Here is a 55344-nt window from a genome sequence, read left to right on the forward strand (position 1 = left end):
CGCCAGGAGCGGCTGCGCTCGGCCACCATCGACGACAAGCTGCAGGATCTGATCTCGAAATCGGATGTGATCGTAAAGCTGCTGCAGGGTCAGCTGGAGCTTCTGAACGGGCAGAAGGCGAAGGTCGAGACCAATCTTGCCGCGACCCTGACCGATCGCGAAACCACTGTTGCTGAACTTGAAGCGGTGCGCCGTGAAGTGGCCGCGATGGATCCGGGGCTGATCGAGCTGGAAAACCGGATCGCGGTCGAGATGGATGCAGCGGCGCGGACCCGGCTTGAGACCGAACTTGCCGGGCTGAATGCGAAACACAATGCGCTGATCCAGGATGAGCAGGTCAAGCTTGCCCGCAGCCAGACGCTGGAGCGCTATATCGAAAAGGGCAAGACCTGGGTCGATAGCCTGACCAACCAGGCCGCGACCCAGCTGGTGCTGATCAACAAGCTGCAGACCGATACCCGCCAGCGCGTGGTGCTTTATGACGCGCTGACTTCGTCACTGAAAACCGCGCAGCAGCAGGATGTCGCGCATCGCATCAATGAGATCGGGGTCAAGACCGATCAGGAAGCCCAGGCGGCCATGGCGGCCATCGGCTCGGCCACCAATGCGAAAATGGCCGATATGCTTGAGGCGCATGAGGGCAATATGGTCTTCGCCCGCAAGATCCTTGAGGAAAAAGCCAAGGCGGATGAACGCTTCGCCCGCCGCTTTGCTGCGATTGTCGAGAAGCACGACAAAAGCAGCTACGGCGGATGAGGGGGATCCGGCTGCCTGGCCGGGTCTTCCCGGCAGGACTGGCATTGATCGCGCTTGGGATCGTTATGATCGGGCTGGGCGCGATTCTCGACCATTACGACATGACCCGGGCCGAATGGTATATCGGCGAAAGCGGCCTTTTTGTGCTGGGGGCCGGCAGTGTCCTCGCGCTTGTTGCGGTGCTGGTTGTGCTGATGGGCGGCGGCGATGTTTCGGGGCCTGCTGCGGGAGGGCCAACCGGGGGAGAGGATGGAGGCGCGAATGGCTGATAACAGCGTCAGGGAAGCGCTGGTCAGCGATCACGCCGAAATCTACGATACCGCCCAGGCGCGGCGATACTTCGCAAAATTCGGCAGGATCGGCGGCTATCTGGCCAGGATCGCGGCGGAATTCGAGAAAGAAGGCCGCTTCAGCCGGGGCGAGACACGGATACTGGCCGCCTATCTGAACGGGGTGATCGGCACGTTCAGCGCGCTCAGCCATAAATACCTGATGTCAGGCCTTGCCGAAGGTGCGCCACGCCTGACCATCGACCGCCATGAAAGCGGCTTTCCGGTGGTTCAGGAACTCATGATGATGGCCGTCGATGCCCAACAGGCCGAGCGTCATCTCTCGGGCATGGCCTCGGCTGCAGAGCTGCGCGACCGCATGATCCGCACCATCCTGGGCGAGCGCAAAGTGCCGGTGCAGCTCCAGTTCGCGCTGAGCCAGCGGCTTTACTATGAGGCGGTGCGTGCGGGCGGATTGTTTCACGCGAGGAATGATCCGGAAGCGCAATGGCTGGGGCAAAACGGTGACCGCCGCCGCTATCTGATCCATTGGGCGGTCTGGGATTCCGGGCTTAACCTGCCGGTGGTCTATCTGCTGGAGATGGAGGATACCGGCCGCCGCCCGCTGCCCGAAGACGCCTGGCGCTGGCCCGGGATCCAGCAAAAGCTGCTGGCGCAGAGCGTGGGCGGGCTGAAGCTGGTGACCATGGCCACCGGCTTTGACAAGGATTTCGAGGACGCCTGTCCAAAACGCCTGCGCCGCATCACGCTGGGGCCGATGTATTCCTCGGGCTTCACGCTGCAATCGGGCCCGATCTCGCATGTGCTGGAAGATGCGCGCGCATCGGAAGGCGAGGATTGGGCGCTGGTCTGGACGCTGGAAGATCTGATCTCGGATCGTGAGGAGCTGGTGAAAGATGGCTGGTTCTCGACGCGGCCCGGGCAGATCTGGCGTCTCGCGCCGGTGATCGGGGCCGATACGGGGACGACGGTGACAGAACGGATGATCGTGCTGCCGGAGCGCCCCTATCAGGTGCTGGTCGAACAGGACCCGCCGGGCCTGCGGGGAATCCGGAAATTCGTGGTGGGCGCCGGGGGCAGGCTGATCCCGGGCTAGGGGGCGCTGCCCCCGCCCGCGCCTGCGGCGCGGACTCCCCCGGGATATTGAGAGACAGATGAAAGACGCTTTTTCATCTGTCCTTAAATATCCCCGCCGGAGGCATGAGCGGTTGAAGCCGGGGGTTCCGGCAGGAAGGTAAGAGATGGTTGCGCGCGATACGATGGAACTGAAAGAAGAGGCGATCCGGGGCCAGTATGAGGCGGCGCTCGGGCTTGTTTCCGGGTTCGATCATGCGCCGCGGCTGGCGAAACCGCAGGAGGCAGCGCCGGCATCTGAGCGCTCGCCGGGAGTGGGCGCGCGACCGCGATTTCGCTCGACGGTGCCGGGGATGGCGGCCCGTCCGGCGGTGCGGCCGGGGGGCGTGCGGATCCTCGATCGGATCGAGGCGCTTTCTGACGGGCTGCTCTCTCCGGGCCAGGCGGCGGCGCTGAATATGCTCCGGCGGTCTCTGGCGATTGCTTTGGCTATGGGCGAGACCTTTGCGGCGCAATCGGGGCTGGCGGAGCTGAAGCGTAGCAATCTCGAAGGCCGGCTTCCAGAGGCGCGGCGCGCGGAATTTGGTGAATTGCTTCAGGCCGAGGCGCTTGCGGTGCTTTATACATTCGCCAATGCGACAGCGTTTCTGATCGCGCCGCATCTCGGCAGCCAGACCGTCGAAATTGGCGAGGTCGAAGAGGTGCTGACCGACAATGCGCCGCTCGCGCTGCAGGGGGCGCTGTGGGAGCTGGATCAGGACATTGCTGTCCTGGCCACAGATGATCTTCGACTTGTCGCGGTGATTTCGGCTTTTGCAGAAGCACTGATGCAGAAAGTGGCGCTCCGGGCCGAGACGGCGCCGCGCCTTGCCGCCTATTCCGGCGGGTCCTGGAAGGTCGAAGCTGATGGGTTGCTGATTGCCGGGTTCCGTCCCGCGCGGGCGGCAAAGGGCGGTCAGATCACCATGGCGTTTAAAAAGCCACATGAGGTGGTCGGCAATCATATCGCGAAATATCAGAGCCTCCGTCTGGCAAAGATGCTGATGGCCTATGATTTTGAGCGCCGGTTGAATCCCTTTGCGGAACTGGGCGGGTTTATTTTCACCTTCATGGGAGATGGCAAGCCCGGCACCGGGAAGACCACGCTGATCCAGATGATGGCAGGGCTATTGAATGATTATTGCCAGAATGCGGGATATCCGTTCCGGTATCAGAATTTCTCGATTGATCAGATAGACTCCTATCAGGGAAAATCGGGTCAGAACGCGAAATCCTTTGTCGAAACCATTCTTGATCCTACGGCAATTGGATTTGGCACGATTGACGATATAGATCAGGTCGCGGGGAAACGTGGTGATCGGCAATCAAGTGCCGGTCAGCAAGAGGTGACCGCTGTTTTCATGGGCACCTTTGCCGGATCCGGAACAGTGGTGCGCGGGAATTGCACCTTTGGCATGTTTTCTAATTACCCGGAGAATGTCGATGACGCGCTGCGGCAAAGGGCCGGGGCGCGGTTTCTGGTTGACGGGCCGCAGACACGCGAGGATTATATCGACATTCTGTCGCTGCTTCTGGGGAAGAACCATTCCATTCCTTTGGGAGAGCATGATCTTTTTGCGGCTCAGGAAATCAAAAAGGCAGTGCAGGCCAGTTTTGCCGGCCATTCCCGCCCGCATGAGGCCGGTCTGGTGAAGGTATGGGAAGATGTCGGCGCAAAGCTTGGGCCACTTGATACGATTGCGAAAATCGGCGCCTATCTGAAAGCTATCCAGATGGCGGATGAGCGGTTCACCGGGCGCGCCATCAAAAACATCACTGATGCTGTCAAGGTCCGGGCAATGGATTTCGAATTGCCGGATGAATGGATGGAAGAGCCGGATCGCTTTCTTTTCAGGTCATATGATGAAAAGATGCAGATGATACGGGAGCTTATGACCCCGATTACGGTTGACATGGTGGTGCAGGAAATCAACCGCTATGCCGACAGTGAATTCCGCTATGCCGATAATTCGGATGAAGTCGCGGTGCAGAACATGATGCGTGACTTCGCGCGCCAGGAAGAGGCGAAGCGGCGTTATCTTGAGAGCAAGAGCTGATGGAGGGACAGGCCTATTCAGGTGAATTCGAAAGCATGGTGATCTGGGCGATCATCGCTTTGATCTGGCTGGCTTTGACCTTTATGGTCTTGCGGGCTTTGCCGGGGATGCGAGGCGGGATGCGGGTCGGGGGATATGTTCTCGGTGTATTTATGACGGCAACGGCAGCGGCCCCGGCCTGGTTTTTTGTCATGCTGATGCTGTTTGCGATGGGCAGCTCCGGGCCGGAAGGTCCGGTGGGGATCGGTGGACCAGCCATCGTTTCCGGAATTGTTCTTGGCATTATCTCCGGCCTCGTCATCTGCACGGTTGCGAACAAAAGGCGCCCGACTGAGGGGCGCCAATCATGAAGCGTCTCATCGAAAAAGGGCTGATGTATGGAAATCTGATCGAGGTTTCCTCGCCCCAGCTTGTGGCCCGCTATAACCGTGCGCTGAAGGCATTGATCGGGCGCGAAACAAGCCTGACAGATTTCCATATCGACCTGTCGGGGTTCTCACCCGAGATCGGGGATGAATTCAATGATCCTTGGTATCTCAACCCGAATGGGGCAAACCGGCAATTCATCCTGCTGACCACAGCGCAGAAATCTGCGCCTTTGCTGAATATCCGCTTCTCGACCTCGCGCGGCATTCTTGTGCAATTCATCGAGGCCAATGAGGCGCAGCTTTTTGCCCTTACCGCTCGCGATGTCGTGGCGGGTGAATTGCAGGGATCGGTCTTTTCGGTCGAAAAACCCGAACAATTGTTCCGGATGCGCCGCGTTACGGTCGAGGCCGATACGATCGGCGGCCATGTCGCCGATGCGGAAAAGCTCACGACCCTGATTGAGCGGTTCCGGGCCGAGCCCGATGGCTGGCGCGACGAGGCGCTGATCGCAGAGATGATCGCGCTGGCCGCGCGCACCGGCGATGTGACGCGGGTGCCGATCAATTTGCCGGCGATGACCTTTGAGCAGCCCGATTTCTGGTCGGCCCTGTTTGGCGGCATCTATATCTTTCAGGGGCAGAAGTTTCCCGCCGCCATCACCCGCCGTCCGATGATGGAATTCGGCACACTGCCCATCGCGCAGGTGATGGATTTCAGCCATCGCAACCACATTGCCGACTGGCTGGAACGCAATCAGCTGGTCGAACCTGTAGTGCAGTCGCGCAGTGGTGGACCGGGCGGCGCCGGGGCAGGGGCGATCCTCCGGCAGAAGATGGATTTCATCCTGATCAGCATTGCCGATCAGCTGGGGTTCGAGGTCGGAACGGCGCGGCGGACCGAATTGCGCAAGCTGGCTTATCGTCTGGGCGAGGCGCTGCCCGAGGAATTCCTCGGTCTTGCTGCCATGCTGTCCTGGGTGGAAGCGGCCGGACCCTGGCCCCGCATTTCCAGCGAACATCCGGCCTATTTCTACACGATCCGCGCCCGACCCGGCCCGGATCGCGATCTGGTCAATATGCTTCTCTCAGAGCTTTCCGTGCTGGATATCCGCCAGCTCTTCATCACCCATAAAGAGCGGTTTTATGAGGAATATCGCGGCTGGTCCGAGGTAAAGCGGCAATATGTGGTCGATTTTCTCGAACGTGAATATATGGTCGACAAGGAGGGCGCGCGTGAGACATTGTTCGGACCAGAGCCGAAAATGGACGAGCTTGCGCGACCCGAGATGAGAACCGGGATGGGATCAGGGACGCCGAGCGGTACAGGTACCGGATTGCAGGGGAGCCGCAGACCCGCGGGACCATGGGGCAGAGCCCTCTCCTGAGATGGGCGCCAGACTGCAGGCCGGGAAGGCAGACGAGGGCGCCGGGTCACAGGAGCAGGGGTGCCGCGCCGGATCACGAAGCCGGAGCATTTGGCCAGAGGGGGAGGCGCAGGATGCAGAACGGAGATCGGGACACCTTATGATCATCGGCTGGATCAGACTTGCTTTCTTCATGCTGATCGGCCTGACGATCGCCTATTTTCTCGCATCGGTCTATTCCCGCTCGGTCCGGCGCGAAAAGCTTGAAAAGCACTGGGACGCGCGCGCCCTGGAAGGCGACCGCACCGCCTTTATCGAGCGCGGGATGCAGGCCTATCAAAGGGGGCTGAAACGGCGGCTCTTATGGCTTATCTATATCCTGCCCATGGTCGCCTTTAACGCGATCTTCTTTTATGTGAACTGGTTCTGACCCTATGCGCTACGTCAAATGGACCCTCTGGCTGGCTGTCATTCTTCTGGTGGGCAGCTTCCTGCATTACAATTTGCCGCAACATGACATTGTGCGCATTGTCGGTACCGAGAACCGCCGCGTTGATATTGGCGAAAACTCCCTGTTCTGGAGCCGGGCAGAGGTTGGCATGACCAACTCCACCTCGCGCGATGTGTTCTTTATCAATGCCGTGACGCCTGGTGGCAGCCCGATGGAATATCGCAACGAGGATACCGGCTGGGGCTGGCCGCCCTATTTCAAGATCGACAGTTTCGGGCTGCAGACGCGGGCAAAGGATCTTGTCTCGACCCCCGCCGACCCGATTTGGGTCGAGGTCACGCATTACGGCTGGCGCAACAAATTCTTTACCATCTTCCCCAATGCAGTTTCGGCCAAGCGGGTCGCGGGTCCGGATGTGACCGTGATCCCCTGGGTCTCGATCGTGATCCTTCTGGTGCTGGCCTTCCTTTTGTTCATGCTTCGCCGCATGTGGATGCAGTTTCGCGAGCGGATGATCGACCCGGCCATGGTCAGGGCCGAACAGGCTTTCGACCGTGTCGATGCCGGAGTTGATGACATGCGGGCGGGGGCCAAGGGCATCTGGGGCAGGCTGCGCGCCTGGCTCAACAGCTGGAAATCTAAGCCGCGGCGCTGACGGGCAGGCGGCTTTCCGCGGCCCCGCCCAGTGCCTGGTTTGACGCCGGACCGTGGGCGAGATGGGGGCGCTGTCAGATCCCGTCTTCGACGCCTTCAACCGCGATCCGCGCCTTGCTGAGATTGGCGGCGCTGAGATCAACTGCCACATAAAGGAATACCAGCGGGTTCGAGGCCAGCGGGCGGATCAGGTGGAACTGGTCTCCCTGCGTTTGGTGCGAACGACTTCAGTATTGGCGGCAGCCGCAGTGTCGATGTCGAATCTCGCCGATTTTACTTCTGAGAGGTTCTGTCGGACCGCTCGTTGCTGGGCTGCGAACCATGTGGGCAGTGGGCGGATAAGCGAAGTCTTCTGCACGGGCTTCGTTACGGGCGCGATAGACGTCTCGGGCTTTGCATTCGGTTCTCTGTGTAGAGAAGAAGCACTCCATTGCAGAATTATCCCGGACCTTGCCCGCACGGCTCGAGCTCGCAGCCAGTGGAAGTCTGGAGGCTCTGGCCTGGCGCTGACGAGGGCCGTTTTCTGAATTCTGAACCGACGCTGGCGGCGCCGGCCAGCGGCGTTCCGACGCTATAGCTCAAGCGCAAAGCCGCCGGGGCAAAGAAGCCACGTGTTGGGCCGATCTGTGTAGCAGAGGTCGCGCCGCTGCTGGTCACCTGCGGCAGGTACTTATCCGTCTTTCCCCCGCGCCACGTGTCAGGCCAAGGAGGCGTCAGGAAGCATCAAAGAAACGGGGCGCCCCATTCCCTGAGCGCCCCGCAAGTCCAACAGGGAAAACGACGATCCGATGTGGTCCATCGGTTGTCACGGGGAAAACCAGCAGACAGCGATCTGGTTCCCTGAGAGATGTGATGACGCTGCGGAAAACATGAGAATAAGCAAGATGACGCCATTGGAGATCAGCCTGCCCGACGCGGCGGCTGGCCGATGTGAAAGGCACTGACCTGTTGTCCCGCCGCGCGCCAGCGCTGACCAACAGATGGACACGGTCGATGCTGGGATTTTCGACGACCCATATTTGCGACGCTCTGCTCTCAGCGTGCTTCCGCCCGACACCAAAAGACGGCGTACACTGCGATGGATCGCGACTGGCGCGGGCTGATCACGCGGCGGCACTGGCGGTCTCGCCGGATGACCGGGCGGTGGTGAACATGGCCCGGCTGACAGCCCTGTTGAGGCAAGGCGCCAGGTCTGATCCCGCTTTCGTGGCGACAGGTCAGATACCATTCCGCAGTGGTCGCTCCATACCCATAAGTGCTGCCTGAGCTTGACCGCGCAGCCGGCGGCACGGGCAAACTCAGGCAGCACAGATGGCGCGTCCCCGGCGCCTGCCGACGCGACATAGCGCGCGCGGCTTGATTTGCCTGATCGTCCTCTCCTGACACAGGTAAGTTGGGTGCTTTCGGGCAGGGGGTCAGATGAGTGGGCATGGACGACCAGGGAATTGGTCTTATCATTGTTCATTGTATGTTCGCGTCGCGCACTGGCTGTGCGCTCACCCGTTCCCGGCTCAGCGCGGATTGATTGCGGCTGACATCCGGATTGCAGACCCCTCGGGCAACCGGGAGCTTGTTGGCTCAAGAACAGAACAGGGCCAGAACGGGAATGTTGAGAACATTGTTGAGAGCGGGCCTTGCGGATTTTTCAATGGTCGTCTAAACGATTGATCAATCTGGACAACGGCGGGTTGGCGGAGAGGTTACGCAGCGGATTGCAAATCCGTGAAGACCGGTTCGATTCCGGTACCCGCCTCCAAATCTTTTCAATCACTTAGTTATCCTCTCGTTGCTGAACGGCATCGCCGTTTACAGTTGCGTTTACATTTCATCTTTTTTCGCGGCCTTTTTGGCGGCATCCAGTTTCTCCAAGACCTCATCCGTCTCGGCTGGTGAAACCATCGCATAATGCTCGATCACAGCCGATGCATGCTTCAGGCTCCAGCCCATGATGGTTGCGATCTGACGCAGTGACATGTCCAGATTGAGCAGTCTCGTGGCTGCCGTGCCCCGTGCGTCTTGAAGGCGCAGATCATATCCAAGCGCCGCAGGCGTCAGCCCCGCCTTGTCCCGCCACTGCCGAAGCCCTTCAGACGCGCGATGCTCCGTCAACGGTTTGCCGTTGGTGTTGGTCAGAATGAGGTCACGTCCTTCAGGCGTCGCATCAATCACTTCGGCCATAGCCTGCGTCACAGGGATGATCGCCATCTGATTCCTCTTGTTCGTCCGGATAACGATCCGCCGCCCCTTTTGTGTGTCCTCAATGTGCGCCCGCGACAAACGGATAAGATCCCCTACGGGTAGTCCGGTCTCGCACGCGGCGACCAGTAGCCTACATACCCAATCGGGAGCCTTTGCTATGACGGTTTCAATAAAGGCTGTGGTCCAGACAATGAGTGACCTATCTACCTCATACACCTTGGAAAATCCTCCACAGTAGTGAACACGGAGCTTGCCAGCTTCCTTCCACGCCCAGTTGAGAATCCGTGTCACAACCGTTCCCGAATAGTCGTACTGTCGCGGGGAATGCGCCCATGCTTTTCGCCATTCGTTCACCTCGGCACGCGCCTCCGGTTCCTCGAACATCTTTGCCGGGTCATCTTTGAAGGCCTCGGCAAACCGCAGACCCCAGAGCCGATAGTCCGCTTGGGACCGTGCCCCTCGAGGCATGTGAGGGCTGGACAGGAAGTCATCGACCATCGTTGCAGTCATATAGGATTGCTTGACTTGCGGGAGCTTCACAGCCTCTGCCAAGGCGGCGAAAAAGGCCGGATCGTCCGGATACCGCTGCGTCGAGGCCCAGAATTTCGGGCCACCGCGCCAAGCATAGAAATGGAATTTCGGCCCGTTGTTGGTCATGCGCCGCACGCAGTGAACTCCCTTTGGCAACCTAAAGCGCGCCATTGCGGGCTCTTCGCTGCATCACGAGACTCGTCGAAATGTTGGCTTCCGGCGTGGGCACCTGCAAACCTTGCGCCTGATCCAATCGACGCCGAACCAGTCTGGGATCGTACCAACCTCGCCGTCCCGGAACCGGCACGATCTTCATCGAGCAGCACCACATCCTGAAGGCATCGCTCGGTCCGGAGTAGCCGAAGGCGCGGGCCAGATCGGCGGCAGAAATCAAGCTGATGCTTTCGACCGCGGCGCTCATTCGTGGCCCCTCCAACCCTTTGAAGTCGGCTCAACTGTTCTCGCGGCGAGGTAGTCCTCTATTCTACCGCAGTGGCGCAGGGGCCGAGGTCGATCTGGTCCTGACCCTGCCGGGCGGCGCGGTTTGGGCCATTGAGGTCAAGCGCAACCTCGCCCCCAAGGTCGAGCGCGGCTTCCATTCGGCCTGCGAAGACCTGCAACCCGAACGGCGGATCGTGATCTACCCGGGCACCGAGGCTTTCCCGCTGCCGAACGGGATCGAGGTCATCTCGCTGCACCAACTGGGCCAGGACCTTCTGGCGCTGCGCTGAGGATCACTCCCGCGCCACCACCCGGAACATCCGCCCATTGTAGTGGGCGCGATCAGACAGGCCCGCCGCCCGCCATGGCCGGATTTCCTGCCCTTCCGGCACGACAATGGTGATGCGGGATCGGGTTTCAACCAGTTGGATGCCGAGCCGGTCGCGAAGATCGGCAAACTCCTCCAGCTCCGCCACCAGCCTGTCACGTTCACCCGTCAGTTCCGACAGCTCGACACCGGCCACCGCGATGCGCCGCTCAATCTCACCCTGTTGGGCCGACAACTCCTCATGCAGGCGGGCAATCGCGCGCTGGCCTTCCTCACGGGCGCGCAGCAGCTCGGATGCATTCGCAGCGCGGATCGTATCGGCCTCCAGACCGGCCTTGTCGATCAGCCGCACGCCGCCCCATATCGCCAACGCAATGATCGCAGCGGCGGCGAAACATGCACCGCCAAGGGCGATCCATGCCCATCGGGCTTGCCGCCGCAGCAAAGCCGCGTTGGCGTCGATCTGTTCACCAAGAGCCTGATGGCGCTGATCAATTTCCTCGGCAGCCTGTAACGCTTCGGCGGCGAGCTTCCCAGCATTGGAAAATTCCAGAACCCGGTCGATGAATTCACCCTCCAGCATCGTCCTGATGCCGTCTGCATGTTCCGTAAGCGCGGATTTCTGGTGATCCAGCTCGGCACCCGCCTGCATCTTTGCCAGGGAGAGGGTTCCCGCCGCGCGGGATGCGAGGGGTTTTTCCCAGTCGTGACCGGCCAGCAGGTGAATGTCCTCGCCCGCCTCGATCCGGTCAGAGAAGGCCAGAGCGGCGAAGATCTCCCGCCGCCCGGGTGCAAGCTCGGTTTCCGCGCCATAGGGGAACGCCGCCCGAAGGTGGGTTGCCCCACCCTCGCTGCGCAATTCCAGCCCGCCGAGAGACGCACCCCAGAGCATTATTCCGCCGCCAACTGCAGGCCGGTCAGCAGCTGCAGCGCGTTTCCAGCTCGGCACCGGCGGCGCGGCGTTCGGTGCTTTCCGAGGTCAGGGCGGCACGGAAACGGACTTCATTGGACTGAAACTCTTTGTCCAGCTCATCCATTTCCTTGGTTTCGTCCTCGGTCGGCTTTTCCTTGCCAGCGAGGTTTGCCAGCTTCTGGCGGATCTCCGATTGGCGACGGGTGATTTTGACGGATTCCAGCATGTTTACTCCTTAGCCGGGGTTGCGGGTTCCGCTGCCAGATCGGCAACGGCATCAGCCCAAGCACGTTGCTCGGGGTCGTTTCGGACGGGCGCGAAGCCCATTTCTTTGCGGGTTTTCGAGGCATGGCAGCGGCTGCACAGCGCCTGGAGGTTTGCCGGGTCGAATGCCCGGTCAGGGGCTTTGCGCACCGGCTGAATGTGGTCGATTTCGAGGCGCCCTTTTCGGGTGGGTAGCTATGATCGGAGGCTATCAGCCCGCTCAGAAATGGCTTAAGGATCGCAAGGGCCGCGCCTTGGGCTTTGATGACGTGAAACACTATCGGGCGATCATCAAAATCCTGCTGGAAACATCGCAGATCATGGGCACAATCAGCATGACGCTGGATGCCTCCACGATATAGCGGAAACAAAAAAAGAGGGTGCGCGCTTTCGTGCCCCCTTTATGCTATGATAAAGCAAGGTGGAGTATTTCAGCCTCGTCTATCGGGCCACGATTCCGGCGATGATGGATAATATAATCCCACCCGCCGCCACCACGTTCGCAATAGCCCGGATGGCGGGCATCAGCGGTTTGGGCCTGACTATGGCCTGCACCAGTGCGACCAATCGCCGTGAAGCCCCCAGTCTTGTAAGGTCGGCATCATTGGCAATGGTATCGGCAAGAAGAACCAAAGCCTCATCTCGAATGTGCAACCCGCGCACACGGTAGTCGTTGAGGATATCGGATAGGTCTGGGATCATAAGGGCAAGCCCCATAGCCTCATCCCTGATCGCGTCGATATCCTGCCACCTCCCCGATTCATCAATGACGAGAAGTGAAAGATGAAATGCCTCGTGCCTGGCTGTGTTCCGCAGGGAGTCATCGTCCTGTGGCCAAAGCAGGCTTATCGAATTATTATTGCAAGTTCTGAGCAGTCCCGGATTCGATTTTTCATCGAAATATTTTAGCCGATGCCAAATTCCAGAAATTTTGGCTATGCTCTACCAAATCTGCATGTGTCGTATGAATCCCGGCCCCATGCCTTGTTTCCATAAATACGCCAACTTATAATAGTGAGATATGGTATCAAGATCAGCAAGAAATGTTTTTACCGGACAAATGCCGGATAAAACTCGCCTACGGATATAAAGGGTAAGGATGGTGCTATGGTCGCACGACCGCATCGCATTGAATTTCGGGCCGCGCCCGAAGAATGGCGATCCGTCAATGAAAAGGCAAAACGGATCGGAATGCCTGTGGCAACTTATGCGCGGCATTCTGCCTTGATGCAGCCGATGCCCGAGCAATCAACTAGGATCGACGCCGAGGCCGTCGCCGCGCTCAATCGGCTCGGCGGCAATCTCAATCAAATTGCCAAAAGTGCGAACGGACGTGGCCTGACTCCGCAACAGGTGCAGGCCTTGGCCATCCTTGGGCGCAAGATCAATGACACCGTGAATAGCCTGAAAGGACTGATGAAATGACCGCATTTCCCGTTACAATCCCCAAATCTCTTGAAAAATATGCCGCTGAAGCCGAGCGGGCAGTGGTCGCGGTATCCCGCGAGCTAAAGGTTCATATTGCCTGCGAGCAGGAGTGCTTCCGGTCGTTGATGGCAACGACATCCAGCGAGGAAATCAGAAAGGCGATCTATATCGTCAGTGAAGATGGCGCGTGCGACCTCCTGAGTTTCGCAAAGGACAACTGGATTCGCGCTGAGAACGACATGTTTCAGCGGGGTGGCGGCATCGACATATGCGACATGAATGTCATCTATGTCGGATCAAGCGACGCAAAGGAGGCCTTGACCGAGTTTGCGATCCTGATCGGGTCACATAGCGTCATGAACACTATTTCCATTCCGGCGGAACGGGCGCGAGAAATGGCCCTGAGGCGATCATGATTGCAAAGATCAGTAAGGGTAGTGATTTTTCAGGACTGGCGCGATACTTGACCAAGAACGAGCGCGGGAATGTCCTCGCGCTCGACAACCTGTCATCGGATACGCCCGATGATGCGGCGGGCGAAATGCAAGTTGCGGCGGCGGTGTCGCGTCGCACGAAAAGCCCGGTCATGCATGTAGTGGTCAGCTATGCTCCGGGTGAGAAGCCTACCGATGACCAGATGCGCGCCGATGGACGTGAGGTTTTGCGCGAACTGGGCTTGTCGGAAAACCAAGCGGTGGTGATCGCCACAATGCTCTGACGCGCAGGAGGCGCCTTTGACTGACATAACGCCGCCCGATCCCGGCCTGATTGCAACCATCAACCAATTCATCGGCGGGGCCGCGACTGCGCTGCTGGCCGCGTTCTCTGGTCGCGCGATGTATCACGCGGGCGAAGTCCGGGCCCGGCGCCGGTGGAATGCGCCCACTGAAGTGGTCCAGCCACAGGGATATGCTTATCCCGTTTTCAGGAGGACCAGATTATGGCTGGCAAGCGAGAGAAGCCCGAAGCTATCGTTCTGAAGCTGCGGCAAGTTGAAGTGCTGCACGGCCAGGGCAAGTCGGTCTCTGATGCTGTGCGACAGATCGGAGTGACGGTGCAGACCTATTATCGATGGCGCAAGGAATACGGCGGTATGAACCGCGATCAGCTCAAGCGGCTGAAGGATCGTGAGGCGGAGAACCAGCGGCTCAGGCGAGCGGTTTCGGATCTGCCCCCGGACAAGATGATTTTGGCTGAGGCTGCCCGGGGAAACTTTTGAGCCCTTCGCGCCGCCGCCAATGCATCGACCATGTGCGGCAGCCCCTGCGGATTTCCGAACGCCGGGCCTGTCGCACGCTGGGTCAGCACCGATCTACGCAGCGCAAAGTGCCCTGCGGCCTGGCCGATGAAGAGCGGCTGACCGAGGACATCATCGAGCTGGCGCGAGAGTTCGGGCGATATGGCTACCGCATGATCACCGGCATGCTGAACAACAGCGGCTGGCATGTGAACCATAAACGGGTCGAACGGATCTGGCGGCGGGAAGGGCTGAAAGTCCCGCAAAAGCAGGCCAGGAAGGGGCGGCTTTGGCTGAACGATGGCTCTTGCGTTCGGCTGAGGCCGGAGCGCCCCAATCACGTCTGGTCCTGTGATTTCGTCCAGGACCGGACCCGGGATGGGCGGATCTTCCGCACGCTCAACATCATCGACGAGTTCACGAAGGAAGCACTGGTGATCCGCGTCAAGCGCAAGCTAAACTCGACCGACGTTGTCGACGCCCTGACTGATCTGTTCATCCTGCGCGGCCCGCCCGAGTTCATAAGGTCCGACAATGGCGCCGAATTCATTGCCAAAAAGGTGCAGGCATGGATCGGGGCGGTGGGTGCCAAAACGGCATTCATTGCGCCAGGATCACCGTGGGAGAACGGCTACTGCGAGAGTTTCAACGCCCGGTTCCGGGACGAAATGCTCAACGGCGAGGTCTTCCACACCCTGCACGAGGCACAGATCCTGATCGAAAGGTGGCGACGGCACTACAACACCGTCAGGCCCCACAGCGCTCTGAACTACCGGCCACCGGCCCCAGAGACCTTCGTGCAAATGGACCACAGGCCGACAATGCACTAACATTCAAACCGGACCACTCAGTGGGGGCATTCCAAAGTATGCTTCGATTGTGCCGAACAAAGTTCGACACAACGGCTCGTGCCGAGCCGGATCATCCAGATGAAGCGTGAAGGTGATGCAGCGTTTATCCAGATCAGCGAAGCTGGTCATTCCAGATGCAGTTACTGCTAACGATTCATGACTCAGATCATACTTCCAGAATGAAGTTGATTGTGAATTATAATTAAAATTCAATGATTTGATTCTTTCAGACATTATGTGGTCATCGCCCGAAAAAGGGCATTGCGGTCGCGTGTAAAAGAGGCTTTGGAGTCCGGCTCAGGGGACGCCGCAGCATCCCCAATCTTGCCCTCACTGCCGCAAGACGAAGCCCAGAGAAGGACCGTCACCGTGGTCGGCGGCGGTCGTTTCTGAGGCAAGGCTGCGTTCCCGCAGTTCCCTGACTATCATCATGATGATGGCACTGGTTACCTGAAAAGCCTTTCCCGCTGTAGAAGTTCGTCGGCACCGATCACAGCCCGAAAGAGCGGGCGCAGGCGTTCCACGACGCATGGGGCAAGATCGACAGGGCCTTGGAACGCGGGTTGCAGGGGAATTCAGGCCGGACGCTTTCGGTGTCGTAAAACCGAAACCAACAAGACCAGCAGATAAGTTGGTACCCATACAATGGTGAGAATTACACCTGTCGTAATTCCGATTGAAGCACCGCCATCGGTAGCAAACCCCGCTATTGCCGAAATGACTGCAATAACCCCCATCCCGAGTAGAAAATTTTCACCTTTTTTGACGTCTGTTTTGTTACGGGAGGAGTGAGTGGGGGGATGCTGGTGCTGCCTTGTAGATCTGGTGGGGGCGCTGATTTCACCATATCGCTATTCTTGGCACGCGTTATGGCGTCATCGAGAAGCGCAGTGTTCCCCTTGTCAGTCTCCTCTATCGCAATGTAGTGACCATCCGAAAAATGGATCAAGTAGGATCCGGTCTTCCTTCTTCGCCCGCCGATTGCGGGTCCTGCGATAAGCCCGACCCCGCCAGTCAGTACGTCCCCGATGATTGCCCCTGCGGCGGCTTTTCCTGCGGATCTGTATGCATCCACGTCGATGGGAACAATGCTTACTAAGTTGGTCGCGTCATATTCCGTCCTGGTTTTCCCGGAAGTCACCCGGATGCTGACTAGCTTGCCTGCAAAGCGGATTATTTCGATGGCGCCCAACTCTCGCGAGCTATCGATGAGCTTGGTCATTTACTAATCCTGCAATCAAATTTCCCTCGGTGAAAATGCTACGAGCCGGGGCCTACCGTATCAAGGGGTTATGGATATGGCTGCATCTGCAATCATCGGCGAACTCCGCGTCAACCTTGGGCTGGACAGCGCGCAATTCAGCAATGGACTGAAGCAGTCCAAGGATCAGATGGCCGGGTTCCTGAAGGAGATCCTGGCCATTGGGGCTAAGATCGGTGGAGCGTTGGCGGCGGCCTTCTCAGTCAGAGCCATTGGTCAGGCCGCAGACGCATGGTCGGACATGTCGTCGCGCGTGGGTGTTGCGGTTGGCAATATGCAGGCCGCCCCCGAGATCATGGAGCGTATTCACCAGATCGCACAAATGACCTATTCGCCGTTGCAACAGACGGCGGACAGGTTTGCAGAGAACAATGCGGCGCTGAAAGGGCTTGGCTAGCGTTTGAACTTCGACCGCTTCGGCTTGTCATCCTTCCATTCCAAAGAGAGGATCGCACCATCAAACCGTGGGATCAAACATCTAGTGCCATTTGCGGCATCATTCATGGGACGGGAAGACCGTGGCCTGCCAGACCACCTTTAGGCGAAAGCAGGGGCAATCCTGCGCTGGATGATCGAAGGGGCAGCGAGATGACCTGCGCATCCCTGCCAGCGTTGAACAGGCTTCCGGCGACTACCTCGATGCCGAAGACGTCCACATCTGGTTTGCCCGGCTCACGGTGACGCTCAGATCCAGTCGAGATTAACATGGGTTGGCGGATATGCCTCTGCCACGCGCCGGCGCAGGTCGCGAAATCTCTGACGCAGTTCGGGGAACTTGCGCTCATGCGTCTCGGCCACGAGGCTGTTGACCCGGTCGAAAAGCCCGTCTCGCTCCATGGTCTCAAGGATTTCCAGCTCTGCACCCTCGATATCGAGCTTGAGGAAGCGGATCTGCCCCTTGTCGCGCAGGAAGGCGGGGAAGTCGATCAGCTGCACCTCGACGGAATTTCCTTCATCAATGCCGCGCCCGCCATCGAGGATGGTGTTTTTCACAGAGGCCCCCACCGGATTGGCGTCGAAATTCCCGGCGCGCATCAGACGGACGGTGCCGGCGCGGGTGCCGACAGCGGCATTGATCAGCGTGACATTCGCGGTGGCACCGAATTTTTGCTGCAGCGCCGCAAAGCAATCCGGATCGGGTTCAAAGGCGATCACATCGGCGCCGGTGGCGGCAAGCTGTTCCGTCACCACGCCCATATTGGCGCCACAATCCACCGCCAGATCCCCCGGCCGCAGCATGGCGCAGATGCCGGTCAGATAGCCCTCGGCCCAGGCCTTGCGCATATTCCGCTTCTGGCGGCGGATCATTATCTCAGCCCGCTGTTCTGCCTTTGACTTCGGCGCGCTCTCTTCGGCGACAGGCGCGACCTCAGGCGGCGCGGCTTTCCTGCGCGCGGCCATTACTCTTCCAGCGCCTTTGACGGATCGACACCGATCTCTTCGCACATCCGCGCGGCATAGGAATTCGCGAGCGGCACGTTCTTGCGCCACCAGGGCCTGGTGCCATTGGTATAGAGATGCACCGAGAGCGTCTTATCGGTGAAATGCCCCTCGACCCGGCCATAGGGGTCGTAAAAGACGTCATTCAGCTGGAAGGGCACCGGGTAGAGCACATCCGGGCTGAGCGCCTTTTCATAATCGCCGGTCTGTTGGGCGAAATATGTAAAGGCCTGGGGGCCAAAGGCGGTGCGTTCCGCGTTGTAGATGCGCACGGCCTGGGGCAGGGCGCTGTCCTGTTTCTCGATCCGTTTGCGCTGCTGTTTGTTGAACCAGGCCGGCGCCTCGGGCAGGTTGTCGTAATAGTCGAGCAGCTGGTGGATCAGCTCGCCATCTTTCGGAATATAAACCACGCCACAATTCAGCGCTCCGCGGAAACCATGGCCGGCATAGATATTCTGCATCTCGTCGGGAAAGGGCTTGTGGCAATAGGCGTCACAGTCGATCCAGACCGCGTCGGTTTTCTGGATCATCTTGTAGCGGAAGACGTTCGACAGAAAGCTTTCCGAGGTCTGCGCGACGATGGACATGTCGATATCCATGATCTCGGTCGCGGGGCGGATCTCGATCCCTTCAGGGACATTCGAGACTTCTTCCGTGCAATAAAGCGTGGTCGGATGGCCGTGGCGCAGATGGCTCAGGAGACAAAGCTGGTTCAGGTAATGCAGGCGCGGGCCAATCCAGAGAGAGGCGACGGGGCGGCGTACTGGAGTCGACAAGGGCGGAACCTCAACCGTTATTGTTTCAATTCAGGATACAGTATTGCCGCATCCCCCCAACAGAGTCCTGCCCGGATCCTGGCTGGATTATTCCCGATCCACATCACGCGGCGAGGGTTTTCCTGTGGCGCAATGGTGGCGGGAAGGTGATTTTCCTTCTCAGACTGGGACAGGGGGGCCGCCGGCCGGGTTTTTCGCGATGCGGAACATTGTCAGCCCGGCATCAAAGCCGGGGGCGGCGATATAGCCGGCCTCCATCACCCTGGCATATTCCTCAAGCCGGTCGCGGCCAGCTTCGATCAGACGGCCATAGAGAAAGATCTGTGCCGGGCTGACGCGGGCGAGAATATCGGCGAGGCCATCGGGCGTTATGCGCGGATCGGCGAGCAAAAGCGCCTCCGGTGCGGTCCTGGTGATCATCTCAGTCAGGGGGCCATCTTCCAGGAGGCACAGCCTTTCCCCCTGGCGGCGCCCGTTTTGCGCCCAGACCAGATCCAGCACACGGCGCAGCTCCGGCTCACCCTCGCTCACGCTCAGATGCAGATCGGGGCGCAGGGCCGCGAGATGCGCGGCGAGAAACCCGATCCCGGCGCCGATCTCTGTCACTCTCGCGTCTCTGGGAAGGAGTTGCGGCAGGCGCCTGGCAAGGCCGCGATCGAATTTCCCTTTTGCGATCAGCGCTAGGCCGGGGGGCGAAAATACACCAGGATCAAGCGGCAGCAGCACGCCATGGTTCGCCACCCAATCCCCCGCATAACCCGGATTGGCGCGCGGCTGGCTGAGATACGCGCCCGAAGGCAGCGCCTCAACCGCCTCGCGCGGCGCGGATCTGCGCTTTTCACGGGCCGCCTCGTTGCGCGTCTTTTCGATATCGCTCATCAGCGCGGCGATCTTTTCCGGGTCGCGCGCCTGGGGCGGTTTGGCGACGATTTCCTGGATCGGCACCTGGCCCGCACGCGCCAGATCGGCGACCAGGGCGGCATAGGTCTCAGTCCCCCGGATCTCCGCCAGCCGCTGATCGACGCGTGCCAGCGCCGCGTCGTGCAGTTGCGCCAGCACCGGATCTTTCAGCAATTCGAGGATGATCTCATCGCGCCGCGCCGTGTAGCGCAGCATGGTGTCATCCCTGACCTCATTGCGGTCCTGGAGCGACCAGTAATCGGAATTATACTTATCTTTCTTATTGTTAACATTGCCGCGCAGCTTGCGGATCGCGTAAGAGTCGACCGATTTCACCGCATAATGATTGAGCTGCACCCAGTCATAACCGACCGTCCTGGTGATCGAACGCCAGCCGCGGAACTTGAAATAATCCTCCATCTCGCGGCCCGAGCCATTCAGCCACTTCACCTCATCGGCGAATCCGGCCTTGATGGCTTTTGTCTTCATCTTTGGGCGATGGATGCCAAGCTTCCAGTTTTCCGGATCGAACTTGAAAAGCGTCTTGACCCCCCAGCCCTTATTCCAGTCCTGCGGCGCGGCCAGCAGATATTGCTCGGATACAGGGGCGGTGGACCAGTCGACCACGCCGCCCGAGCCGAAGATGCGCCAGGTCACCACGATCCCGTTGGCGTCCTGGGCTTTGGCGGCGGCGATCAGATCATCCAGCGTGCCATCCCCGTAGCGGATCGAGAGAAATTCATCGGCATCAAACACCATCACCCAGTCGGAAAGGCCCACAACCGGCTCGTCCTGGGCATAATTCAGCGCCGAGGGCTGCGGGCGGATGCCTTCGGGAATGTCATTCCGGCGGTGATGGGCAAGCCCGAGTTCCTCCAGGCGGATCAGCATGTCATCGGTGCCGTCGGAACAATCATTGGTATAGACGACCAGATCCGAGAAGCCGACGGCAAGGTGATGCGCCACCCATTCGATCACATAGGGCCCCTCATCCTTCATCATCGAGACGGCGGTGACCTGGCCATGCGGGCTGGCATGGCGCTTCAATGCGAAGGGGACGGTCGCGAATATTTCCGAGGCGCCCCGGGGCAGGCCCGGACGCGCGTCCGGGGCGGGGGCGGCTTTGGCGGCCCGGGTCCTGCCCGGTTGCGCCCTGCCCGCAGCGGGCTTTGCTGCAGTTTTTTTCGCCGGACCCTTGCCGCCTTTTGCCTCCGGACCGGTCCCGGTTTTTGCCTCGCTCATCATAGCTCTCCTGCAGTCTGAGCCTGTTTAGCCTGACATTCCGGGCAGCGGTAAGGCGGGAAAGCTGAGAAATTTCGACCTGTCTTACGAACGGGCTTTGCCGGATTGCAGAACAATCGCCAGGTTTCGTATGGATTGCGCCCAACTGCCGCCATAGTCTTGGCCGTAACATCGGGCAGAGTGCAGTAACAAGAACACGGGCAGTGAAAGAATGACCGAGGCAACCCTTACCATCGTCGCAACCTGTCACGGTGTCGAAGTGCCCGATGCGCCCATTTTCGGGCCGAGTATGATCGAGGCGATGAACAACCACTGTTATGAGCGCCAGGAAATCGAATGTGGTCTCGCGGTGATCCCGAAAGGTGCACGGATCCTTGAGTTGGGGGCGGGGGCAGGGGTTGTCGGTGGGGTTCTGGCAAAGAACTGTGCGCCGGTTTCGATCCTGTCCATCGAGGCCAATCCGGGCCTGCTGCCCCATATCAACCGTCTTTACGCGCATAACGGGTTGCAGGATCTGATCTCGGTGCGCCATGCCGTGGTCTTGAGCGCGCCCGATGCGCCGGGGACAGTCACCTTCAACGTGGCGGGGAATTTCCTCGGCTCTTCGCTGACGGAACTGCCGGGCAAAAAGACCCGCGCGGTCGAGGTGCCGGTGCTGCGCTACAGTGATCTGACCAAAGAATACCCCCATGACACGATCATGATGGATATCGAGGGGGGCGAGCTGGATTTCCTGCGCCATGCCGATCTTTCGGCGGTGAATACCATCGTTCTTGAAATGCATAAGGCTATATACGGCCGCGAAGGAATGCAGGAATGCCGCAAGCATTTGCGTGCTGCCGGGCTGAGCTTTGACGAGGATCACAGTGCATCGCGCGTTCATGTCTGGCGCCGGGGCTGAACGTTGATGACTGCTGAGATGGACCTGACAGACAAGGGTGATCCGGACAAGCTGGACGAAAGCGGTCCGGCCGGGGCGGTGGTAAAGCGCAAACCTGCGAAAAAGCGTGCCCGCGCGGCCTTTCTGCCGCGTCCTGACCCGGCGCCTTCGATTGCGGCGGCTATGGCGGGTGGCAGTTTCTTTCTGCAAGGCGGGCGCGTTGATGCCTGGTATAACGAGGCCGCGCCCGGTGGTCATTCCGATGTGCTGATGGTCACATTCGACAACGTGACGTCAATCCATGCGCATGAACCGCATCAACCCTGGCTGTTGGGCCGTGCGCTGAAGATCAATGTCCCGATCCTGGGCCTTTTGGCGGGTGAGCGCGACTGGTATCGCAATGCCGATGCACAAAAGCTGCTCACCCAGCTGCATGAGGCTGGTTTTTTCAGGCGTTTCCGCAGGGTTGTGTTTATCGGAACGTCGATGGGCGCCTTTGCCGCGCTGGCATTGTCAGCGCTGGTGCCCGGCGTCGAGGTGGTGGCCTTTTCACCGCAGTCGACACTCGCCCCTGATCTTGCCCCGTTTGAAGACCGCTATCCCGGCCCGACCCGCCACTGCGACTGGCAGGATCTGCCTTTGCGCGATGCAGCGGACTCGCTGGCGCCGGCGGCGCGGATCTGGCTGATCTATGACCCGTTCAACCGCACCGACCGGCTGCATGCCAACCGGCTTAAGGGCGACAATATCGAACGGGTCCATTTCAATTTCGCGGGCCATCGCATGTTGCGTGAATTCCGCCAGTCCGAGATGTTGAATGATCTGATTGCCGGGCTGGTGCTGGGCGAGATGGACCGCACTGCGGTGAACCGTCATATGCGGCAACGGCGCGAGATCGACGCCTGGCAGAACGCGCTTTTGCGCAAGGGCGAGGCGCTTGGCCATGCTGCGCTGACGGCGCGTGCCGCCCGCCGGCTGTTCGCAATCCACCCGGAACGGCGCGATCTGCGCAAACTGGCCTGGAAGCTGGAACGCATCGCCCGGGGCGAGCCGGCGGAAAGCCGCGAGGAACGCCGGGCCCGTCGCGAGAAAAAGACGGCCGCGCGCAGGCTCCGGGCCTGGAAGAACGGCAGTGATACAAGCCTGAACGTCTCTCATCCCGATCTGCGTCCGCCCTTTACCGGCGAGATCCGGATGCTGTCCAACGCGCTGATCCTGCCCGAGCGCGAACATGATACGCCGTTGGCTTCGGGTGTGCTGCATGCCGACGGAAGCTGGTGCGACCTCTCTGAAGCCTGGATCCGGGCGCGAAAATCCACTCCGGCGCCGGTGTTGTCAGATCAGGACGAGATTCGCGATCTGCCGGGCACGCATCTTTATGGCGGCCATTTCCGCGGCCATTTCGGGCATTTCCTTGTGGAATCCACCGCGCGGCTCTGGGCGCTGGACCATCTGGGCGAGACGCCCGAAAGCATCCTCTATCTGCCCTATCGCGGCGATGTGGAGGCGATTGAAAAGGTGATCAGGGGGCACGCGCCGTTCTTCCGGCTTCTTGGCATTGACCTTCCCGTGCGCACCTTTGGCGAGGTGCTGCGGGTGGAGCGGCTGATCGTTCCCGAGCTTGGGTTCGGCTGGCTTGAACGCTATGCCGGCTCGCCCGCATATCGTGATTTCATGCAAAGTCGCCTGAGCGCGGCGGCGGTGGCTGAGGGCGGCGAAAAGCTCTACGTCTCGCGGGCACAGTTGCGAGCGAACAAGGGCGGGATCCTCGGTGAAACGGTGATTGAGGAAAACCTTGCCCGCGCCGGGTTCGAGATCTTCCACCCCGAGCGCCATCCGCTCGAAGTGCAGGTCGCGCGGTATAAGGCCGCGAAGATGATTGTGGCTCTGGACGGATCGGCGCTGCATCTGGCTGCCTATGTGATGCAAAAGGGGGGACGGGTGGGGATGATCCTGCGCCGCTCCTCCGCCCTGATCCTCAACGCCCCCGATTACGACCTGCAATTTCGCAATTTCGCTGGTCTGACGCCCGATGTTATCAATGTGATCGTCAATGACTGGGTGGCGGGAGATGCAAAACGGGCCGATTTCCGTTCAGTCGGCGAGGTTGATTTCGTGGCGTTGTTCGACCGGCTCAGGGATCTGGGCTATCTGCCTGTTGATTTCCGCCCAGAACTGCCGACGCAGGACGAAGTCCGTGCCATGCTTGCGCCCTTCCAGGACCATCGCGGCGATTCCTTGCGTCCGCTGATGCGCGGTGAAAAACATGGGGATGAAGAAGACTGACCCCATTTCGCGGCCCCGCCAGGCCGTGAAATAAGGGGAGGCGAGTGATCGCCCCCCCCTTACTCTTCCGGTCAGGGATCTGGTCGCTTTGTCGTATCAGCCTTCGAAAAAGACAAAGATTTTGCGGGTATGTTCCTGGATCTCCCAGGTGCCTTTCCAGCCTTTCGGCAGCATGATCGCATCCCCCGGCCCGAGGGTCTTCTTCGTGCCGTCGAGATGGGTCATCACGATCCTGCCTTCCAGAAAGTAGCAGAATTCGGCGGCAGCTGAGCGGTCAGCGGTGAACTGGCCCGGCGTGCATTCCCAAAGCCCGATCTCCAGCACACCATCGGGTGAGGTCCAGAGCGAATGCGCGGCCTCTTGCTGGCCAGGATTCAGGGTGGTCGGCTTGTCTTTCAGCTGGCCGAGGTCGATCCCTGAAAGGGCAGTGAAAACGGAAAGATCAATCATAGCTGTCTCCTGCGGCCTTAACGACCGGTCAGTTTATTGGCGAACTTGGCGAGGGGCGAGCTTTTGGTCCCGCCCGAGCGGGCTTCCTGGCGGTCGGCCAGGTGATACAACCAGTACATTCCGTGGACACCGAGCCAGCGGAAGGGTTCGATTTCCCATTTTTTCGGACGGCGGTTGACCCAGGGCAGGCTGGTGCGTTCGGTATTGCGGTCAAGGACCAGATCCGCGAGCGTCTGCCCCGAGAAATTCGAGGTCGAGACGCCGAGGCCCACATAGCCGCCGGCCCAGGCCATGCCGGTATTCGCGTCCATGCCGGCGGTCGTGCACCAGTCGCGCGGCACGCCCAGCACACCACACCAGGCGTGATCGATCGACAGGCCCTTTGTCTGTGGCAGCATCCGGTAGAGGATCTCGATCAGCGCCTCGACGGTTGCGGGCTGGGTCTGGCCGTTCACATCGGTTTTTGACCCGAAGCGATAGGGCACACCGCGCCCGCCCATAGCGATGCGGTTGTCGGCGGTGCGTTGCGAATAGCAATAGGCGTGGCTGGCATCGGCGAGGAGCTGGAACTTCTCCCAGCCGATCTCATCCCAAAGTGCGTCGGGCAGGGGCTGGGTCACGATCTGCGCCGAATTCAGCGGCAGCCATTCGCGCTCCTGGCCCTTGATGCCATGGGTGAACCCTTCGGTCGCGCGCACGATGCGTTTGGCTTTGACCGTGCCGCGACTGGTGACCACGCGCCCCTTTTCGATGCTGGTCACGGCAGTCTGTTCATAGATCCTGACGCCGCGCCGCTCGACCGCTTCGGCCAGCCCGCGCACCAGTTTCGCAGGCTGCACCCGCGCCACATTATGGCGCACCAGCGCGCCTTTTGCATTCGGCACCCGGATGCGCGCGGCGGCCTCAGGGCCGTCGATCAGCTCCAGCCGTGTCGCAGGCACAGACCACGACATCGCCGTCGCGTAATCTTCCTGCAGGCGTTCCCATTGCGCGGGGGTCTGGGCGAAGGTCAGGCAATCGGTCATCAGGAAGTCGCAATCGATGCCTTCCTTTTGCGTCACCCGTTCCACCTCGGCCACGGTGCCGCGCAGCTGACGCTCGAATTCGATCACGCCTTCGCGGGTGCCGGTCGAGAGGTATTTGTTGCGGCTCCAGCTGAACTCGCCCGAGCACCAGCCGCCATTGCGCCCCGAACCGCCAAAGCCCGCGAATTCCTTTTCCACGATCGCGATCCTGAGCGAAGGTTCGATCTCGGTCAGGTAATAGGCAGTCCAGAGCCCGGTATAGCCCGCGCCGACGATGCAGATATCGACTTCGATATTGCCGGGCAGCGGCGGGCGGTAGCCGGGCGTGCCGCCGATATTCTCATACCAGAACGAGACGCCGCCGTTTTTCTTAGCTTGCATGTTCATCACCTGTTAGTGGCCCAGGACCTAATGTCCGCCTACCGAGCCGTCATCGGTCAGAAGCCTGCCATCTTCCGGCTTCCAGGCCAGCTCGATCCCGGCCCCGATCCCGAAAGCCTCGCCTTGCGTGGCGGTGCGCGCCACGATGGGCGTGCCGTCCGCGAGGAGAACTTCATATTTCATTGCCGATCCCAGATAGATCGCCTCGCGCACCGTGCCCTGAATCACATTGGCGCGCCCGTTGGCCGCACCCGTGCCGGGGGCCTGGACGGCGACATCTTCGGGGCGCAGCAGAATGACCTGCACGCCGTCAGATTTCGGGATGCCGGGGGTCGAAATGGTGGTTCCGCCGACATCCAGCGCGGTTTCCGCGCCATTCACCCAGTGGCCGCCGCGCAGGATCGAGCTTTCGCCGATGAACTGGCCGACAAACAGGGTCTGCGGGTCAGAATAGAGCTGATGCCCGGTCCCGACCTGTTCGATCCGGCCTTTGTTGAAGACCGCGATGCGGTCGGACAGAACCAGCGCCTCTTCCTGGTCATGGGTCACATAGACGAAGGTCGATCCGAGCTCGCGATGGATGCGCCGGATTTCCAGCTGCAAGACTTCACGCAGCTTTTTGTCAAGCGCACCAAGGGGTTCGTCCATCAGGAGGACCGAAGGGTCAAAGACCATCGCCCGTGCCAGCGCGACGCGCTGCTGCTGGCCGCCGGAAAGTTCGGACGGGTAGCGATGCGCGAATTTCTCAAGATGCACCTTGGCGAGTGCGCCATCAACCAGGCGGTCACGCTCGGCTTTAGCCACACCGCGCTGACGCAAAGGGTAGGCCACGTTCTTCGCCACCGTCATATGCGGGAACAGCGCGTAATGCTGGAACACCACCCCGATATTGCGCTTATGCGCGGGGACATTGCTGATCGGGCGCTCGCCCAGCCGGATCTCGCCCCGGCTCAGATCGGTGAACCCGGCGATCAGGTTCAGCGTCGTGGTCTTGCCCGATCCGGACGGCCCGAGAAAAGACATGAACTCGCCCGGCTCGACCCTGAGCGACACATCATCCAGTGCTGTGAAATTGCCGTAGAATTTCGAACAGGCCTGGATGTCGATGGCCGCGCCCTTGCGGCTGCCGGTTTGTTCATTGGTCATGATTTGCGCCCTTTACGGGTTCCGAAGATAAGGCCCAGTCCGATGACGAGCGTGGTGGTCAGGAAGATCAGCGAGCCGACGGCTGCGACGGTCGGATCGGCGTCGCGGGTCATCGATGAGAAGATCTGCACCGGCAGGGTTTTCAGCTGCGGGCTGGTGATGAACAGCGACACGATGACTTCGTCAAACGAGGTGACAAAGGCGAAAAGCGCGCCGGACAGGATGCCGGGGCGGATCAGCGGCAGGGTCACGGTGAAAAACGTGGTCAGCCTGTTGGCGCCGAGGCTGGCGGCGGCGGTTTCAAGCCGCTGGTCAAAGACCGCAAGGTTCGCGCCAACCGCGATCACCACGAAGGGGATCGCCAGCAGCGTATGGGCCAGCACATAGCCGGTCCAGGTCCCGACAAGGCCCTGGGTCAGATAGACTGCGTAAACGCCCACTGCGAGGACGACGCCCGGCACCACCATCGGCGTGATCAGCAGCATCCGGATCAGGCCGGCGGCACGGGACTTCATCCGCTCGATCCCGATGGCGGCCATGGTACCGATCACGGTCGCCACAACCGATACCATCACCGCAACCTTCAGCGAGGTGGTGAAACTGTTGAACCATTGCGGGTTGGTGAAGAAATTCTCGTACCATTTCAGCGAGAACCCACTTGGCGGGAAGGCCAGCGATTTCTTATCGGCGAAAGACATCGGCACCACGACAATGGTTGGCGCGAGCAGCCAGATTGCAATCAGCGCAACCGTCAGCCCGAGGATAAGCTTGCCAGGATTGAAGCGTTTCACCGGCTGCCTCCGCTCATCTTGTATTTCTGCCGCATGAAGGGGGCGGCAAGGGCGAGGAAGCCGAAGGTCGCGATCAGAAGCACAACCCCCATCGCGCCGCCCCGTCCCCAGTTCAGCAGCGACAGCACCTGTTGCTGCACAAGGGTCGAGAGCATCGAGCTTTGCGTGCCGCCAAGCAGCATCGGCGTGATGTAGAAGCCAAGCGCGAGGATGAAGACGATGGTGGCGCCGGCGAAGACACCCGGCAGCGAAAGCGGCAGATAGACCTGGAAGAAGGTCTTGACCGGATGGGCGCCCAGGCTTTTTGCCGCCTGGATCAGCCGCAGGTCGATGCCGCGCATCACAGCATAGAGCGGCATGATCATGAAGGGCAGCAGGATCTGGGTCATGCCGATGGTGACGCCCAGCTGGGTGCGGATCAGCTTGACCTTGTCAAACCCAAGCGCAAGCAGCGTCTTGTTGATGACACCGCTGTCTTGCAGCAAGATCACCCAGGCCAGTGTGCGCACCACGCCCGAAACCCAGAACGGCACCAGCACGCACATGATCAGAAAGAGCCGCAGGCGCGGGCCCACGACCGACATCGCATAGGCATAGGGATAGGCCACGATCGCGCAGACCAGCGTCACCACGGCAGCGATGCGGAAGGTCCGGATCAGCACGGTCATGTTCACCGGCGTGTTGAAAAACCAGTAGTAATTGTCGAGAAACGCATCGCCCTCGGTAAAGCTGCGGCTGATCACGGTGCCAAGCGGCACCGCCATGACAAGGATCAGGATCGCCAGCGCAGGCAGCGTCAGCAAAGCGGGATGCGACAGGATCCTGCGGGGCGAGAGGGCGCTTGGGTCGGGCACTGACATGGATCCTCTGACGGGGCTCGTGACGTCTCTTCGGGGCCGGCTGCCGCGTCAGCGCGCAGGTGCCGGTAGGGAGCTGCGGCGACCCTGGCAGGGGTCGCCGCAGCATGACCGCGCAGGCTCAGGCGCGCGGGGTTCGGTTGGGCTTAGTTGCCTGCGATGAATTCAGCCCATTTCTCGCTGAGAACATCGTAGTTATCGACCCAGTATTGCACATTCTGGTTATAGGCCATCGCCTGTTTTTCGGGCGTATTGGTCATGAAAGAAGCGGTCAGTTCATCGACCTGCGGCTTCGAGTCGATATTGATCGGCGAATAGGAGGTCTCTTCGGCCATTTTGCTTTGGGCTTCGGCGCCGAGATAGGCATTGATCAGCGCATGGGCGGCGTCGACATCCTTGACGCCGACCGGGATGGTGATCTGATCCTTCACGACGACCCAGTCCTGCCAGACCGGCTCATAGTTCGCACCATTTTCCAGCGCGGCCTTGCCACGGCCGGACCAGACCATGACCATATCAACCTCGCCCGATTCCATCATCTGCGCGCTTTCCGCGCCGGTGGTCCACAACACGAGGCTGTCGCGCATCGACCGCCATTTGTTCAGGCCCCGGTCGATATCTGCCGGGAAAAGATCAGCCTTTGCCACGCCGTCATTCAGAAGCGCGAGCTCGATCATATAGCCTTCGGCATCGGAATAGCCGGGAATGCCGCGGGTGCCGGGGAATTTCTCGGTATCAAAGAAATCCGCCCAGGAAGCCGGGCCGTTCTCGGGCCATTTGTCTTTGTTGTAGAGGAACATGATCGCATAGTTCATCGCGGGAACCGAGCATTCCCCGACCTGGCCTTCCGGCACTTTCGAAATGTCGAGCTTCGAGAAGTCAAGCTTCTGGAACAGGGTGCCACAATGGACAAAGGGGGTGTAGTCGCCGGTATCGACCACATCCCACATCACATTGCCGGATTCGACCTGGGCCTGGATCTTTGCGTTTTCGGTGGGGCCGTCCGACAGGAGCGTGACCCCGGATTGCGCCACGAACTGGTCAAGGGCGGCGATCTGGCCGTCCTGGAAAGTGCCGCCATATGACACGAAGGTCAGTGTCTTGCCGGCAAGCGAGCCCTCGGCGGTTTCGCCTGCGACGGGGGTATCGGCCTGCGCCTGAAGGGAAAGGCCAAGGCCGAGGATCAGCGACAGGCCGGTGAGGTTTTTCAGCTTCATTGCGGTTGCTCCCTGAGTGTAAGATTTTGTTTAATCATATTTTATCTGGATCCGGTCTTCGCCGGATCTTTCGCTGCGGCCGGCGCGGAACGTGTCGAGATAGCCGGTGGTCGAGGTGGGCGGTGAGGTCACGAAGAGGACCGAGGCCGGCCCGGTGCCCGTATTGGCGACGCGGTGGGGGACCGAGCTCTGGAATTCGATGCTGTCGCCCTCATCGAGCTGGTAGCTTTGCGGGCCGAGGTCGATCTGCACCTTGCCGGCCAGAACGAGGATCATCTCATGTGAATCGCCGTGGCTATAGGCCTCGTCGCCGGTCGAGCCGCCCGGCTCGAATTCCGAGACATAGGCCTCGAACTGGGTCAGCGGCCGGCGCGAGAGCAGCATTTTGCGATGCCCGCTCATCTCGGGCAGGGTGGGGCGATCCTTGCGGCGCAATACCGGGTTCTGCGCGCTGTCGGTGAAGGCGAAAAGCTCGGCGATCGAACAGCCGAAAGCATTGGCGATGCGGATCAGCGTTGAGGTGCTGGCACCGGTCAGGCCGCGTTCAAGCTGGCTGAGAAAACTGGCCGACGTCCCCGTTGCATCGGCGAGCTGGCGCAGCGAGAGGCCGCTGGCCTTGCGCAACCGGCGCAGACGCTCTGCCAGCAGCCGCTGCTGGTCCGAGGTTTCTGCAGTGATTGCATCGCTGAGCTGTGACACGAGAATCTCCGCCCAAATGCCCGGGCTGGGGTGTGGGATAGCAGTTCCAGATGTCCCACTGCACAAGTGTTAAGTGATACTTTATTTATGGGCAATGATTCTGAACGCGCGGTGAAAAGTTGTCATCAGACCGGCGCAGCTGACCTTTTGGCGGCAATGAAAAGCGCCGCCTGTCGCAGGAACAGGCGGTGTTTTCAGGGGGAGGGTCGATCAGCGATCCAGGTGCCTGAAGCTGTCCTGGGGCCTTCGCCACAGCTGCTCCGCCAGTTTCGGAACACCGCCTGGAGATCTTCGGTGATCTCGACCTTCGGGGTAAAGCCACAGGCATCTGCCTCGGCAGCGTCCTGACTGGCCAAAGCGGCAATATCGGCTTTGACCGCAAAGCTCCCGGTCAACTCTGCTCAGCATTCGTCAAAGGGACGCCCTGAAGATGGGCAGCGCGCCGGCAAGGAATAAGGGTCTTTATGTGGGAGGCTATTTTCCGGACACCCCGACCGTGACCACCCGGTTACGTCCCCCATGTTTCGCCTGATAGAGCGCATGATCCGCCTGCTGCATCAGGGCGTCCGGCGAGGTTGCGCCGTCAGGCCGCGCGACGGCAAGACCGATGCTGGTGGTGACCGCAATCAGGATCGACCCGTCGCCAACCCGTACCGGTTGTTCGGAGACAACGGTCAGCAGGCGCTCGGCCACTGATTGCGCCTGCTCAAGCGTAACACCATTGATCATCACCACGAATTCCTCGCCACCCACCCGCGCAAACAGATCAGCCGGGCGCAGCATCCGGACAACCCGCCGCGCAGTCTCACGCAGGACCTCGTCACCGGCTGCATGGCCCCAGGTGTCATTTACGGACTTGAAGTGATCGAGATCTATCATCAGCATCGCGGTGCTGAGATCGGCTGCGGCAAGCCGTCTCGAGGCCTGTTCGTGGAAGGCCGCCCGATTGGTCACGCCGGTCAGCGCATCATGACTGGCCAGATAGCGCAGCCGCTCGGTCAGTTCGTTGCGGCTGCGCATCACGATGGCGAGGGTGATCGGCACCAGTGCAATCGCCGAGGCGCCAAGGCGGAACGAAGACAGCGCGGCCTTGTCGGGGAACCCGTCGAGATAGGGAACCATCCCGCTGGCAATCACCCCAAGTGCCATGACCCCGAAGACCAGCGTTAGCACAGCGGTTGCAAAGACAGACCAGGTCAGGCCGCACCAGAGGAGCGCAAGGACAGGGAAGGCCACTGCACCGGGGCCACCGATCAACAGCGAGGCGATGAAGGTCAGGACAACCATCATGGCGGGAACAAGGTCGCTTCTGTCTATGAGATCGAGCCGGTACCAGTATTTCCTGATCTGCACCAACGGCGGCGCAGAGAGGATCACAGGGAGAAAGGCGATGTAGGTGACGAACTCACCCGCCGTCCAGTAGACGATCCCGCTGAGCGCATCGCCGCCCCAGTACTTTATGCCGGCGATCCCCCCCAACAGGCCTGAGGCAAATCCGCCTGCAAGCGAGGCCAGCACGATCCACAGCATTGAAACCGGCTGTCGCAACTCGCTGATCTCGGCCGGCAGACGGGTCAGTATGGCATAGGCGGTCGAGATACTGATGATATTGGCGATATTGAGGATCAGGGCCTTTTCGAGACCCGCGCCAGTCAGCAGGTCACCGATCATGAACCCGGCGAAGCCCGCCATCCAGCCGGGCGCCTGCGCCATGACCGGATTGCGCAGCATCAGTCCAAGCATGATTGCATTGGCCGGCCAGATACTGGCGAGAAAGCCGACCGGTCGACTGTAGATCCCGAAAAGGGTTGCCAGGAAGATTGTGGCAAAAAGCACCCCGGCTGCCCGCCAGGCTTCAGGTACGGCCGCGACCCGGAGTTCCATATCTGCGTTCATCCGTAACCCCTTACATCCCTCTTCCTGTCTGTCTGCCGGCTTTTGCCCGTCCCCAACTTCCGACCTCTGTTTTTACAGATGTCCTGTAGGATTCCGGCCGCTTCCTGTTGTCAGACGAGGAACATCCTCTGCACCACCAGACCGATCCGCGTCACAGAAGGACGGCTCGGACCAATATCCCGTCAATCTGCACATGCTTTCGAAAAAAAAGTGTTAACGCGGATCAGGCCAGGTGATGAATTGTCACGGTCATAGCCTCAGCATCCGCCACGAGCGCGCGCCCGCCTGGCGGCTCCGTGCTTGCGCCGCCAGCGCCGCGTCACTAGTTTTGATCCGTGAGGGAAGGGAATCGTCTCCGGTGGGGCGGTCGGTCTTCAAAACCGGTTGGGGCAGCGAGACTGTCCCGGGTGGGTTCGACTCCCACTCCCCTCCGCCAATTAAATGAATTAAGTATTTGATATTATTTAGTTTATCCGGGTTGTAGTGATCCTGTTCCGCCGTTCATTCCCCCACTTGGCGAAGGAACTTCCCGGAATACAGCGGAATAACTGTCACCTTTTTGTGATCGGGTCTGCCCCGACCGATGCCGGGGCAGGGCAGGGGTCACGGGCACCCGGCCACGCTATAAACGAGGCTTGTGCTGCGATTGAGATACCTGCCGATCTGCCGGAAGCTCGCGCCACCGTCCCGCATCTCGACTATCTTCCGGCGATCTTTCGCGGTGAGCTGACGCCCCCGCCGCACAGATCCGGCGGGCGCCCATGGGTCATAGGCCTCCGCGATCATCCCGGGCGGGATAATCTTCACCTGACAGCGCACCGGGACACCATAGCGGGCGGCGATTTCGGCCCGAACCTTGTCGGAATAGGTCATGCCGTTGCCGCGCCCTTTTCCCGGCGATATGCAGCCCGGAGCATACCCTTCACATCGCCGCAGAAAATGAAGTCGAGGCTCACGCCGGTCTTCTGGCAGAAGTCCATGATCTCGGAAGATGGACCGCCATCGGGGGCCAGCAGGGACTGCGGCGCTTCGACCTCCAGAACCCCGGCAGCATAGGAGGCGCGGCCTGCCGCTGTAGCAGGAACATTGTCCTCGTCGTCCCAGGGAAGTTCCTCTGCCTCCCCGGTCATGGCGACCAGTAAAGAGACTGCCATTTCAAGAGCACTGTTTTGAAATGGCTTAGGCCGAACATCACTTCCGGGTTCAACCTCTTTTCGTTCGCAAGGATCTGCGTCTGGATCAGCCCGATTGCGGCGCAGAGGTTTTCATGCGGAGTGCAGAGGCGGGCGGCGCGAAACTTGAAATCTTCCATATTACTCACTCGCCCCCTCTGCGGCGGGTTTCAGGAGAGCCAGTCCAGCATTCAGCCGGATCAGCGCGGCCTCACAGCCCGAAGCCAGAGCCTTGCGGTCGTCATCGGGATCGTGCCGGGTGGTCATCTCGAGAAGCTGGACCAGATCGCGGGCACGAGTAAGTTCATCAAGTGCGTCGAGGACCTGGCTCATTGCGACACCCCCACAAGTGCGCGGGCCTCGGCCCAGAGCTCCGGGAGTTCCGTGATGTCAGGCATCCCGCCTTGCCCCCAATCAGTCGAGGCAATCACCTTCATGATGAAGTCGGCGGCGCTCTCGGCCGGGATGGTCAGCAGAACCAGCCCCATCCCGTCCAGTTCTTCGACCAGCGGATTAAACTCTGTGTTTTTCATCCCTTCGGTCGCGGGTCCGTTGATATAGGCACGGAAAGCGGCCCATTCCCGATAGGCGGTGGCGACCAGCGTTTCATCGAGGCGCAGGGTGCAGGCTCTGGCGGGAACTGCGCAGCCAGCCAGGGCGGCAGGGGCGAGAGTCAGGAGGTCACGCCGCTTCATGGCCAGCCTCCTTCGTCCAGAAGCCCATGCCCCGCGCGCGTTCATGCTCCTCGGTGCCGTCTATCACTACGGCTTGCATTTCCTCCGCGACCTCAAGTGTCAGGGCGATGCTACCGAGCTTCACGGCCTCGCTGGTACCGCCGGTATCGCTGCTCTCCAGCGCGATCCGGGCAGTCCTGATCAGGGCGGCAACCGTATAGGCGAAATCATTGGCGCGCTCATCAGGAACAAGGCCCGCGAAGATTTGACGATCCGCAATCATGCTGCCACCCCCGATTTGATCAGGTGCAGGGCGTGGCGCAGGTAGCTGGCGGCTTCGGCCAACTCGCGAGCGCTCGGCCCCGCCGCGACCGTTGCGGGCGATCACCTTCACGCCGCGATCCCGCAGGCCGAGAGCGCGGACCATGCCGGCCTGGACGCCGCGCGCGAGGCGAGCGCTGTTGGTGGTGCCGCTGGTCAGGGTTTCGGTTCCGGTGGCGCTGGCGGCCTCCGCGCTGTTGAAATGCAGCTCGACTGAGGCAGAGACGCCCAGCCTGTCAACCTCGGCATAGGCGCGGCCGATCTCGCTGGCGCCATGGGTGCGGCGCACGATCACGTAGCGCGCCGGGTCCAGATCCCGGATCGCCACCGCGAGGTCGCTGTTGATGTCATATTCGGTACGCTTGTCCGTCACGCGGACAGCCCCCTGCGACCGGGCGTTATGCCCGATCACCAGAGCGATCTTGCTCATGTAGATCTCCATTTTGGATGTGAAAAAGCCCGGCGCAATGGCCGGGCATTGTGGTAATCAGTTTCAGCTTCAACTTCAGCTAATTTAACTGAAAACCTATGATATTATATGTGTCACTTACTGCAGAGGGAGAATAGAATATCCTGCCAAAACTGCATTGTTTCTCACTGACTTATCCAATGAATCGAACGTTTCTCGAACCACCCCTTTCCTCGGCACAGAGCAAAATTCATTCGAAAGCTCTGTGGAGGCCACAAACGTGTTACCTTCTATAATCAACGAGTCGCTAATGACGCCGGAAAAACTGAAGGTCCGCGCGGCCTCCGGCAGAACCTGAGAAGCTAGCGATTTACCAGAGAGATTTGAAGACAATGGTGCATCCACTACAATACTTCCCTTGTACCTGAATGGCACCACCCGTTGAGACCAATAATGTTCAATGATCAACCTGGACATCTGAGGCACTTCGACTGGCATCGATCTTGTATCAGATACCTCACTTTGATGATTAAATTCCTCACCTGAAGAAGAGCTACTGGAACTTGACCATTTTATACCGTATTGCACCTCACCATTTACGCCGAAGCCGTAAGCCTCATATTTAGCGCCGGTTTTAACAGTCACATTTTCCTCACGACCGACTGTCAAGGATCGTCCCTTTGTCTCCCGTGCTCCGGTTATCCATCTTTCCGAGTGAGTATAAGTAAATGTTTGATCACGAGGGGTGCAATTTGTATATACCTCCCGCATCCCCATGATTTTCGCAGGAATACCTTCCCAGTTTGGCTCCTCAATCGACACTGACGGTCCACTTACGACAATCAATGGACCCCCAATTGTTAATTTACCTAAAACCGGATAACACACCTGTCCATAAACCAGTGCGCATATAGTTTGCCGCGGTGCACACGCAAAAAGCCACACCGCAGGGCCGATATTTTTGGTAACATCTGAGCAAGGTGTCATATCAGGTTCGCACCGCTCACCTACCACCTCGCTTCGACAAGACTGAGAAATATCAAAATCTTTAAGAGAGGACAATTCTTTCGAAAGCGATGAAGCTACATTAACGTGAACCCTTGGCTCTGACGGGATGGCGGCATTTCCATTAGCTTTATGGATACTCGCCCCCTCGCTCTGCGCCGTCGCATCAGGCTCGCTAAGCAACGATGACACACACTCACAAACTGGAGCAGAGGCTCCGCTGCCATTACGGCATTGTGCAGCCTGACCGGTGGCACAACTAATGGAACACTGATCACCAACATCATTGGATGCCGAACAGCTCTGAGCGAAACCAGGCATCGCAAATAAGCTGAAAATAATTGAAAGTAACAAACGCATCACAAACCTCTCGCTATAGCACAGGCTGATGAAAACTGAATTTGTTAGACTATCCACACTTCTACTGCGATGTCTAGGTCGTGTTGACAAATGGCGGAGCCAAAGCCTGATGCAGGCGACGTCGACGAAGCCGAGGAAGCTTTCGGCGGTTTTGTCGTAGCGGGTTGCCAGCCGACGGCTGTTTTTCAGCTTGTTGAAGCAGCGCTCGACCATGTTGCGCAGGGTATAGATGGTCATGTCGACAGCCTTGCGCACCTTGCGGTTCTTTCGCATGGGGATCATGGGCAGGGCGTTGCGGCTCTCGATGTCTTCCCGAATTTTATCAGAGTCATAGCCCCTGTCGGCGACCAGAACGGCGGGCTGTGGCAGATTGTCGGCCATCACCAGATCGTAGCCGGTGTAGTCGGAATCCTGCCCTGGCGTGATCTCGGTCCTCATCGGGAGGCCTGCGCCGTTGACCCGCAGGTGGATCTTGGTCGAGAAGCCACCTCTCGAACGGCCAAGAGCCTCTTGTCAGCAGTCCCCCTTTTGCGCCCGCCGCATGATGATGGGCGCGGATCACAGTGCTATCAACCATCTGGAGCTTGTCTGGCGCGATCCCAGCGTGGTTCAGCGCGTCCAGGATGTCCTCCCATAGCCCTGCGAGCGTCCAGCGGCGGAACTGGCGGTAGACTGAGGACCATTTACCGAACTCTTCAGGCAGGTCGCGCCAAGGCGCGCCGGTTCTTGCGATCCAGAAAATACCATTCAGAACAATACGATGATCCGCAGGTTTCCGCCCATTCGGGTGTCGGACGCCACGAATGAAGCCCTCGAAGAAGGCCCACTCATCGTCGGATATCAGGTTGCGCGCCAAGCCCATCTCCCAAGTAGAGAGGAGCTTGAATCATAGGGCGACCGCCAGCGGAACCCCTTTTGTCAACACGACCTAGCGAAACAAACTGGGACAGTGGCCCGCACTGTCCCATCTTAATCTGAGACAGTGCCTGGCGGTGTCTCAGAAATATGCCTGTACCAAGTTTTACTGTTGGAGCTTCTGGTCGCTCCAAGACCGCGACTGGCAAGTATCTCTGCTGCGCGAGCAACGCTCATGCCTCCATCGACCAGTCTGCGCATCTCAGTGATGATTTCTTCCTTCTCCGAGCGCCGAGCGCTTGCCTTGGCCTTCCCCCCGGCACTGGCCGCGCTTTTCAATTTTCGTGCCTTAATGATATCAATTTCGACACCTTCAAGGATATTTTCCAGATCTCGCAAGAGATAACCTGCAGAAAAATCATCGTTGGATAAATGTTGGTGGTAGTGGATTGCGGATGCAATGAAGGCTGGGGATGAATGGTGAAAATTCATCCAGCAGTATTCGAATATTGCCGCGTGAGTCCATCGCGATGCGAAGCGCGCCGCGAGTTCCTTCAACCTAATGTCTCCGATGAAATACCTAACAGCAGGGCCAATTTCGTTCTCGTCTGGGTCGTAAAGTCCAAATTTTTCCAGAACAGCCCCCGGCAGCGTCGATATTGGGTCGCCACGTTGGAAAACCGCTGATCTAAGGAAGCCATTGGAAAATCTGCCGTTAATTGCCTTTCGGATCCAGCTCAATCGGTACATGCCGAGGTCATCACCAACCTCGTAAACATCGTTAATGAGAAATTGAGAAGAAAATTGTTCAGCCTCATCCTTAGATAGAAAAAAATTAGTAAGGATAGCAGGGTGCAGCGTACCCTCTTGCATCTCTACTGAAACTTTCCAAACTGATTCAGTTGGCTTGCCACCGCAAACCATTATCAATGGAAGGTCTTCATCCTCAGGAGCATGGACGCTAACAGTAACATCCCGAATGATAATTGATCGGCAGGGTTTCTCTAGATCCATCAGCCGATCCTTCCAATAACTTTCGCAGGCTTCTGATCCAGATAGCCCGCCCATGCTTCCATCATCTTGCGCCGCTTTTCGAACAGATCGGAGCGGGCATAGGCGCGCTCGACATCATCACCGACAGTATGCGCGAGCGCGTGTTCGGCCACCTCGTTCGGAAAGCTCGTCTGCTCCTGTGTCCATGTTCTAAAGCTGGTACGGAAGCCGTGAACATCGACGGGAAATCCAAGCTCCTTGACCAGCTTGGACAGCGTCATATCGGACAGCATCTTCGCCCTAATGGTCCCGGGGAAAACCAGATCCTCATCCATGCCCTCGGCCTCGCGGAGCAGCACAATCGCGCGCTTTGATAGGGGCACACGGTGAGGGCGCTTCATCTTCATTCGGTCTGCCGGCACATTCCAAGCCCCGGTCTCGAAGTCGATTTCCTGCCAGCGGGCGCCGCGGGCCTCGAGCGACCGGGTGCAGGTTAGGATCAGGAACTCCAGACAAAGACGGGTGGAAAGGCCCGCCTTGGACTGGTGGACCGTCGCAATCAGTCCGGCGACCTCATTGTAGGGCAGGGCGCGACGGCGCTGCCGAGGTTCTGTCTGCTTAGGCAAGGCATCGGTCAGGCCGATTGCAGGGTTATCCTTGCGCCACCCCTTCGCGATGGCCGATTTCATCACCTTGCTGATTCTCTGACGGATGCGTGACGCGGTCTCGGCCTTAGCGACCCAGATCGGCCGCAGGATCTCCAAGACATCAGCACTGGTCACCTCGGAAACCTTAGTGCGGCCGATGCTCGGGAAAACATAGGTCTCCAGCGTGCTGAGGAACTGATCAGAGTGCTTCTTGTTCTTCCAGGTCGGCGCAAGCATTTCGTGGATGCTTCGTGCCTCCTCTTCGAACGTGAGGATTTCCTGCCGGGTGCGTCGGTTCTGGAGCGGGTCACCGCCGGCCCGCGCCAGCTTGCGATTTTCGTAGGCGGCAATTCTGGCCTCGGCGAGGGTGACAAAATCGACGCTGCCCATTCCCAACTCGCAACGCTTACCGTTTATGACTATCCTCTGGATCCAGAACTTGCCTCCTGACGGTTCAACGCGCAGGAATAGGCCGTGGCCGTCGAAGTACTTTCCGGGCTTGGTGACGGTCTGGACGTGCTTGGCTGTGAGAGTTTTCGCAGGTCTTCGCAAAACAGGTAACCTAACCTTTCATTCCGGCATCACTTCCCCCACTCGGCGCGGGCTTCCCGTGAACGTTAGCGGAACATCCCGGAACATAGCAATACGGATTGAGCCAATGGAATAAGGGGCAAAATACTTTGGCGGACCATGACGGAATTGGCGGAGGCAGACACTACCCTCCGCCAATGTAACTATTTAAGTGTTTTTAATATAACGATAATTGCCGAAAATTTTCCAATCCATCCCGCAATGCGGCGTGGAGCGAACAGGACCTCATTGGAACAGCAAGGCACAGTTCGCTTGCCATTCTGAGACCTACCCCAACCGGCGCCGGGGTTGGGAGAACGCAGAGGTTATGGGCACCCGGCCACGCTGTAAACAAGGCTGGTGTTGCGATTGAGAGGCCGGCCGATCTGCCGGAAGCTCGCGCCGCCATCCCGCATCTCAACTATCTTCCTGCGATCTTTTTGCGGAGAACTGGCAACCCCGCCGCACAGATCCGGCAGGCGCCCGGGGGCCATGGACTTTCGCGATCACTCCGGGAGGGATGATCCGGACCGGGCAGCGCACTGGGACACCATAGCGGCAGCGACCTCGGCGCGGACCTTGTCTGCATAGGTGATGGCTCAGGCCTCCCAAGCGACCCCTGATCAGTGCGGTCAGCGCGTTCGGCTGCCATCCTCGAGGTTTACAAGACCCGCCTGGGAATGTCGTAATGGCGGCTTCAATCACCATTTACAGTCGCCATAACTGCCCCCAGTGCGGGGCCACGGTCAGGAAGGCGGAGGCTCTTGGCCTGCAGTTCTCCTATGTCGATCTGGATGACGACATCGCGGCCGCCGCCCGGTTGCTCGCCCAGAGCCATCGCAGCCTGCCCGTGGTCAAAGCGGGTGACCAGGTCTGGAGTGGTTTTCGGCCCGACTTTCTCGAAAAGGTGAGGAATCAGGATGTCTGATGCCGCTGTCGCCCATTCCCGTGCCATCGATGTCGGTGGACAACCCGCTCTGACACCGACAGATCAGGCGGCTCCCGTTCTGGACTGGATCCGGATTGACCAGCTCGTGGTCGATGACCGCTACGCCGCGATGCGACCGACGCCATGGACGGCGTGGTTAAAAGCGTGGGACTCCCCAAGGTTTTGCTGCCCTACCAGGTCAAAGCAGTCGGCATGCTGAATTCGGTCCGCGATTGCTCGGCGCTCTTCATCGAAAGGAGACGGCGCGTCGGCCTCACTTGGGGCCTTGCCTCCTATGCCGCGCTGCGCGCCGCGCGCCAGCGCACGGCCGGCGGCATGGACATGATGTATATCTCCTACAGCCGGGAGATGACGCGGGAATTCATCGACGCCTGCGCGATGTGGGCGCGGGCCTTTAATATCGCGGCCGGCGATTTCGACGAGAACGTTCCTGCGCCCCATGTCGATGCGTTTTCCACCGGCTATCGTGACCTGCCCAGCGTTTCGACAGGCCACAGCGCTGTAACGCCCGATACTGGGCGCCATCCGAAGGGCGGGCGGCGGAACCTGTACCAGCAAACCGATATTATGACGAGTGCCGCTGGGTGGGAGATACAGGACACCCCCACCCAGGATGGCCCCATTGCCTCTCCTTGGGAAGGCGAACTGGCATACCTGTTTACCAATATCGCAGGGCGGTCGACTTTCCTCAGACCTCCGGGAGGAGATAATCTCCTACGAGGAACCCCCTATGTGAGGAGCATCCGCGCAAAACTGATATCTGCGGCTCCGCCCAGTTCGATAGGCAACATTATTGCCCTTGAACAGACGCTAGGATCCGGGACCGCCGCTGTCAGGTTCGACATGCTCACAGGCACTATCTTGCAGACTAGCGCTGGCGCTGTCGGCGAGATTGTCGCACTAGGCGACGGATGGCATGAGTTGACCGCCAAATTCACCACGGCTGTAAGTGGCGGCTCGGAGCCAGGCGCCCGAGTGATCTATATTGGTAATTACGGCGCCTCTGACAGCTCCTCTACATTCGCTATCTCTATGCCGCAGCTTGAGGAGGGTTCCCTGAAGTCTCCATACCAGCGTGTCACAACCGTCAACGATATTACCGAAGCCGGTAAGCCCTACATCTGGCACCTGTGGAATGACGGCGGCGACAGCCTGAACGCGCCACCGCTTCCGGCCGACACCTATGGCCTCGCTTATGTCGATGTGCTGGGCGGCGTGACCATCACCACCGTAGTTTCAGACGGAACCACGCCGATCAACCTGCTGCGCGCCGAGCGTCAGGCCCAGGTGATCCTGCGCCAGGGGGCGTTTACCGCCGCCGAAGAAACGCAGATCCGCAGCTATTGGGGAGGGCTCTATGTCTGAGATCCGCATCACCATCGCTTGCCCGGTCGCGCATCTCGCCGATGCCGGGCAGTTTTCGCGCGCCACTGGTTACGGGCCTGAGGATGAACATACCTTCACCATCGCGCCCGAATACCAGGATGCGGCCGGCAACCGCTACCGCGTGGCCTCGGGCCTTGTCGCGGGCGTCTATCTGATGAATGCGGTATCGCCGCTGACCGAACCCGCCTGGGGCACCGACATGGCCGCTGCCGACCGCGCGCAGGCCATGATCGCGGTCTGGCAGCCGCTGGAAGATCCGGAAGCCCTACCGGAGCCATTCGCCGTGCCTGACCGCATCGCGGCGGTGATTGGGGACGATCCGCAGGCTGCGAAGGCAGTTATGGGCCTGACCCGCAGCGAAAGCGCCTGATCTGACTGCTGCCGGCTCCGGCCGGCGGCAGAGCCTCAAGGGACGCCAGAGGGGGTGGCAACCCGTCGCTTTGAGCCCATTGAGTCATTCAACCGCTTTCGGATATCCGGCGCGTCATGCGTTCGGCCATTGCAGCCTTGCCAGCGTTCCTAAGACCCTCGACCGTTCCAATATAATCTAGCTCTTCTCTGTTCTGGCTGAGTTTAGATTTTGCAAGAATCCTTGTTGTGGTCATTTTGAAAGCAACAATTCCATCCAGCATTTTTTCCATATAATCAGTAGGAGCGTCCGCCATTCTCCATGCATTTTCGCCATTTAGCCGCCGCTCGTGCGTCCGCGTGAGAAGGCCGACAGCAGAGCGCTTAGCATGGTCGTCGTGCTGGAAAATCAGCGTGCCATAGACGTGCACGACTTCGTAGTTCCAAGTGGGGACGTGACGGTGATGTTTTGCCTTCGTGGGGTAATAGTTCGGAGACACATAGGCATCGTCGCGGCGGAAAATGGCGAGAACCTCCAGGCGTGGGGTGATGAGGCGATGCATGTCATTAGCCAACGCCACATGGCCTATGAGCTCGCCCTTGGGCGATTTAAGCAAAGGCAAGTGGTTCGCAATAAGCCCATCTTCCGTATGGGCAACAACACACGCCAGAGGTGCCTCATCCATGACAGAGGCAACAGACGAGGCACTCACCTCTTCGAAATGCGGTGGAATGTACATTTGGTGTCCCCTGCTGAGGTAGCGTCGGGGAGAACATGGGGCATAGCTGGCGGTACTCCTACGTCCAGTTTTCCGCCCATAGCCGCCAATACTGGAATACCCAAAATGGTTGCCGGGCATATCGGATTGAGTGCGATGTAGTCGACCGTCCGCTTCGTTCCGCATTGCCGCCACCGCTGGCACGGTCCAGCCCGGTGGCGGTGGCAGGCCGTTAGTGTCGACATGAAGAGCCCATTGCGGACGTTCAGTGATCAGGGGGACAGGATCTCAAGCATGCCGAAACTCAATCTCAGTCAGAGGATTCCGGCGAAGCACCTGAGCACAATGAGCTACTCCCCGCTCCTTGGACAGTTTTGGGATATTTAAGCTACAGCCTGTGCCTGCCGGTCGGTTTCGATTCTGTTGAAGTAGCCCACGGGGGGGGCCGCCCGCCATGGGCAGCGTGTGGCCGCCGATGGTTGTAGAATGTGATCCAAGACCCGATGGCGGCCTTTGCCTGCGACCCGGTCTCCCAGGCGTGCAGGTACCCCTGGCTTTAAGAGGGCGTTCAACCCGTGCCGGGAAGGGCGCTCAGGCCCCGGGTTTCAAAAGTCGAATGGTGCAGGTTTGGCTGTCAAACAGTGCAACTTTCGCTGTCAAGCTACACCGTGACACAGCGCAATTGTGGATGGTGCCCGATGCCATGCATTTCAGCTTTATGCAGGTTTGCAAGCCGGGCGCGGAGGCTATGATCGAGGAGGAGACACCAGGTTATGGCATCGTCTGTCGCGATGGCGGTGCGCGGTCGCGGGACGAAATCCATGCCGATCTGGCACGAGGAATCCTCAACTTTCTCGCGCAAAGTCTGTAACTCAACTAGCCGCCTGTCTGCGCTGCTGCCGCCATTCATTGGGCGCGGAGCCGGCCACCTGGCGGAATTCCCGGTTGAAATTCGACTTGGTCTGGAAGCCGAAATTGAACATGACTTGGGTGACAGGCGCCGCCGTTTCCAGCAGAAGCCGCATTGCCTCGCGAATTCGCCAGTCGTTTATGGCTTGCGACACATTGCAGCCAAGCTGACAGTTGATCGCGCCAGAGACCTGCCGGGCCGGGATGCCGAGACGGCAGGACAGGCGATCCAGCGTCAGGTCGGGATCGCGGTAGAGCCGCCGCTCACTCAAGGGCGCGGTGAGCCGCTCCAGCACCAGCGCGTCGTTGACATTGGGCACTGGATTGGGCGGACCAGGTTCGTCGCTCCCGGCGTCGATCGCATCGCCGCCGGGAGCGCTGGCGGCCAGGCGCAGCATTAAGATGCCTATCAGCGGTAGCATCAGCAGGCTGAGGTGCTGGAACATATTCCTTGAGATCAGCATATCTGAGAAGCGGCCGCTCGCCTCGTCCATGCCCCGCATCGCCCCCAAATCGACTTATGAGGGTGAATCCCCCTCCATATGCCGCGGCAGATCAGAACCCTGTCATGGCGCGAAACTCGGCTCCGGCTCGAAAGCGGATCGCCAGGGAGATGTCTTTTATGCCTGATGCCTGCCTTATGGTGCAGTCGAGTTAGCTCCTGATCTCCGCCTCGTAGGAGATCAGGAAGCGCCGGATCGCGGCTCTGTGGTGCTCCATTGACCGGGGGAGGACCCGTGCAGACAGAGCCCGGAAAGGGCAATATTGCGTGGGAGCAGGTAAACCCGCCTCAGCCGCCGCAATAGGATTCGGCCATCGCGCCGAACTGCTTGTAGCGGTCCCAGAATGCGTCATCGGCCGGTCTTTGCGAAATCCACACGGTATGGGCCAGATCGGGATCGCGGAAGAATTTTGCCGCCCGGCGCTGGTCGCCACCTTTCAGGGTCATATCCGCAACCTGCTGGATGCAGCCGCAAAGGGCGCGGCTTGCTGCTTCGCGACCCGAACGCATGCAGGCCGATTCAATCGGGCCAGCCAGTGTCATGGGCGCAGTTGAGAGAAGCACACCGGCGGCGAGCGCCAGGGAGATGATTGGTTTCATGATGTTCTGCCTCAAGTGCCGCGAACAGGGATTCCCTCCGCCCGACGGTCATTTTTCTGCCAGTGATATTGCCAAAAATCGCCTCTTTTTTCAATCCTTGCAGGAGGCCAGGCAGGCTTTTGCCAGGAAAAAAGACGTGATCGCGGAAACCACAAGCGCCAGGGGGCAGGAGGCGGGTCTGGCGCAAGATCGGCCGCCCCAGGGGGGGGGATCGCGGCCGGATCAGTCGGTGTGGTCTTCGGACAGGATGCGCCAGGCGGAGATCGACCAGCTTGGCCTCGGCGAGACGGTGACGATTGTAGTCTGGATGATTCGCGATTGATCGGCGATGCCGCAGCCAGGCAGGCAGCTGGTATCCAGCCCCCAGCTGCCAAAGGCGCGATGCACGGCATCGGTGAGGCGCAGCAGATCGGGCGAGGGCGCGAAGCTGGTGTCAATCCGCGCGGTGACCTCCTCGAGCCGGGCTTCGGGCAGCTCGATGGTGATCGCGCGGTCGCGCCAGCCAATCCCTGGCAGGACGCGGTTTTTGCCGGCATCGGTGAGATAAGTGCCGTCCTGCAGCACAAAAAATGGCATTGGCGCGGTGAGCCGGACCGAGGTGACCGTGCCGGGGCCATCGCCGAGCCAGGCCTTTGCCTGCTCTGTAAGGCGTGCGACCTCGTCTTCCGCAACAGCCTCGGTTCGGGCTTCTGGTGTCACTTCGGGCGGCAGGCCGACAGGGTCGCGCAGTGTCACCAGTTCTGACGGCAGGTCGATATGGATCCGGCGCAGCCCGGTATCGGGCGGCAGCACCACCTCGGCGCCAGGCTCGGCGAACCAGCGGATCGAATCGGTGGCGATGGCGTCATGATTGATCAGATAGGAGTCGTAATTCTGGAAATGGCTGGTGATCAGTTCGGCCGGGACCGACCGGGGCAGGGCCTGCCGCAGCGCGCCCATGCCCCAGTTTTCCGGGCTGCCCGCCCCGGCAGTCCAGGTCCGGCACAGGATCGTCAGGCAGGTGAAGGTCCGCACAGCCGCACCATCTTTCAGCAGCGTGCCGATTTCCGTAACCGGGGCGCGGCCCGTTTCGCCAGAGATCTCCGCGCCGGTGATATCGCCGTCGCCGGACCCGTCGAGATACCAGAGCGATGGCCGCAACTCCGCCAGCGTTGCGCTGTCGGTGATCAGGCGCGGCCCGGCGCCGGTGACGAAATCCTCAAGGAGGAGCGCGTATTGCCCGGAGGCGAGTTCGTCATCGCTGATCCCGCTCAAAAGCGCGACGGTTGCAGGCCGGGGTGCCATCGCCAGAAACAGAACCGCAAACCCGGGAAAGGCGCCGCGAATCCTCCACCAGGCATAAAGCCCCGCCACTGCCAGCCCGATCCCGCCGCCGGCGAGGCCCCAGAGCAGCGCTTTCTTACCAGGTTTCCGCATTCTGTCCGTCTTCTTATTCCACGGACGAAGGTAAACTACGAAAATCGCAGCTTCCAGTCTGCTTGCCCCTCTTCCCGGCTCTCACGGATGCCGCTATATCCCGCTGCCATGACCCAACTTGATCACATCCGCAATTTCTCCATCGTCGCCCATATCGACCACGGGAAATCCACGCTCGCCGACCGGCTTATCCAGATGACCGGCACGGTGGCCGAGCGTGACATGAAGGCGCAGATCCTCGACTCGATGGATATCGAGCGCGAGCGCGGCATCACGATCAAGGCGAACTCCGTCCGGATCGAATATCCGGCGAAGGATGGGAAAACCTATATCCTGAACCTGATCGACACGCCCGGCCACGTGGACTTCGCCTATGAGGTCTCGCGCTCGATGCGCGCGGTCGAAGGATCGCTTCTGGTGGTTGACGCCTCGCAGGGCGTCGAGGCGCAGACGCTGGCGAACGTGTATCAGGCGCTGGATGCCGGGCATGAGATCGTGCCGGTTCTGAACAAGATCGACCTGCCCGCCGCCGACCCGGATCGGGTGAAGGCCAATATCGAAGACGTGATCGGGCTCGATGCGTCAGACGCGATTCCGATTTCGGCGAAATCGGGCCTTGGTATCCCGGATGTGCTGGAAGCGATTGTTCAGCGCCTGCCGGCGCCGAAAGGTGACCGCGATGCGCCCCTGAAGGCGATGCTGGTTGACAGCTGGTATGACAGCTATCTCGGCGTGGTCGTCATGATCCGCGTCATGGATGGTGTGATCAAAAAGGGCGACCGCATCCGGATGATGCAGACCAATGCGGTCTACCCCATCGACCGTCTCGCCGTGCTGACGCCGAAGATGAAAGATATTGCCGAGCTGGGCCCGGGTGAGATCGGCGTCTTCACCGCCTCGATCAAACAGGTGCGCGATACCCGCGTCGGCGACACTGTCACCCATGAGCGCAAGGGCACCGAGACGCCGCTGCCGGGGTTCAAGCCCGCGCAGCCGGTGGTGTTCTGCGGCCTCTTCCCGGTCGATGCGGCGGATTTCGAGGCACTGCGCGATGCGATCGAAAAACTCGCGCTGAATGATGCCTCTTTCAGCTATGAGATGGAGACCTCGGCGGCGCTTGGCTTTGGTTTCCGCTGCGGTTTCCTTGGCCTTTTGCACCTCGAAGTGATCCGTGAACGGCTGGAGCGTGAATTCGATCTCGATCTGATCACCACCGCGCCGAGCGTGGTGTTCAAGCTGCATATGAAAGACGGCGAGGTGCGCGATCTGCACAACCCCGCCGATATGCCCGACCTGACCTATATCGACCATATCGAAGAGCCGCGCATCAAGGCGACGATCATGGTGCCGGATGAATATCTCGGCGATATCCTGAAACTCTGCCAGGACCGTCGCGGCATCCAGCTGAACCTGACCTATGCCGGCCCGCGCGCGATGGTCGAATATGACTTGCCGCTGGCGGAAGTGGTGTTCGACTTCTACGACCGGCTGAAATCGGTGACCAAGGGCTATGCGTCCTTTGACTACACGCTGAACGAATATCGCGAGGACAATCTCGTGAAGATGTCGATCCTCGTGAACGAAGAGCCGGTCGATGCGCTGGCGATGATGGTTCACCGTGACCGCGCCGAGGCGCGGGGCCGGGTGATGGTTGAAAAGCTGAAAGAGCTGATCCCGCGCCATATGTTCAAGATCCCGATCCAGGCCTCGATCGGCGCAAGGGTGATCGCGCGTGAAACCCTTTCGGCGATGCGCAAGGACGTGACCGCAAAATGCTATGGCGGCGACGCGACGCGTAAGCGCAAACTCCTCGACAAGCAAAAAGAGGGCAAAAAGAAGATGCGGCAGTTCGGCAAGGTCGAGATCCCGCAGACCGCCTTCATCCAGGCGCTCAAGATGGACAATTGACGGGCAGCGTATCCGTTCAGAATCAAAAAGGCCGGCGCTTGCGCCGGCCTTTTTGATTCTGGCCCGCCGAAACTGGCCAAGGCTGCAACAGGGCTGTGCCGCAGCGTGCAATCGCGCTGCGCGCCGGTGCCCCGGCCTTACGCGGGCCTGGCGGTTTTAATGGTGAAAAAGGGAGGGGAGGGCGGCGGTCCCATGGGAGGAGGAGAGGGACCGCCGCAAGTTCCGGTGGCGCAAGGGAGGAGGAGAGCGCCGCCGAACTGATCGGACACCAGGCGCAGGCCTGTGCCCATTTGGGAGGGCGCAGCGGCTCCGGGGAGGAGGAGAGGAGCCACCGCGCTTTCCGGAGACCCCAGGGAGGAGGAGAGGGGCTCCGAACTCGTCTGGCCCGGCGCATAAGCGCGCTGCAGGCCGGTATCTGATGCGGCGACCCCAGGGAGGAGGAGGGGGTCGCCGCTGGTTCGAAGGCCCGAGGGAGGAGGAGTGGGCCACCGAATGGAGCGGGCATTGCTGCCCTTTAAGAGCTGGCGCCACCTGGGAGGAGGGTGGCGGCGCCATTTTCACGCCGGATCCAGGGAGGAGGAGGGGATCCGGGGCGGGAAACTTATTTGCCGTAAGCGGCTTCGCGGGCAACTTCGGTGATCATGGCGCGGGACAGGCCCAGATCCGACAGATCACGATCCGAGAGCGAACGAAGCTCTTCAAGGGTCCGCGAATAGAGTTTACGACGTGCGATTGCGTTGCGCAGGGCCTCGACGACATCGCCGAAGAGCGAGGGCCGGGCCAAAGCGGCGCGGGAGGTGTTCACATATGCCATTTCATCAAGCCTTTGCGTCAGGATCGGCGGTGGTCTTGCCAGGTTTGGCGGATCTTCGTGCCGGTCCGTTGCTTTCCGTTGTCGCTAACATGCGGGCTTTTCTGCGTTTGCACAATAGACGGCCCGGCAATGCTGCCATGCAGCAATCGCATGGCTGTTTTCGGGGCTATGTCATTGATATGAACAGATATGGTTAAAGATCAGGCAGTCTGCGAACACATCTTTCTCCGCCCCTTGCCCTTTTCGCAAAAACTGCCGAGTCTCAGTCAGCGATTTGTCCGGAGAGAGCGATGACAGCCACGCGTGAAGCGGTAACGGAGATTCTGGCGGGGATTGCCCTGCCGGGCGGTGGCACCCTGGTGTCGCGCGATTTGATTCGCGCGCTCTCGGTCGAGAGTGGCGTGGTGCGTTTCGTCATCGAGGCGGAAAGCGCAGATCAGGCGCGGGCGCTGGCGCCGGTCCAGGCGGCGGCAGAGGCGGCGCTGAAGGCGCTGTCGGGGATCACATCGGTCCAGGTGGTGATGACAGCGCATGGCCCGGCGGCGAAAGCGGCACCGAAACCGGCAGGTCCGGTGGTGCGCAGTTCGGGCGCGGCGGGCGAGCCGCCCAGCCTGAAGATCGGCGGTCATCCGACGCCGCAGCAGGGCGGGCCGCAAAAGCTCTCGGGGATCGACCGTATTATCGCGATCGGCTCGGGGAAGGGCGGTGTCGGCAAATCGACGGTCAGTTCGAACCTTGCGGTGGCACTGGCGAAACAGGGGCGGCGCGTCGGGTTGCTGGATGCAGATATATACGGGCCGAGCCAGGCGCGGATGATGGGCGTGTCGAAGCGCCCCTCATCGGTCGATGGCAAGATCATCGAGCCGGTGGTCGCGCATGGCGTCACCATGATGTCGATGGGGCTTTTGCTGAAAGAGGGCGAGGCCGTGGTCTGGCGCGGGCCGATGCTGATGGGGGCGATCCAGCAGCTTTTGTCCCAGGTGGCCTGGGGCGAGCTGGATATTCTGCTGATCGACCTGCCGCCCGGCACCGGTGATGTGCAGCTTTCACTGTCGCAGCGGGTACAGCTGACCGGTGCTCTGGTCGTGTCGACGCCGCAGGATGTGGCGCTGATCGACGCGCTGAAGGCCATCGACATGTTCAACAAGCTGAAAACGCCGATCCTTGGCCTGATCGAGAACATGTCTACTTATATATGCCCCAATTGCGGCCATGAGGCGCATATCTTCGGCCATGGCGGTGTCCCTGCCGAAGCGCAGCGCCTGAACATCCCCTTCCTCGGAGAGCTGCCGCTGGCTCTGGATGTGCGGGTGGCAGGTGATGCCGGGGCGCCGATTGCCGCCAGCGACGGTCCGCTGGCCGAGGCTTATGACCGCCTCGCGCGCCGCCTGATCGACGGCAATATGGCCTGACGGCCCCTGCACCGGCGGCGGTTCCCGCACAGCGCCGGTTTCTGCGCCCCGAACTCCCCCGCCACCTGCCCGGTGGCGGGGTTTTGCTTTACCGGGGCCTCTGCTCGCTGCCAGGGCGCAACCGGTTCCGGGGTGGAATGGCGCCGGAAGGCTCCGAATCAATTGACATGGAATTTCATGGAACTGAGAGGGAGTTTTCACCTCAGGCGGGTGGATCTGTGGGATTGAAGCGGCCAGCACGTGTAAATGGCCCGGGGTGATGCGCAGTCTTTTGCGCAGGGTGTGCCTCGATTCGGAAAAAACTTCGATCCTGCGGGATTGCATGGGATCGGCTGGTTTATCCAATATATCGATAGTAACGCAAACGAGAGCCATAGATATGGTGTTGTGATAAGGCGTGATGGCCACAATATCCTGTTTTCCCATCTCATCCCGGACAAGATATTGCCATCATGATCCAACATTTCCCTTGTCAGACCATGAAATCCCAGGCATGTTGGGGTCACGGAAGATGAGACGGGCAAACAAAGACGTCAGGGGCGGACGAAGACCCCGAACAAAGGCGAAAAAAGGCAGCTCATACAGGCAAACCCTTTCATCGGACGACAGAGATCCGGCGCGCGAGCGAGCAGACATCTCCCCCAGGTGGCGCGCGTAGCTGGACGCCCAGCGATGGGACAGAGGCGGATCGGACAGTGGCAGCAGTCCGATCCGCCCATTTCATTTCTGGACCATGAGAAATTCGGCCGACGGGCCAGAAGACTGACGCCGCAAGGCAAAATCATCGGGCCAGAAGGCCCAGGGACAGAAGCAACAAGGGCCGGCACAAAGCAATGGCTGAGGCATTCAGAGGCGAGTTCTACCAGAAGGTAGATGCAAAGGCGCGGGTTTCGATCCCGGCGCCTTTTCGCCGTATTCTGGAAGCCGGCGATGCCGGGGCAGGGACCTCGCGCCCGCGTGTTGTGATGGTCTATGGCGGCCGCGCCGGTCAGGCCTATGTCGAATGCTATTCCGTCGCGCAAATGGCTGTGATGGAAGATAAGATCCGCAGGCTCGCCCCCGGCACGCCGCAGCGCAAGGCGCTTGAGCGCAATTACATCACCCTCTCGCAGACCGTTGAAATCGATGATGATGGCCGTCTCGTCCTGCCGCAGAAGGTGCGCGAGCGGATCGGCCTGACCGATGCCGGCGAGGCCTGTTTTGCGGGCGCACTGGACACGTTCCAGATCTGGCTGCGTGATACCTATGATGCGGAAATGGCGGCACAGGAAGAGATCGATCTCGACCTGCCCGATGGTGCGGATCTCCTCTCGCTCCTGCCGCATGACGGAGTGTAAGCGATGGCAGGAAGCGCACCGCATATCCCGGTGCTCCTCAGGCCCCTGCTTGCGGCGTCAGCCCCGGTTGAAGGCTTCTGGATTGATGGCACTTTCGGGGCAGGGGGCTATGCAAAGGGTCTGATCGACGCGGGCGCGTCACGGGTTCTTGGCATCGACCGCGATCCGCTGGCGCATCGGATGGCGGCGTCCTGGCTTCCCGATTTCGGCGGGCGTATCGCGCTGGCCATGGGCACATTTTCCGATCTCGACACACTCGCGGGCGAGCCGGCGGATGGCGTTGTCCTTGATATCGGCGTGTCCTCGATGCAGATCGACGAGGCAGAGCGCGGGTTTTCCTTTCAGAAAGACGGCCCGCTCGACATGCGGATGAGCCAGGACGGGCCCTCTGCCGCCGATCTGGTGAATACCGCAGGCGAGGAATATCTCGCGGATATCCTTTATAATTACGGTGAAGAGCGTGCCTCGCGCCGGATTGCGCGCGCGATTGTCGCGGCGCGCGAGACCAGCCCTTTCACCACCACGCTGCAACTGGCCGAAGTGGTCGCGAAACAGCTGCCGCGCCCGAAATTCGGCGAAAGCCATCCGGCAACCCGCAGTTTTCAGGCAATCCGTATCGCGGTGAACGCCGAATTCGATCAGCTGGCCGAGGGGCTGGCAGCGGCCGAGCGGATCCTGAAACCCGGCGGGCGGCTGGCGGTGGTGACCTTCCACAGCCTCGAAGACCGCATCGTCAAGCGGTTCTTCCAGCAGGCCTCCGGCGCCGAACCCGCTGCCAACCGCTATGCGCCGGCGCGGGATGCTGTCACCCCGCGCTTTCGGCTTGCGTCGAAGAAGGCCATCGGCCCCGATGACGAAGAACTTGCCGCCAATCCGCGCGCGCGGTCTGCGAAGCTTCGCATCGGCATTCGCACGGATGCGCCGGCCCTGGCCGCCGATCCGGCGGCGCTCGGGCTTCCCCGGTTTCATGTGACCCGTAATTCGCAAAAAGGACGGTCCTGACATGCGCCCCGTGCTTTACGTTTTTACCTTCCTGTCTGTGATCGCCCTTGGCTTCTGGGCGTATCGCGAAAACTACGCCACCCAGGAAGTGCTGCGTGAGGTCCGGGGGCTGCAGCGCCAGATTGCCAGCCTGCGCGAGGGTCTGTCGGTGCAAAAGGCGGAATGGGCCTGGCTGAACCGGCCCGACCGGTTGCGGGATCTGGTTTCGCTGAATTTCGAACGCGTGCCGCTGATGCCGATGGAACCGGGTCAGTTCGGCTCCACGGCAAGCGTCGCCTATCCGGTACCCGAGATCCCCGCGATCGAACTGCCCGACGGCGTCGGCGCGATCCGGATCACCTCGGCCACAGCAGAAGAGGGGCTCTGATCCATGCGCACACCCCTCCGCCCGCTTGCCCGTATCCTTGAGGCGCGCCAGAACGGTGAAAACCCCGATCTGATCGAGCGCGAGAATCTCGAACGCCGCCATGAGGTGATCCGCGACAAAAGCCAGCCTCGCGCATCGGCCCGGCTGGGGCTGCTCGCTCTGGCCTTTGGCTGCGCCTATCTGACCATCGGGGTCCGGATGGGCCATCTGGCGGCCTCCGAGCCGGTCGAGCCGGTGGCCTCCGCGCCGGGGGCCGAGATCGTCGCGCAACGCGCCGATATCACGGACAGAAATGGCCGCATCCTTGCGACGAACATGACCACTTCGGCGCTTTACGCGCATCCGAAAGACATGGTCGATCCCAAAGGCTCGGCGCGCAAACTGGCAGAGATCTTCCCCGATCTGAAGGCCGAAGACCTGGAACGCCGCTTTACCGACGGACGCCGGTTCCTCTGGGTGAGGAAGGTTCTCAGCCCCGAACAGATGCAGGCGGTGCATGAGATCGGCGATCCGGGGCTCTTGTTCGGCCCACGCGAGATGCGGCTTTACCCGAACGGCACGCTCGCGGCGCATGTGCTGGGCGGCTATTCCTTTGGCGCAGAAGGCGTGCATTCCGCCGAGGTGATCGGCACTGCCGGGATCGAAAAGGCGATGGATGCGCGGCTGCGCGATCCCGCCCAGGCCGGTCAGCCGCTGGAGCTCTCGCTTGACCTCACCGTGCAGGCCACGGTCGAAGAGGTGCTTTCCGCCGGGATTTCGATGCTGAATGCGCGCGGCGGCGCGGCGATTGTGATGGATGTGCGCACCGGCGAGATCGTGGCTCTGGCTTCGGCGCCGACTTTTGATCCGAATGACCGCCCCGTGCCGCTGGTCGGCAAGGATGACGAACCCTCTGACAGCCCGCTTTTCAACCGCGCGGTGCAGGGCGTCTATGAGCTGGGCTCGGCCTTCAAGATCTTTGCCGCCGCCCAGGCGATGGAGCTGGGCCTTGTGACGCCCGAAACCCTCGTTGATGCCAATGCGCCGATGACCTGGGGCAAGCACCGCATCAAGGAATTCGAGGGCAAGAATTACGGCCCGATGCTCTCGGTGCGCAAAGTGATCGAGAAATCGTCAAACGTGGGCACCGCCCATATCGCGCTGATGATCGGGCCGCAGCGCCAGCAGGCCTTTCTGAAATCGCTTGGGTTCTTTGACCCGACGCCGGTCGAGCTGATCGAGGCCCCGGGTGCGCGGCCGCTGATCCCCAGGCGCTGGCCCGAGATCGTGACCATCACGACCTCTTATGGGCACGGCATGTCGGCAAGCCCGCTGCATCTCGCGGCGGCCTATGCCGCGATTGCGAATGGCGGCATCTATATCAAGCCGACGCTCCTGAAACAAAAGGGCCCCGCATCGGGCATCCGGGTGATGAGCGAGAAGGTCGCGAAGGAATCGGTTTCGATGCTGCGTTCGGTCGTGACGCATGGCACGGCGAGCCTTGGCGAGGTCAAAGGCTATGAGGTCGCGGGCAAGACCGGCACCGCCGACAAGCCCAAGAAATCCGGCGGCTATTACAAGGACAAGGTGATCAACACTTTCGCCTCGACCTTCCCGGCCTCGAACCCGCGCTATGTGGTGATCGTGACGCTGGATGAACCCGCGGATACGTCGGGGCCACGGCCGCTGCGCACTGCTGGCTGGACCTCTGTACCGGTCACCGCCGAGATGATCCGCCGCATCGCGCCGCTGCTTGACGTGAGGCCGATAGTTGAACCCATCACCGGAGCTGCGCTAACAGCAGCGGCAAACTGAACGGGTGCCAGAGCTGCGGCTGAAAGCGGCAGCGAACTGAACGGGTGAAATATGGCGGGTGAAAAGCGGCTCTCGGGGCTTGGGCTGAAGGCAAGACAAAGCAGGGATCCGGTCCTGACCGGGATCACGGCCGACAGCCGGGCGGTAAAGCCCGGCTTCCTCTTTGCGGCACTGCCCGGAAGCCTGCGCCATGGCGCAGATTTCATCGCAACCGCGCTGGAAAAGGGCGCAGCCGCGATCCTCACCGATCCGATGGGCGCGGTGATCGGGACCGAAGTGATCGGGCTGAAAGAGGTGGCGCTGGTCGTGGTGGACGAGCCGCGCGAGGCCCTCGCGCGCGCAAGCGCCCTCTGGTCGGGCGCCCAGCCTGCCGTGATGGCGGC

The 55344-nt window shown here is 60.3% G+C and carries 61 protein-coding genes, 2 tRNA genes and 1 pseudogene (2 of these 64 running past the window's edge); 30 read left to right on the plus strand and 34 right to left on the minus strand.

Features of this window, described 5'->3' with window-relative positions; all coding sequences use genetic code 11:
• The 9 genes from BLW25_RS02655 to BLW25_RS02700 form a co-directional block, all read left to right on the plus strand.
• Positions 1-756, plus strand: partial view of a hypothetical protein gene (locus BLW25_RS02655; protein ID WP_092896079.1) — the 3' portion only. Its footprint begins 327 nt before the window's first position; only the last 756 of its 1083 coding nucleotides appear in the window; the start codon falls outside the window, past its left edge; its stop codon occupies positions 754-756.
• Complete coding sequence (locus tag BLW25_RS02660) at positions 753-1025, plus strand: hypothetical protein (RefSeq protein ID WP_092896081.1); 273 nt, start codon at positions 753-755, stop codon at positions 1023-1025. The genes BLW25_RS02655 and BLW25_RS02660 overlap by 4 nt, the downstream gene beginning before the upstream one ends.
• Complete coding sequence (locus BLW25_RS02665) at positions 1018-2142, plus strand: hypothetical protein (RefSeq protein ID WP_092896083.1); 1125 nt, start codon at positions 1018-1020, stop codon at positions 2140-2142. The genes BLW25_RS02660 and BLW25_RS02665 overlap by 8 nt, the downstream gene beginning before the upstream one ends.
• Positions 2143-2287: 145 nt before the next feature.
• Entirely contained in the window at positions 2288-4216 is a 1929-nt protein-coding gene (locus tag BLW25_RS02670) for an AAA family ATPase (protein ID WP_092896085.1), read from the plus strand.
• A gap of 35 nt (positions 4217-4251) precedes the next feature.
• On the plus strand, positions 4252-4566 hold the full coding sequence (locus tag BLW25_RS02675) for a hypothetical protein (protein ID WP_143040422.1): 315 nt from the start codon (positions 4252-4254) through the stop codon (positions 4564-4566).
• On the plus strand, positions 4563-5969 hold the full coding sequence (locus tag BLW25_RS02680) for a DUF6638 family protein (RefSeq protein WP_216279318.1): 1407 nt from the start codon (positions 4563-4565) through the stop codon (positions 5967-5969). The genes BLW25_RS02675 and BLW25_RS02680 overlap by 4 nt, the downstream gene beginning before the upstream one ends.
• A 139-nt stretch (positions 5970-6108) precedes the next feature.
• Positions 6109-6378: a hypothetical protein gene (locus BLW25_RS02685; protein WP_249498842.1), complete on the plus strand. Its 270-nt coding sequence runs from the start codon at positions 6109-6111 to the stop codon at positions 6376-6378.
• A gap of 4 nt (positions 6379-6382) precedes the next feature.
• Positions 6383-7054 carry a DUF1523 family protein gene (locus BLW25_RS02690; protein WP_092896089.1) on the plus strand — a complete coding sequence of 224 codons (672 nt, stop codon included), beginning with the start codon at positions 6383-6385 and terminating at the stop codon, positions 7052-7054.
• A gap of 1681 nt (positions 7055-8735) precedes the next feature.
• Positions 8736-8809, plus strand: a tRNA-Cys gene (locus tag BLW25_RS02700).
• 62 nt (positions 8810-8871) lie between these two features.
• On the opposite strand, the gene BLW25_RS02705 is transcribed toward BLW25_RS02700, so the two are convergent.
• Both BLW25_RS02705 and BLW25_RS23850 read right to left on the minus strand, forming a co-directional pair.
• Positions 8872-9909, minus strand: coding sequence for a tyrosine-type recombinase/integrase (locus BLW25_RS02705; RefSeq protein WP_253188523.1), 1038 nt, complete (start codon positions 9907-9909; stop codon positions 8872-8874).
• A gap of 31 nt (positions 9910-9940) precedes the next feature.
• Positions 9941-10204: a hypothetical protein gene (locus tag BLW25_RS23850; RefSeq protein WP_143040423.1), complete on the minus strand. Its 264-nt coding sequence runs from the start codon at positions 10202-10204 to the stop codon at positions 9941-9943.
• On the opposite strand from BLW25_RS23850, the gene BLW25_RS02710 reads away from it, so the two are divergent.
• A complete protein-coding gene (locus BLW25_RS02710; protein ID WP_253188180.1) occupies positions 10182-10514 on the plus strand; it encodes a DUF4143 domain-containing protein in 333 nt (110 codons plus the stop codon). The two genes, BLW25_RS23850 and BLW25_RS02710, sit on opposite strands and share 23 nt — an antisense overlap.
• A gap of 3 nt (positions 10515-10517) precedes the next feature.
• Here BLW25_RS02710 and BLW25_RS24855 read toward each other — a convergent pair whose 3' ends face one another.
• From BLW25_RS24855 to BLW25_RS02725, 3 genes are read right to left on the minus strand one after another with little or no spacing between them, the layout of a single operon-like run.
• Complete coding sequence (locus BLW25_RS24855; RefSeq protein WP_253188182.1) at positions 10518-11444, minus strand: HK97 family phage prohead protease; 927 nt, start codon at positions 11442-11444, stop codon at positions 10518-10520.
• 25 nt (positions 11445-11469) lie between these two features.
• Positions 11470-11691, minus strand: a complete 222-nt coding sequence (locus tag BLW25_RS02720) for a hypothetical protein (RefSeq protein ID WP_092896093.1) — start codon at positions 11689-11691, stop codon at positions 11470-11472.
• A 2-nt stretch (positions 11692-11693) separates the two neighbouring features.
• On the minus strand, positions 11694-11897 hold the full coding sequence (locus BLW25_RS02725; protein WP_092896095.1) for an HNH endonuclease: 204 nt from the start codon (positions 11895-11897) through the stop codon (positions 11694-11696).
• A 29-nt stretch (positions 11898-11926) separates the two neighbouring features.
• Between BLW25_RS02725 and BLW25_RS24210 the strand changes: the two genes are divergently transcribed.
• Positions 11927-12091, plus strand: coding sequence for a hypothetical protein (locus BLW25_RS24210; RefSeq protein ID WP_171909430.1), 165 nt, complete (start codon positions 11927-11929; stop codon positions 12089-12091).
• Positions 12092-12170: 79 nt separating this feature from the next.
• Here the strand turns inward: BLW25_RS24210 and BLW25_RS02735 are convergent, their stop codons facing one another.
• Positions 12171-12446: a hypothetical protein gene (locus tag BLW25_RS02735; RefSeq protein ID WP_092896097.1), complete on the minus strand. Its 276-nt coding sequence runs from the start codon at positions 12444-12446 to the stop codon at positions 12171-12173.
• 390 nt (positions 12447-12836) lie between these two features.
• Here BLW25_RS02735 and BLW25_RS02740 point away from each other — a divergent pair, with 390 nt between their 5' ends.
• From BLW25_RS02740 to BLW25_RS02755, 4 genes are all read left to right on the plus strand, one after another.
• Positions 12837-13154, plus strand: a complete 318-nt coding sequence (locus BLW25_RS02740; RefSeq protein WP_092896099.1) for a plasmid mobilization protein — start codon at positions 12837-12839, stop codon at positions 13152-13154.
• The gene (locus tag BLW25_RS02745; RefSeq protein ID WP_092896101.1) at positions 13151-13573 is read left to right on the plus strand and encodes a hypothetical protein; all 423 of its coding nucleotides are present in this window, start codon (positions 13151-13153) and stop codon (positions 13571-13573) included. The genes BLW25_RS02740 and BLW25_RS02745 overlap by 4 nt, the downstream gene beginning before the upstream one ends.
• Positions 13570-13875 (plus strand): relaxase/mobilization nuclease domain-containing protein, encoded by a 306-nt coding sequence (locus BLW25_RS02750; protein WP_092896103.1) that lies wholly within the window; start codon positions 13570-13572, stop codon positions 13873-13875. Before BLW25_RS02745 ends, BLW25_RS02750 begins: the two co-directional genes overlap by 4 nt.
• A 222-nt stretch (positions 13876-14097) precedes the next feature.
• Positions 14098-15224 (plus strand): IS3 family transposase gene (locus BLW25_RS02755; RefSeq protein WP_092896105.1). Its coding sequence is split into 2 segments (ribosomal slippage): positions 14098-14362 and positions 14362-15224, totalling 1128 coding nucleotides; the frame shifts between segments, so codons are not numbered across the junction.
• A 727-nt stretch (positions 15225-15951) separates the two neighbouring features.
• Here the strand turns inward: BLW25_RS02755 and BLW25_RS02760 are convergent.
• Positions 15952-16467: a hypothetical protein gene (locus BLW25_RS02760; RefSeq protein ID WP_092896107.1), complete on the minus strand. Its 516-nt coding sequence runs from the start codon at positions 16465-16467 to the stop codon at positions 15952-15954.
• A 76-nt stretch (positions 16468-16543) separates the two neighbouring features.
• On the opposite strand from BLW25_RS02760, the gene BLW25_RS02765 reads away from it, so the two are divergent.
• On the plus strand, positions 16544-16903 hold the full coding sequence (locus BLW25_RS02765) for a hypothetical protein (protein WP_143040424.1): 360 nt from the start codon (positions 16544-16546) through the stop codon (positions 16901-16903).
• Positions 16904-17190: 287 nt separating this feature from the next.
• Here BLW25_RS02765 and BLW25_RS02770 read toward each other — a convergent pair whose 3' ends face one another.
• The 3 genes from BLW25_RS02770 to BLW25_RS02780 all read right to left on the minus strand — a co-directional run bounded on the left by BLW25_RS02770 (position 17191) and on the right by BLW25_RS02780 (position 20864).
• A complete protein-coding gene (locus BLW25_RS02770; protein WP_092896111.1) occupies positions 17191-17907 on the minus strand; it encodes an FkbM family methyltransferase in 717 nt (238 codons plus the stop codon).
• Complete coding sequence (locus BLW25_RS02775; protein WP_092896113.1) at positions 17907-18722, minus strand: hypothetical protein; 816 nt, start codon at positions 18720-18722, stop codon at positions 17907-17909. The genes BLW25_RS02770 and BLW25_RS02775 overlap by 1 nt, the downstream gene beginning before the upstream one ends.
• Before the next feature lie 159 nt (positions 18723-18881).
• Positions 18882-20864 carry a glycosyltransferase family 2 protein gene (locus tag BLW25_RS02780; RefSeq protein WP_253188185.1) on the minus strand — a complete coding sequence of 661 codons (1983 nt, stop codon included), beginning with the start codon at positions 20862-20864 and terminating at the stop codon, positions 18882-18884.
• Between the two features lie 211 nt (positions 20865-21075).
• Here BLW25_RS02780 and BLW25_RS02785 point away from each other — a divergent pair, with 211 nt between their 5' ends.
• Together BLW25_RS02785 and BLW25_RS02790 are read left to right on the plus strand one after the other, a co-directional pair.
• Positions 21076-21765: an FkbM family methyltransferase gene (locus tag BLW25_RS02785; RefSeq protein WP_092896115.1), complete on the plus strand. Its 690-nt coding sequence runs from the start codon at positions 21076-21078 to the stop codon at positions 21763-21765.
• Positions 21766-21783: 18 nt separating this feature from the next.
• Positions 21784-24030 (plus strand): glycosyltransferase family 61 protein, encoded by a 2247-nt coding sequence (locus BLW25_RS02790; RefSeq protein WP_171909460.1) that lies wholly within the window; start codon positions 21784-21786, stop codon positions 24028-24030.
• 96 nt (positions 24031-24126) lie between these two features.
• Here the strand turns inward: BLW25_RS02790 and BLW25_RS02795 are convergent, their stop codons facing one another.
• From BLW25_RS02795 to BLW25_RS02835, 9 genes are all read right to left on the minus strand, one after another.
• Positions 24127-24480: a cupin domain-containing protein gene (locus tag BLW25_RS02795; RefSeq protein ID WP_092896119.1), complete on the minus strand. Its 354-nt coding sequence runs from the start codon at positions 24478-24480 to the stop codon at positions 24127-24129.
• A 17-nt stretch (positions 24481-24497) separates the two neighbouring features.
• Positions 24498-25886 carry an NAD(P)/FAD-dependent oxidoreductase gene (locus tag BLW25_RS02800; RefSeq protein ID WP_092901405.1) on the minus strand — a complete coding sequence of 463 codons (1389 nt, stop codon included), beginning with the start codon at positions 25884-25886 and terminating at the stop codon, positions 24498-24500.
• Between the two features lie 27 nt (positions 25887-25913).
• Positions 25914-27032, minus strand: coding sequence for an ABC transporter ATP-binding protein (locus BLW25_RS02805; protein ID WP_092896121.1), 1119 nt, complete (start codon positions 27030-27032; stop codon positions 25914-25916).
• Positions 27029-27823, minus strand: coding sequence for an ABC transporter permease (locus BLW25_RS02810; RefSeq protein ID WP_092896123.1), 795 nt, complete (start codon positions 27821-27823; stop codon positions 27029-27031). Before BLW25_RS02810 ends, BLW25_RS02805 begins: the two co-directional genes overlap by 4 nt.
• On the minus strand, positions 27820-28683 hold the full coding sequence (locus tag BLW25_RS02815; RefSeq protein WP_092896125.1) for an ABC transporter permease: 864 nt from the start codon (positions 28681-28683) through the stop codon (positions 27820-27822). The genes BLW25_RS02810 and BLW25_RS02815 overlap by 4 nt, the downstream gene beginning before the upstream one ends.
• Before the next feature lie 143 nt (positions 28684-28826).
• Positions 28827-29897: an extracellular solute-binding protein gene (locus tag BLW25_RS02820; protein ID WP_092896127.1), complete on the minus strand. Its 1071-nt coding sequence runs from the start codon at positions 29895-29897 to the stop codon at positions 28827-28829.
• Between the two features lie 30 nt (positions 29898-29927).
• Entirely contained in the window at positions 29928-30596 is a 669-nt protein-coding gene (locus tag BLW25_RS02825) for a helix-turn-helix domain-containing protein (RefSeq protein WP_092896129.1), read from the minus strand.
• Positions 30597-30790: 194 nt separating this feature from the next.
• Complete coding sequence (locus BLW25_RS25300; RefSeq protein ID WP_092896131.1) at positions 30791-30991, minus strand: DUF6778 family protein; 201 nt, start codon at positions 30989-30991, stop codon at positions 30791-30793.
• Between the two features lie 79 nt (positions 30992-31070).
• Complete coding sequence (locus tag BLW25_RS02835) at positions 31071-32492, minus strand: GGDEF domain-containing protein (RefSeq protein WP_092896132.1); 1422 nt, start codon at positions 32490-32492, stop codon at positions 31071-31073.
• Positions 32493-32832: 340 nt separating this feature from the next.
• Between BLW25_RS02835 and BLW25_RS24215 the strand changes: the two genes are divergently transcribed.
• Positions 32833-32928: transfer RNA gene (locus BLW25_RS24215), tRNA-Sec, on the plus strand.
• 167 nt (positions 32929-33095) lie between these two features.
• Here the strand turns inward: BLW25_RS24215 and BLW25_RS02840 are convergent.
• From BLW25_RS02840 to BLW25_RS02880, 9 genes and pseudogenes are all read right to left on the minus strand, one after another.
• On the minus strand, positions 33096-33365 hold the full coding sequence (locus tag BLW25_RS02840; protein ID WP_092896134.1) for a helix-turn-helix domain-containing protein: 270 nt from the start codon (positions 33363-33365) through the stop codon (positions 33096-33098).
• On the minus strand, positions 33362-33646 hold the full coding sequence (locus BLW25_RS02845) for a hypothetical protein (protein ID WP_143040425.1): 285 nt from the start codon (positions 33644-33646) through the stop codon (positions 33362-33364). The genes BLW25_RS02840 and BLW25_RS02845 overlap by 4 nt, the downstream gene beginning before the upstream one ends.
• Positions 33619-33804, minus strand: coding sequence for a hypothetical protein (locus tag BLW25_RS24220; RefSeq protein WP_092896138.1), 186 nt, complete (start codon positions 33802-33804; stop codon positions 33619-33621). The genes BLW25_RS02845 and BLW25_RS24220 overlap by 28 nt, the downstream gene beginning before the upstream one ends.
• Before the next feature lies 1 nt (position 33805).
• Positions 33806-33997 (minus strand): hypothetical protein, encoded by a 192-nt coding sequence (locus BLW25_RS02855; RefSeq protein ID WP_092896140.1) that lies wholly within the window; start codon positions 33995-33997, stop codon positions 33806-33808.
• Positions 33994-34359: a hypothetical protein gene (locus BLW25_RS02860; RefSeq protein ID WP_092896142.1), complete on the minus strand. Its 366-nt coding sequence runs from the start codon at positions 34357-34359 to the stop codon at positions 33994-33996. The genes BLW25_RS02855 and BLW25_RS02860 overlap by 4 nt, the downstream gene beginning before the upstream one ends.
• Positions 34346-35089, minus strand: a complete 744-nt coding sequence (locus BLW25_RS02865; protein ID WP_171909461.1) for an N-acetylmuramoyl-L-alanine amidase — start codon at positions 35087-35089, stop codon at positions 34346-34348. Before BLW25_RS02865 ends, BLW25_RS02860 begins: the two co-directional genes overlap by 14 nt.
• Before the next feature lie 1425 nt (positions 35090-36514).
• A pseudogene (locus BLW25_RS02870) lies at positions 36515-37295 on the minus strand (IS5 family transposase); the annotation flags it as partial.
• A gap of 107 nt (positions 37296-37402) precedes the next feature.
• Complete coding sequence (locus BLW25_RS02875) at positions 37403-38302, minus strand: hypothetical protein (protein ID WP_143040426.1); 900 nt, start codon at positions 38300-38302, stop codon at positions 37403-37405.
• Positions 38302-39480, minus strand: coding sequence for a tyrosine-type recombinase/integrase (locus BLW25_RS02880; protein WP_092896148.1), 1179 nt, complete (start codon positions 39478-39480; stop codon positions 38302-38304). The genes BLW25_RS02875 and BLW25_RS02880 overlap by 1 nt, the downstream gene beginning before the upstream one ends.
• Positions 39481-40186: 706 nt before the next feature.
• Here BLW25_RS02880 and BLW25_RS02885 point away from each other — a divergent pair.
• The 3 genes from BLW25_RS02885 to BLW25_RS02895 all read left to right on the plus strand — a co-directional run bounded on the left by BLW25_RS02885 (position 40187) and on the right by BLW25_RS02895 (position 42203).
• Complete coding sequence (locus BLW25_RS02885; protein WP_092896150.1) at positions 40187-40426, plus strand: glutaredoxin domain-containing protein; 240 nt, start codon at positions 40187-40189, stop codon at positions 40424-40426.
• Positions 40427-40570: 144 nt separating this feature from the next.
• Positions 40571-41812: a phage head spike fiber domain-containing protein gene (locus BLW25_RS24615; RefSeq protein ID WP_216279320.1), complete on the plus strand. Its 1242-nt coding sequence runs from the start codon at positions 40571-40573 to the stop codon at positions 41810-41812.
• Positions 41805-42203: a hypothetical protein gene (locus tag BLW25_RS02895; protein WP_092896152.1), complete on the plus strand. Its 399-nt coding sequence runs from the start codon at positions 41805-41807 to the stop codon at positions 42201-42203. The genes BLW25_RS24615 and BLW25_RS02895 overlap by 8 nt, the downstream gene beginning before the upstream one ends.
• Before the next feature lie 88 nt (positions 42204-42291).
• Here BLW25_RS02895 and BLW25_RS02900 read toward each other — a convergent pair whose 3' ends face one another.
• Complete coding sequence (locus BLW25_RS02900) at positions 42292-42921, minus strand: FMN-binding negative transcriptional regulator (protein WP_092896154.1); 630 nt, start codon at positions 42919-42921, stop codon at positions 42292-42294.
• 367 nt (positions 42922-43288) lie between these two features.
• The gene (locus BLW25_RS02905) at positions 43289-43444 is read right to left on the minus strand and encodes an integrase core domain-containing protein (RefSeq protein WP_092901408.1); all 156 of its coding nucleotides are present in this window, start codon (positions 43442-43444) and stop codon (positions 43289-43291) included.
• Positions 43445-43588: 144 nt separating this feature from the next.
• Here BLW25_RS02905 and BLW25_RS24620 point away from each other — a divergent pair, with 144 nt between their 5' ends.
• Complete coding sequence (locus BLW25_RS24620; RefSeq protein WP_216279321.1) at positions 43589-43771, plus strand: hypothetical protein; 183 nt, start codon at positions 43589-43591, stop codon at positions 43769-43771.
• Between the two features lies 1 nt (position 43772).
• Here the strand turns inward: BLW25_RS24620 and BLW25_RS02915 are convergent, their stop codons facing one another.
• The 3 genes from BLW25_RS02915 to BLW25_RS02925 all read right to left on the minus strand — a co-directional run bounded on the left by BLW25_RS02915 (position 43773) and on the right by BLW25_RS02925 (position 46327).
• Positions 43773-44303, minus strand: coding sequence for a helix-turn-helix domain-containing protein (locus tag BLW25_RS02915; RefSeq protein WP_216279322.1), 531 nt, complete (start codon positions 44301-44303; stop codon positions 43773-43775).
• A gap of 296 nt (positions 44304-44599) precedes the next feature.
• Positions 44600-44911 (minus strand): hypothetical protein, encoded by a 312-nt coding sequence (locus BLW25_RS02920; RefSeq protein WP_249496807.1) that lies wholly within the window; start codon positions 44909-44911, stop codon positions 44600-44602.
• 222 nt (positions 44912-45133) lie between these two features.
• Positions 45134-46327 carry a hypothetical protein gene (locus BLW25_RS02925; RefSeq protein WP_092896160.1) on the minus strand — a complete coding sequence of 398 codons (1194 nt, stop codon included), beginning with the start codon at positions 46325-46327 and terminating at the stop codon, positions 45134-45136.
• A 108-nt stretch (positions 46328-46435) separates the two neighbouring features.
• On the opposite strand from BLW25_RS02925, the gene lepA reads away from it, so the two are divergent.
• Positions 46436-48235, plus strand: a complete 1800-nt coding sequence (gene lepA / locus BLW25_RS02930) for a translation elongation factor 4 (RefSeq protein WP_171909595.1) — start codon at positions 46436-46438, stop codon at positions 48233-48235.
• Between the two features lie 601 nt (positions 48236-48836).
• Here the strand turns inward: lepA and BLW25_RS02935 are convergent.
• Entirely contained in the window at positions 48837-49049 is a 213-nt protein-coding gene (locus tag BLW25_RS02935) for a DUF1127 domain-containing protein (RefSeq protein WP_092896164.1), read from the minus strand.
• 290 nt (positions 49050-49339) lie between these two features.
• Here BLW25_RS02935 and BLW25_RS02940 point away from each other — a divergent pair, with 290 nt between their 5' ends.
• From BLW25_RS02940 to BLW25_RS02965, 6 genes are all read left to right on the plus strand, one after another.
• The gene (locus tag BLW25_RS02940; RefSeq protein ID WP_092896166.1) at positions 49340-50461 is read left to right on the plus strand and encodes an Mrp/NBP35 family ATP-binding protein; all 1122 of its coding nucleotides are present in this window, start codon (positions 49340-49342) and stop codon (positions 50459-50461) included.
• Positions 50462-51294: 833 nt separating this feature from the next.
• Complete coding sequence (mraZ, locus tag BLW25_RS02945) at positions 51295-51798, plus strand: division/cell wall cluster transcriptional repressor MraZ (protein ID WP_092896168.1); 504 nt, start codon at positions 51295-51297, stop codon at positions 51796-51798.
• 3 nt (positions 51799-51801) lie between these two features.
• Positions 51802-52800, plus strand: coding sequence for a 16S rRNA (cytosine(1402)-N(4))-methyltransferase RsmH (gene rsmH, locus BLW25_RS02950; protein WP_092896170.1), 999 nt, complete (start codon positions 51802-51804; stop codon positions 52798-52800).
• A gap of 1 nt (position 52801) precedes the next feature.
• On the plus strand, positions 52802-53167 hold the full coding sequence (locus BLW25_RS02955) for a cell division protein FtsL (protein WP_092896172.1): 366 nt from the start codon (positions 52802-52804) through the stop codon (positions 53165-53167).
• A gap of 3 nt (positions 53168-53170) precedes the next feature.
• On the plus strand, positions 53171-54961 hold the full coding sequence (locus BLW25_RS02960) for a peptidoglycan D,D-transpeptidase FtsI family protein (RefSeq protein WP_092896174.1): 1791 nt from the start codon (positions 53171-53173) through the stop codon (positions 54959-54961).
• Between the two features lie 51 nt (positions 54962-55012).
• On the plus strand, positions 55013-55344 hold the 5' portion of the coding sequence (locus BLW25_RS02965) for a UDP-N-acetylmuramoyl-L-alanyl-D-glutamate--2,6-diaminopimelate ligase (protein ID WP_092896176.1). Its footprint extends 1156 nt past the window's final position; only the first 332 of its 1488 coding nucleotides appear in the window; its start codon is at positions 55013-55015; its stop codon lies off the right edge, out of view.

The organism is Rhodobacter sp. 24-YEA-8, from assembly GCF_900105075.1.
Lineage (GTDB): Bacteria > Pseudomonadota > Alphaproteobacteria > Rhodobacterales > Rhodobacteraceae > Pseudogemmobacter.

Coding starts and splice junctions, on each gene's coding strand:
- BLW25_RS02660 (WP_092896081.1), top strand. CDS start 753: ATGAGGGGGATCCGGCTGCCTGGCCGGGTCTTCCCGGCAGGACTGGCA.
- BLW25_RS02665 (WP_092896083.1), top strand. CDS start 1,018: ATGGCTGATAACAGCGTCAGGGAAGCGCTGGTCAGCGATCACGCCGAA.
- BLW25_RS02670 (WP_092896085.1), top strand. CDS start 2,288: ATGGTTGCGCGCGATACGATGGAACTGAAAGAAGAGGCGATCCGGGGC.
- BLW25_RS02675 (WP_143040422.1), top strand. CDS start 4,252: ATGGTGATCTGGGCGATCATCGCTTTGATCTGGCTGGCTTTGACCTTT.
- BLW25_RS02680 (WP_216279318.1), top strand. CDS start 4,563: ATGAAGCGTCTCATCGAAAAAGGGCTGATGTATGGAAATCTGATCGAG.
- BLW25_RS02685 (WP_249498842.1), top strand. CDS start 6,109: ATGATCATCGGCTGGATCAGACTTGCTTTCTTCATGCTGATCGGCCTG.
- BLW25_RS02690 (WP_092896089.1), top strand. CDS start 6,383: ATGCGCTACGTCAAATGGACCCTCTGGCTGGCTGTCATTCTTCTGGTG.
- BLW25_RS02705 (WP_253188523.1), bottom strand. CDS start 9,909: ATGACCAACAACGGGCCGAAATTCCATTTCTATGCTTGGCGCGGTGGC.
- BLW25_RS02710 (WP_253188180.1), top strand. CDS start 10,182: ATGCTTTCGACCGCGGCGCTCATTCGTGGCCCCTCCAACCCTTTGAAG.
- BLW25_RS23850 (WP_143040423.1), bottom strand. CDS start 10,204: ATGAGCGCCGCGGTCGAAAGCATCAGCTTGATTTCTGCCGCCGATCTG.
- BLW25_RS24855 (WP_253188182.1), bottom strand. CDS start 11,444: ATGCTCTGGGGTGCGTCTCTCGGCGGGCTGGAATTGCGCAGCGAGGGT.
- BLW25_RS02720 (WP_092896093.1), bottom strand. CDS start 11,691: ATGCTGGAATCCGTCAAAATCACCCGTCGCCAATCGGAGATCCGCCAG.
- BLW25_RS24210 (WP_171909430.1), top strand. CDS start 11,927: ATGATCGGAGGCTATCAGCCCGCTCAGAAATGGCTTAAGGATCGCAAG.
- BLW25_RS02735 (WP_092896097.1), bottom strand. CDS start 12,446: ATGGGGCTTGCCCTTATGATCCCAGACCTATCCGATATCCTCAACGAC.
- BLW25_RS02740 (WP_092896099.1), top strand. CDS start 12,837: ATGGTCGCACGACCGCATCGCATTGAATTTCGGGCCGCGCCCGAAGAA.
- BLW25_RS02745 (WP_092896101.1), top strand. CDS start 13,151: ATGACCGCATTTCCCGTTACAATCCCCAAATCTCTTGAAAAATATGCC.
- BLW25_RS02750 (WP_092896103.1), top strand. CDS start 13,570: ATGATTGCAAAGATCAGTAAGGGTAGTGATTTTTCAGGACTGGCGCGA.
- BLW25_RS02760 (WP_092896107.1), bottom strand. CDS start 16,467: ATGACCAAGCTCATCGATAGCTCGCGAGAGTTGGGCGCCATCGAAATA.
- BLW25_RS02765 (WP_143040424.1), top strand. CDS start 16,544: ATGGCTGCATCTGCAATCATCGGCGAACTCCGCGTCAACCTTGGGCTG.
- BLW25_RS02770 (WP_092896111.1), bottom strand. CDS start 17,907: ATGGCCGCGCGCAGGAAAGCCGCGCCGCCTGAGGTCGCGCCTGTCGCC.
- BLW25_RS02780 (WP_253188185.1), bottom strand. CDS start 20,864: ATGAGCGAGGCAAAAACCGGGACCGGTCCGGAGGCAAAAGGCGGCAAG.
- BLW25_RS02785 (WP_092896115.1), top strand. CDS start 21,076: ATGACCGAGGCAACCCTTACCATCGTCGCAACCTGTCACGGTGTCGAA.
- BLW25_RS02790 (WP_171909460.1), top strand. CDS start 21,784: ATGGACCTGACAGACAAGGGTGATCCGGACAAGCTGGACGAAAGCGGT.
- BLW25_RS02795 (WP_092896119.1), bottom strand. CDS start 24,480: ATGATTGATCTTTCCGTTTTCACTGCCCTTTCAGGGATCGACCTCGGC.
- BLW25_RS02800 (WP_092901405.1), bottom strand. CDS start 25,886: ATGCAAGCTAAGAAAAACGGCGGCGTCTCGTTCTGGTATGAGAATATC.
- BLW25_RS02805 (WP_092896121.1), bottom strand. CDS start 27,032: ATGACCAATGAACAAACCGGCAGCCGCAAGGGCGCGGCCATCGACATC.
- BLW25_RS02815 (WP_092896125.1), bottom strand. CDS start 28,683: ATGTCAGTGCCCGACCCAAGCGCCCTCTCGCCCCGCAGGATCCTGTCG.
- BLW25_RS02820 (WP_092896127.1), bottom strand. CDS start 29,897: ATGAAGCTGAAAAACCTCACCGGCCTGTCGCTGATCCTCGGCCTTGGC.
- BLW25_RS02835 (WP_092896132.1), bottom strand. CDS start 32,492: ATGAACGCAGATATGGAACTCCGGGTCGCGGCCGTACCTGAAGCCTGG.
- BLW25_RS02840 (WP_092896134.1), bottom strand. CDS start 33,365: ATGACCTATTCCGACAAGGTTCGGGCCGAAATCGCCGCCCGCTATGGT.
- BLW25_RS02845 (WP_143040425.1), bottom strand. CDS start 33,646: ATGGCAGTCTCTTTACTGGTCGCCATGACCGGGGAGGCAGAGGAACTT.
- BLW25_RS24220 (WP_092896138.1), bottom strand. CDS start 33,804: ATGGAAGATTTCAAGTTTCGCGCCGCCCGCCTCTGCACTCCGCATGAA.
- BLW25_RS02855 (WP_092896140.1), bottom strand. CDS start 33,997: ATGAGCCAGGTCCTCGACGCACTTGATGAACTTACTCGTGCCCGCGAT.
- BLW25_RS02860 (WP_092896142.1), bottom strand. CDS start 34,359: ATGAAGCGGCGTGACCTCCTGACTCTCGCCCCTGCCGCCCTGGCTGGC.
- BLW25_RS02865 (WP_171909461.1), bottom strand. CDS start 35,089: ATGAGCAAGATCGCTCTGGTGATCGGGCATAACGCCCGGTCGCAGGGG.
- BLW25_RS02875 (WP_143040426.1), bottom strand. CDS start 38,302: ATGGATCTAGAGAAACCCTGCCGATCAATTATCATTCGGGATGTTACT.
- BLW25_RS02885 (WP_092896150.1), top strand. CDS start 40,187: ATGGCGGCTTCAATCACCATTTACAGTCGCCATAACTGCCCCCAGTGC.
- BLW25_RS24615 (WP_216279320.1), top strand. CDS start 40,571: ATGGACGGCGTGGTTAAAAGCGTGGGACTCCCCAAGGTTTTGCTGCCC.
- BLW25_RS02895 (WP_092896152.1), top strand. CDS start 41,805: ATGTCTGAGATCCGCATCACCATCGCTTGCCCGGTCGCGCATCTCGCC.
- BLW25_RS02900 (WP_092896154.1), bottom strand. CDS start 42,921: ATGTACATTCCACCGCATTTCGAAGAGGTGAGTGCCTCGTCTGTTGCC.
- BLW25_RS24620 (WP_216279321.1), top strand. CDS start 43,589: ATGGTGCCCGATGCCATGCATTTCAGCTTTATGCAGGTTTGCAAGCCG.
- BLW25_RS02915 (WP_216279322.1), bottom strand. CDS start 44,303: ATGGACGAGGCGAGCGGCCGCTTCTCAGATATGCTGATCTCAAGGAAT.
- BLW25_RS02920 (WP_249496807.1), bottom strand. CDS start 44,911: ATGAAACCAATCATCTCCCTGGCGCTCGCCGCCGGTGTGCTTCTCTCA.
- BLW25_RS02925 (WP_092896160.1), bottom strand. CDS start 46,327: ATGCGGAAACCTGGTAAGAAAGCGCTGCTCTGGGGCCTCGCCGGCGGC.
- lepA (WP_171909595.1), top strand. CDS start 46,436: ATGACCCAACTTGATCACATCCGCAATTTCTCCATCGTCGCCCATATC.
- BLW25_RS02935 (WP_092896164.1), bottom strand. CDS start 49,049: ATGGCATATGTGAACACCTCCCGCGCCGCTTTGGCCCGGCCCTCGCTC.
- BLW25_RS02940 (WP_092896166.1), top strand. CDS start 49,340: ATGACAGCCACGCGTGAAGCGGTAACGGAGATTCTGGCGGGGATTGCC.
- mraZ (WP_092896168.1), top strand. CDS start 51,295: ATGGCTGAGGCATTCAGAGGCGAGTTCTACCAGAAGGTAGATGCAAAG.
- rsmH (WP_092896170.1), top strand. CDS start 51,802: ATGGCAGGAAGCGCACCGCATATCCCGGTGCTCCTCAGGCCCCTGCTT.
- BLW25_RS02955 (WP_092896172.1), top strand. CDS start 52,802: ATGCGCCCCGTGCTTTACGTTTTTACCTTCCTGTCTGTGATCGCCCTT.
- BLW25_RS02960 (WP_092896174.1), top strand. CDS start 53,171: ATGCGCACACCCCTCCGCCCGCTTGCCCGTATCCTTGAGGCGCGCCAG.